Genomic DNA, 54,468 nt, shown 5'->3' with positions numbered 1-54,468 from the left:
CGCCTTCCGCCGACGTGCCCGTCTGGACGCTCGGACCCCCCCCCCCCGGGGCCCCCCCCCCCCCCCCCCCCCCCCCCCCCCCCCCCCCCCCCCCCCGCCCCCCCCCCCCCGCCCCCCCCCCCCCCGGGCCGGGTCACGTTCACCGCAGGCGGGTCACAGGTTGTATCGCTCGATCTTCAGCACCCAGTTCTGAATCCCGGCAACGCCGACGTTGCTCCCGGTCGTCACCTTCACCTGTGCGGTGGCATCCTGCCGGGCGGTCTGCGGGGCGAACCTCATGATGCGCAGGGTGGTGTGGGAATTCCACTCGTTCCCCGAGACCGAAAGGTAACGGTGGTTGCCGCTGACGGGATGAGGCAGGTTTCCGCCGAACAGGACGTCCAGGAACACGGCAGTGTTCTTGTCCGGGGATCCCACAATGGCCTCCGCGCTGAACGTCGCCACGAAAAGCGCTCCCCTGGCGGGCGAGCCCCCGACCCTGAGGGGGATCCTCGCGCCCGGCAGGTCGTACGTCCCGGCGCTGCTGGTCTCCCATCGGTCCGCACCCCACGCCCAGTAGGTGCGGTCCGCCGGCCGCTGAACCGATGCCGAGTTCCCTCCCTGGGCGGGGCCGAAGATCTCGATCTCCAGGGAGGCCTTCCACCCAGCGATTTCGAGCGCGTTGTCCAGCTCCACGAACCCCGGAGCGGTATCCGGGAGAGCCTGGATGCTGACCGAGTAGGAGCCGTTCTGCTCCGGTGTACCGTCATTGAGGTGCAACACGTGCTGGAATCGCAGCTGCCTGCTGTTCGGATCCCAGTGGGGCGTCAGAGGCTGGTTGACACTTCCGCCGGCGGCGATGTAGCGGACTTCTCCTCCCGGCTGGGGGAACGTCACTCCCGCCGGAAAGCTGACCCCGATCCATTCCTGCTGGCCGCTGATCGGAACATCCGAACCGATGTCGATGGTGAACGCCCCTGTGTCTCCGGGCTCCAGCTCCGGAATGGGGTGCCCCTGCGCGATGGTGAAGGCCATTCTTCTTCCCCCTCGTGTGTCGCGTACTCCCCCTGCTTGCTGCCGAGTTGACGCTACCGCGAGAGCCGCACCGCCGTGGCGTTATGCACCGAGTGGCCGAATAGTGCTTCGCCAGGGCCCGGTGCGTGGGCACGAGGACCATGGAGCCCGGCCGCGAACCGTTGCAGCATGCAGCCCATTCGGTGCATTATGTTGCAACTGAAGGTGGGGTGACGGTGAATCAGGAGCACGGAGCGTCCTCAGGAGCACCGGAACACCCTGCCGGGGGCATGGCCCACGCGGCGAAGGCCGCGATCGCCCTGCGGCTTCGGTACATCCGCCGGCACCACCCGGAAGGCCCCTTCAGCCTGGCCAAGCTGGCCGAACGCGCGGGGGTCTCCAAGCGCACCCTGGCATCGGCGGAGTCCGCCGACGGCACGAACCTGACCATCGAGACCCTGATGAAGGTGGCCCAGAGCCTGGGCATCCGCCGCCTGGCCTACTTCCTCGACGAGCAGGTCTTCCACGAGGTCAACGCGGAGCTGGAGACGGTCGGCGACGGCCCCCGGATTCCGGCGCCCGGGAAGAGTAAGTACATACGGTGTGGTGGCGTCGGGCCGGCAACAGGCGGCTCCAGCAGCGGTGCGAGCAGCTCGTGAGTGCGCTGGAACTGCCGTCGCGCGAGAAGGTCTCCGTGCAGTCGCTCTGCGCGCGCATCAGCCGGATGTCCGGGCGGCCCATCCATCTCCTTCCCCTCAAGCTGCCGCTGGGCAGCCCCGACGGTCTGTGGCTGTCCCTCGACGACGCGGATTACATCGTCTACGAGCAGCTCCTCGCGCCCGTCCATCAGCACCAGGTCATCCTGCACGAGATCGGGCACCTGCTCTGCGGTCACCGGTCGGCCCCCGTGATGACCGAGGACGTCTCCCAACTGCTGCTCCCCTCGCTCGATCCGGACCTCGTCCGCCGGGTCCTGGGGCGCGAGCACTCCCAATCCGAAGCGGAGATCGAGGCCGAGCTCGTCGGGTCGCTCATCGGCCGCAGGATCGGCACCTGGAACGTGGAGCAGGTCTTCACGGTGCCACCGGAGGCGCAGGCGATAGCCGCGCGTCTCTCCGCTCTGGAAAGGCCGGACCGAGGGAGAAATGAATAACTTTCAGCAGAACCTGAACGGAACCCTGTATCCGATATGTGCCGCGGTGGCCTTCCTGGCCCTCCTGTACAAGTTACGGATCCTGCGCACCGACCGCTCGGCCGTGCAGGTCGCCCTGGTCGGGAACTTCTTCTTCCTGTTCGTGATCTACACGGTGTCCACCCCTGTGGTGTGGACCGCGACCAGTCGTGCCGTCGGCATCGTCAATTTCTCCGGGCTGTTCACCCAGAGCTGCGTCATCGTGCAGGTGGCCTGCCAGCAGGTGGTTCTCCTGCACCTGTCCCACGAGCGGAGCGTCGCCTGGCGCAAGGCCGTCCCGCGGCTCGTCGCCATCGCCCTGATCCTCGTGGCCATGGCGACCCTGTTCTCCCTGGCCGGCGGCATGGGCGAGCAGTCGACCCACTTCGCCGTCACACACGCCCAGTACTACCCCCTCTACCTCAGCGTCTATCTGCTCGGCTACGCCTCGAACCAGATCGACATGCTCTTCATGGGATGGAAGTACGCGAAGGTCGCCCCCACCCCCTGGCTGCGACGCGGACTGCTCCTGATCTCGCTGGCCGTCCCGTTCGGCCTGATCTACGTGCTGTGCCGGGTCGCCGACATCGTCGCCGGCCAGATGGGATCCAACGGACAGGCGTGGGAGCCCGTCGCGCCCATAGCGGTCGCCGTCTCGGCGGTCATCCGGATCACCGGGTGGACCCTCCCCGACTGGGGCCCTTACCTCAGCCGGATCTGGCAACGACTCGAATGCCGCCGCGCCTACTGGGAACTCAAGCCGCTCCACCGCGCGGTGACCGCCCAGGTGCCCGCCCCCGTACTCCACCTGGAACCCGGCACCGACCTGCGCACCCGCCTGTACCGCCTCATCGTCGAGATCCGGGACGCCCAATGGGCCCTTCGCGTCTGGATGGACCCCGCAGTGGCCGAACGCGCCCGCCAGGACTGCTCGGCGGCAGGTCTGAAGGGAACGGAGCTCGCCGCCGTGGTCGAAGCGGCCCAGCTCATCGCCGCGCTGCGGGCGAAAGCCCAGGCGAGAAAGCCCGCCATCCATGTCGCGTCGCCCCGCGTGGAGGACCCTCCGGACCTCGCGGCCGAGCTGGCCTTCCAGCGCAAGCTGGCACGGGCCTTCCGCACCCCACCCGCCGCAGCCCGCGCCACAGTGTCCGAGGGCACGACCGCACCCGCACCCACCCAGGAACCCGTGTGACCGACAAGACACTTCCCATGCCGTTCGACGCGGCCTCGTTCACGGACCCCAACCCCCTGTACACACGCTTGCGCGAAGAGAGCCCCGTACACCGCGTGTCGACCCCCGACGGGTCGCCCGTCTGGCTCGTCACCCGGGAAGCCGACGTGCGCAGCGCCCTCAACGACCGTCGCCTGACCGTCGACAAGGCGCATTCCGGCACCGGGTACAAGGGCTTCACCCTGCCCCCGGCCCTGGACGACAACCTGCTCAACATGGACGGCTCCGACCACCTGCGGCTGCGCCGCCTGGTCTCCAGGACGTTCACGCCCCGCCACGTCGACGGCCTGAAGGACCGGGTCCGGGCCGTGGCCGACCAACTGGCCGACGACATCGCCGCACGTGGGGAAGCCGAGCTCGTCGCCGACTACGCCAACCCGCTGCCCCTGATCGTCATCGGCGACCTCCTGGGCGTCCCCGACGGGATCCGGCGCCCGTTCTCCCGGTGGGCGGGCGCCATGCTCGCACCCGAGTACCCGGGCCAGGTGGCCGAAGCCGTCGACCACATCCACGGCTACCTCCTGGGCCTGGTCGCCATGCGCCGCACCACCCCGGGCGACGACCTGCTCTCACGGCTGATCGCGGCCCGGGACGAAGGGGAGCGGCTGAGCGAGAACGAGCTCGTCTCCCTGGCCTTCCTGCTCCTGTGGACCGGGAGCGAGAACACCCAGCACCTCATCAGCAGCGGGCTCCTGACGCTGATCCGCCACCCCGGGCAGCTCGCCGCGCTGCGCGCCGACCCCGGCCTCCTGCCGGCCGCGGTGGAGGAGATCATGCGCTTCGCCCACCCCAACCAACTGGCCATCCGGCGCTTCCCCACCGAAGACGTGGAGATCGGTGGGGTCACGGTCCCCGCCGGCGACACGGTCATGCTCGGCCTGACCTCGGCCAACCGCGACCCCGCACGCTTCGGCGACCCCGACACGTTCGACATCCGGCGCGAGGACAACGCACACCTGGCCCTCGGCTACGGCATCCACTACTGCCTCGGGGCACCGCTGGCCCGGATGGAAGTGCAGATCGCGCTGGCCACCCTGCTGAAGCGTTTCCCCCGCATCGAGCTCGCGACCTCCGAGGACGACCTCCAGTGGAGGCCGTCCTTCAGGTCCCACGCCCTCACACAGCTGCCGATCCGCGTCGGCGAGGGCTGACACGGGCAACGCCCTCCCGTATGCGACCGCACGTGCCCGCGCGGCGGTCAGCCGGCTGTCAGTGGCAGGTCAGAGGCCTGCGGCAGAGTTCTTCCCAGCGGCGCCTGCACCGGATCCCGGAGGTCACCGGGGCAGGCACCCGGGAGAGGTACCCGAAGCGGCCCAACGGGGGCCGGGCAACCATGTCCGGCCGGGCGAAAGCCCACGCAGGTTCGAATCCTGCCCTCTCCGCCTCGCAGGACCATCTCCTGCTCTCCTCGAAATCCGTCTTCGCAAGGCAGGAGTAGGTTCCTTGACCGACAACGGCACCCCGGCCCAAGAGCGCCCCCGAGTAACGGTGATCGCCAACCCGCGGGCAGGTTCCACGACGAAGGAACTCCTCTCGGAGGTCGAGGACATCTGCGCCCTCCATGCCGGGAGCGTGGAGGTCCTCTGGACCGGGGAACGCGGCCACGCGACGGAACTGGCCCGCCGGTGCGCACTCGACGAGACGGGACACCGCTCCACCGTGATCGTCTCCATCGGCGGCGACGGCACCGCCCGCGAAGTCGTCACCGGCCTGCTCGAGGCCAAGGACAGCGGGGCCCGCCTGCCCGCGCTCCTGGTCCTGCCCGGCGGCACCGGCAACTCGAACTACCGGCACTTCTGGCAGGACATGCCCTGGCAGAGGGCGCTCACCGCAGGCCTCACCGGCCAGGGCAGCGAACTGCGCACCTACGACCTCGCCACCATCGCCGGCACCTCCCGGCTCGTCGTACTCGGCGCGAGCACCGGGCTGTTCGCCGAAGCCACCGCCGAAGCCCTGGCCATACCCGTCGCCGGCAGAGCCCGCTACCAGGCCGCCATCACATCGGTCCTCGCCCGCTTCACCCCCTACCCGGGGCGCGTCCTCGTCGACGGCCGTCCCGTGCACGCCGGGGACACCGTCCTCGTCAACGTCGGCGGCGGACGCTACCGGGCCGGGGTCTACGAGACCATGCCGTTCTCCTCCCCGGACGACGGCCTGCTCGACGTCTGCGTGATCGGATCCGGCATCCCGGCCGAGACCGCCCTCGACCTCATGCGCCAGGGCGGCGCCCACGTGAGCTCCGAACACGTCACCTACAAGCGCGGCAGGCGCATCACCCTCGAACGGACCGACGGCGAACCCCTGAGCTTCGAGCACGACGGAGAAGTGCTGCCCGGAGACGCCACGTCCATCACCATCGACGTCCTGCCCAAGGTGCTCCCCGTCCTCGTCGCACCCCAGGGGACCAAGGCATGACCACGCCCCACAACCCGCCCTCCGGCACCGCCGGCACCACCGACACCAACAGCACCCACCTCACCGGCCCTGACCGGCGGAGCGTGCTGGAGGAGCTGGCGGACTGGGCGAGCGCCCTGCAGCTGTGCGACGTGCCGCAGCGCGTCGTGGAATTCGCGGCGAGCCAGATCCTTTCCCAGATCGCGGCCATCCGCGTGGGCCTGCGGCAGAACGAGGGCAAGCGTCTCGTCGGCGCGCTCGGCGCTCCCTTCCAGCGGGACACCGCGCAGTCCGCCCGCGTACTGGCCGGAGCGGGCGCGTGGCTGAACCTCGACGACACCGCGTACGCGGGCCACCTGGCCCCCTCGACGGTGGCTGTGCCGCTGGCGTTCGCCCATGCCCTGAGGCTGTCCGGTCACGACCTCCTGCGCGCGGTGATCGTGGCCAACGAATGCGCCTCCCGCATCACCGCGTCCGCGACCCTCGGCCCCTTCCGCGGCCAGACCGCACTGCACACCCACCTGGTCGGCGCGGTCGCCGGACGCCTGGCCAGTGAGAAGGCACCCGTCCACCAGTGGCGCAACGCCCTGGCACTGGCCCTGAGCGCGCCCCCCTGGACCCTGATGCGCGGCTTCGTCAGCAGCGACGCCCGCCTCCTGCACGTACCCGTGGCCGTGCGCATGGCCATGGACGCCTGCGACGCGGCGGCCGGCGGCCTCACCGGTGCCCCCGACATCGTCGAGCACCCGGACGGCTTCCTCGACCGGTTCGCCACCGTCCCGCTGCCCGAGGCCGTCACCGCAGGCCTCGGACACCGCTGGCACACCGAGACCCTGTCCTTCAAGCTGCACCCCGGCGGGCCCGGCATCGACGCGGCCATCGACTGCGCGGCCGAACTCCACTCCCTCATGGGCGACTGGAGCCCCGAGGACGTGGAAGAGATCGTCGTCGAAGGGTCCTTGTACACCCTCTTCGCGGCCCGCAAGGCCCAGCCCTATCTCGACGGGCCCCGCACGCCCCTGGGAGTCATGGTGCTGACCACCCCGTACCCGGTGGCGACGGCACTGCTGACCGGCCACCTGGCCATCGAGGACTTCTGTCCTCCGGCCGTGGACCGGGCCGAGCGGTGGGCCCTGGCCGCGAAGGTGCGCCTCGTCCACAACGCGTCCATGACCAGGGCACTGCTGACCGGGGACGCCCCGGTCGGCGAGGCCATCCGCCAGGCGGGAGACCGCAGCGCCGAGTGGCTTCGCGCGTTCGGCGGCGACGACGTGCCCGACCTGCCCGCCCTCCTCGGTGAAGTGGGCCCACCCCTCGAGGACTTCACCCAGGCCGTCAAACCGACGCCCGCCCGCGTCACCGTGCGCATGCGCGACGGCCGTTCCCACAGCCGCGAGCTGTCCATCCCCCACGGTGGAATCGGGCCCGCCCTGCGAGAGCGGCACCGCGCCCTGGTGACGGACAAATTCCTGGCTTCCGGCGGCCCGCGGGACATCGCCGAAGCATGGTCCGACCTCGCCGGCTTCGGGCCCGACGACCTGGCCCCACTGATCGAGAAAGCCCTGACCGTCCAGTGACACGACACACCGTCGCCTGTCCGAGGAGGAATCCGACGTGCACGATCCGCACACCCTGTTGTCGCCCGAAAGCACGGCGGAGCAGCGCCTGGCACGCCGGGGGTACGTCCTCGACCGCGCCGCCCTCAGCGCACTGGTCCGCGGGCGTGCGGAGGCCATCGCCACGCGTGACAACCTGCGCGCGGAGCTCAACGCGATCTCCCGCCGAATGCGGGGGGCAGGCGAAGAGGCCCGCCGTGCCGGGGGCGAAGCGGCGCGGGAGCTGAAGGAACGCATCCGTAAGGCCGAGGACAGCCGGCGAACGCTGGACGCCGAGCTGAAGGACCTGCTGCTCCGCATCCCGAACATACCGCTGGACGAGGCACCCGACGGCGGCCCCGAGGACCCCCCGGTCGAGCTCCGCCGCTGGGGGCAGGCCCCCCGGTTCGACTTCACCCCCCGGGACCACGTGGACCTGGGGGCCGCCACCGGAATCCTCGACCTCGGACGGGCCGGCAAGCTCTCCGGAGCACGCTTCGCCGTCGCCGTACGGGCCGGGGCGCTCCTCGAGAGGGCGCTGGCCGGCTTTCTCCTCGACCTGCACACCAAGGAACACGGATACGCGGAGTACAGCGTCCCGCACCTGGTGACGCGGGAGACCATGACCGGCACCGGCCAGCTGCCCAAGTTCGAGAACGACCTCTTCAGGACCCAGGTGGACGAGGACCGCGACCTCTACCTGATCCCCACCGCCGAGGTCCCCCTGGTCAACCTCTACCGGGACGAGACGCTCCCCGCCGCCGACCTGCCCCTGGCGCTGACCGCCCATACGGCGTGCTTCCGCTCGGAAGCGGGCTCCTACGGGCGGGACACCCGCGGGCTCATCCGGCTGCACCAGTTCGCCAAGGTGGAACTCGTACGGCTGTGCGCCCTGGAGGACGCCGCCGACCAGCTCCAGCTGCTGCTCACCCATGCGGAGGAGTGCCTCAGGCGTCTGGGACTGCACTACCGCGTCATCGACCTGCGCGCCGGCGACCTCGGGTTCTCCGCTCGCCGTACCTTCGACCTCGAGGTGTGGCTGCCCAGCCAGGACACGTTCCGGGAGATCTCCTCGGTGTCGGACTGCGGCCCGTTCCAGGCCCGCAGGGCCGGCATCCAGGTGCGCCGCGGAGCCAAGAGGGAGTACCTGGCCACGCTCAACGGCTCCGGCCTTCCCATCGGACGGACGGTGGTGGCGATCCTCGAGCAGTACCAGCAGGCCGACGGCTCGATCACCGTTCCCGCCGCCCTGGTGCCCTACACGGGATTCAGCAGGATCGGAGCGGACGGCCGCTGCGACTGACCGGGCCGTACAGCGTTCGGGGGCTGCCACCATGCCGGTGGCAGCCCCCGAACGCTGTACGGCACACCGTGGGTGTTTCAGCCGATGCCGGGCGCGCGCAGGGACCGCAGGCCCTGCGCGGGCAGTCCGCCGCCCTCCGTGGCCGACTTCATGGTCTCGCCCACGGCCTCGCCGGCCGATCCCGCCGCCGTGCCGACGACTCGCTGGACGGTGGAGACCGTCTTCTTCACGGCCGTTCCGCCTGTCCGGCCGACCCTGGGCACCTCCTTCCTGACCGCCTTGCCCCCGGCCTCGCCGGCCAGCGCCGTCGTCCTGCGGGCGGTACCGTCCACCACCGTGCCGACACTGCCGGGGTCGACGGCGGTCAGACCGCCCAGGTCGGCAACCTTCGGCAGATCGGCCGCATGAGCGGCGGCGGCCGGACCCACGGTGCCCACACCCAGAGCGGCAGCGGCCATGGCGGCCGTCACGAGCACTCGTCGCATCAGGACTCCTTCAGTCGTCTTAAGTCGTCGGGGAGATGGACCGTCGCGACAAGAACGAGCCGCACAGGCCGTCGGACACCGGGAGACACACCCGGATGGCCGCCTTCCGTCTTCCCGCTGGTGGGAACACCTGAGAGGTCAGCCACAGAAGGGAGCGGGCCCATGGCGAAGAACGCCCATGTGCGCCACAGCGGTGACGGGAAGGCGTTCTGCGGGGTGGGTGTGGGGCGGTGGGCCCATTCCGGGTGGTATCGACAAGTTCTTCGCCGAGGCAGGCGAGCCGGCCCAACGACGGGAGCTGCCGCCCCAGTCGGAGGCGCCGCCGGACGTCGACCGCCTCATCGAGATCGGCAAGCGGCACGGAATCCTGATGCAGCCCATGCCCGGCGCCTAGTGGGCGGCGAGCAGCTCATCCAGCTGATGCAGCGCCTTGTCGGCGGCCGCCGCGATCTCCTTGTTGTCCGGGTCACCGCACAACTGGACGAACAACTCCGCCGTGCGCTGCTGCGCGGCTTCGAGCGTGGACGGGGCGGCTGCGGGCTTGGCGTCGGACATGCCGATTCTCCTCTGTTGGTGTGAATTCCGGGTGCGGATTCCGGTGCGGATTCCGGTGTGAATTCGTGCTCAGGGCCTGTGAGGGCACCGGCTACATCGCGTTGGCGGCTCGCCAGACGTTCACGAAACCGTCGATGCTCGCCTTGCCGGTGAAGGCGGCGTATTCGGTGAGCACAAGGCTCTGGTTCCACTTCTCCTTGTAGGAGAGCTGCGACGAGGCGGGGTAGACGATCTGGTTCTCCCACAGGTAGTGCATGAGCCACTTGAAGCCCAGACTGTGCCCCTCCACCTCCCTGTCGTCGCTCAGGCTGGTGAACGGGGTGAAGCCGAAGTGGAGCCACGGCACGTCCTCGCCGCGGAAGACGTCGATGGCGGCTTTGTTGATGGCCTCCATCACGCCGGCCGGGCTGTCGGGACGGCGGCGGCTCAGGTCGTGCATCCATCCCGGGTTGGAGCCGTAGACCGGCGAGTAGGACACGTACCCGATCAGTTCGCCGTCGATATGGCCGACGAAAAGGCGACGGTGCTTTTGCATGTCGCCGCCGGTCTGGCCGACCAGGTACTCCAGGGGACGGGCGCTCTCGCCCTTGATCGGGAGCCAGAGACGGTCGATCTCGCGGACACCGTGCGCCCACTGCTCGTAATCGGCCTCGACGATGGTCAGCCCGCTGCGCAGCGCCCGCGAGATCTTGTTGCGCAGCTGCATGTACCGGGAGCCGGCCAGGGTGAAGGTGTTCAGGTCGACGGCGTAGGACGCGCCGACCTGGTTGACGGTGAAGCCGTGGCGCGCGTAGACGCGGGCGTCGCGTTCCTGCAGCTGGATCGAGCTGACGGTCCGGCCCTGGCTTTCGGCGAAGGCGCGGAAGCCGAGCAGGAGGTCCTCGTACGACTCGTCCGGGGCGAACGGCCCGCCGAACTGGATCAGATGATGTCCCGCGGGCCGGTAGACGACCACGCCGGGTCGGCCGGGAAGCGTGAAGTATGAGTTTCCTTCGTTGACGGCCAGGAATGAACTCGGATTCTCGGACGCCGAGTATGCGCGGATGGCGTCCAGAACGTAGTCGACCGATATCTCGCGGGCCGCGTCGCGCGTGGGTGTACTCATGAATCATTCTCCTTGCGTTCTCTGCCGTCCGTCGCTGCCGACCTCCTGCGTGTGCGAGCACCCGGGGCAGGAGGTCAAGGGCCGGAACCCATCGTGCGGCCTGCGATGAGCCTTCATCAATAGCAATGCGGGCATGGCTCTCGAGTCGTCAGTGGGACGTCATCGAGATGTCAGCGCGGTGTTCGTGAAGTGCCGTGGGCAATGCTGTCAGGAAGGCGTCAGCGGGTGGTCAGATCACCGTGCCAGGATCTCGTCGCGAAATATGAGAACCGAGTCCCATCTGTTCGACCGGCTCTTCGAACCGACGCTGGAGGATTCCGCGCATGCGCTCCCTCGACCTTGCACGCGAGACGATCGACCGTCTCCACCCCGGGCTACTCAAGGGACTGTCGGAAATCCCCTTGCTGGAAAGGGAGACGGCAGGAAGCCCGGTACTCGACATTTTCCGGGCCCAGGGCGGAGCCGGGCTGCTGGTGCCGGCGGCCTACGGAGGGCTGGGGGCCGACGCTCTGGAGGCCGTCCGGGTGACCCGGGCGCTCGGCGCCTACTCACCGTCGCTCGCGGCCGCCGCGACGATGCACAACTTCACGGCCGCCATGCTGTTCGCCCTGGCCGACCGGGTCGTACCCCCGAGCCCGTCGCAGGTGGAACTGCTCTCCCGTATCGCGCCGGAGGGCCTGCTGCTCGCCTCGGGCTGGGCCGAGGGGCGTACTCAGCAGGACATCCTCAACCCCTCGGTGTCGGCCACCGCCGTCGAGGACGGGTTCGTCCTCAACGGTTCGAAGAAGCCGTGCAGTCTCTCGCGTTCCATGAACCTGCTGACGGCGAGCGTCACGCTGCCCGGTGACGACGGTTCCGCGTCGCTGGCCGTGCTGCTCATCCCGGCGGACTCCCAGGGCATCTCGGTCCACCCGTTCTGGGACAGCCCCATCCTCGCGGCGTCCCAGAGCGACGAGGTCCGGCTGGAGGACGTCCATGTGCCCGAGCACCTGATCATCCGCGGCACCACGGAGGACCCCGAGCGCCTGGACGACCTGCAGACGGCGGCGTTCGTCTGGTTCGAGATGCTGATCACCTCCGCCTACGTCGGTGCCGCCAGTGCCCTGACCGAGATGGTCATGGAGCGCGAGCGTGGCAGCGTCACCGACCGGGCGGCCCTGGGGATCCAGTTGGAGTCGGCCGTCTCCCTGACGGAGGGCCTGGCCCGCGCGGTCCGCGACGGAATCGCCGGCGAGGAGGCGGTCGCCGCCTGCCTGACCAGCCGCTTCGCCGTCCAGAAGTCGCTGGCGGCCATCGCCGACCAGGCGGTCGAGCTCCTCGGCGGCATCGCCTTCATCAAGTCCTCCGACGTCGCCTACCTCTCCTCGGCCCTTCACCCCCTCGCCTTCCACCCGCCCGGCCGGACCAGCTCGTCCCCGCACCTGGTCGAGTACTTCAACGGCGGCCCGCTGCAGATCTGACCGCGCTCCGCGACGACAAGCACCGACGGGTGGTCTCACCATGGATCAAGTCAACTCATTCGAGTCACCGACGACCGTTCGCCTCCACCGGACCGAGTACCTCGCGGGACTCGCGGTGTCCCTCGGATTCTTCATCGCCCACATCGGCGACGTCCGCTGGCTCCCGGCGATCGTTCTCTTCGTCTACATCGACCTCATCGGCTACATCCCCGGCGCCATCGCCTACCGCAAGAGCCCGGACAAGCACATCCCGAAGACCTATTACGTGCTCTACAACACGATGCACAGCCTTCTGACCCAGGGGCTCGTCATCGGGCTGTGGGTCCTGATCAGCGGCTGGGAATGGGCGCTGCTGGTCGTCCCGATCCACCTCTGCGCGGACCGCGGCGTCTTCGGCAACTTCATGAAGCCCTTCGCGCTGCCGTTCGAGCCCGTGCCGAACGCGGAGTTCGCCGAGCTCTCCCGGAACCTGTTCGCCAAGCCCCGGGCCACTGCCACCACCGCCACCACCGCCGCTTCCGGCGTTGTGGGGTCGGGACGATGAGCGGCGCCCGGCTCGCCGATGTCGCAGCTGACGCCACTACTGATGCCGAGGCCGAGGCGCAGCTTCTGCGCAGCGTCTCACGCCAGTTGCCCACCGGCATCGCGGTCCTGACCGCCGCGCACGAGGGCGCGGTGCACGCGGCCACCGTCAGCACGGTGTGTGTGGTGTCGCAGCGTCCGCTGACCGTGTCGGTCAGCCTGCGCCGCGAATCGTTCATGACGCGACTGATCGCACAGAGCGGGCACTTCATGATCAATGTGCTCTCGTCGCGCCAGGCCCTGCTGGCCGACTGGTTCGCCAATCCGCAGCGCCCCGCGGGTGCCCGCCAGTTCGACCTCGTCAAGTGGGAGACGGACCCCGAATCCGGCCTCCCCGTGCTGAAGGACCGCCTGGCGCAGCTCGCCTGCCGCCTCACCGGCACCCTTGCGGTCGGGGACGCCGACGCGCTCCTGATCGCCCCCGTCGTCAGCGGCCGCGCCGCCTCCGGCCGCCCGCTGATCAACTTCGCCGGCCGCCTCCACGACGTCGAGTTCCGTGACGTGGTCCGCCGCCAGGGATGGCGCGAACCCAGCGCCCCTGCGGGTCTGGAGTAGCGCCACGGGCGGGCGGCCTGGAACAGCGCCCCGGGCCCGGAACAAGGCCCCGCTCACCTCACCCCTGTATTTCTCTGAAAGGAAGACCTCCTCATGACCCTCCCCATCCCCGCCGAGGCCGACTGGGACCAGGCACCGACGCTCCTCGACGGTGCCATGAACCTCGACCTGACGGCGGAGCAGTGCGACCTGGCCTACTGGTTCCGGGCCGTGGCCCAGGGGACGCTGCGCGACCGCGCGGAGAACGGCCACACCGCGGATGAGGTGACGCCCGAGCACATGCGCAAGGACGGCCCGCTGCGCGACGCCCAGATACTGGAGCTGGGCTGCCGGTCGGTCGCCGAGGCCGAGGGCACCAAGGCCCTGGCCTACTACGTGGCGCACGCCACCGGGCTGCCCGAGATGGACTTCTTCGCCACCCAGCTCATGGACGAGGCGCGGCACTCGATGGTGTTCCGCAACCACCTGGTCGAGATGGGCGTTCCCCGGGACGAACTCCACCGGACCATCGCCGAGCTGTCCGTGGACTACAAGCGCGAGGTCCTCGACCCGATCCTGGAGTTCGCCCTGCAGTCGGTGCGCGACGAGGACGACTTCATCGGCGGCGTGGCCATCTTCACGATCATCATCGAAGGCGTGCTCGCGCCGGCGGCGGAGCTCAGCGAGCGCAAGTGGAACCTCATCGACCCGGCCGCCAGCGCCATCGCCCGCGGCGCCGCCATCGACGAGATCCGCCACCTGACGGTGGGCAGCTCCATCGTCCGCGAGCACCTCGCGCGCCACCCGGAGTACCGGTCGCGGCTGATGGACATCATCGTCCGGGGCCGCAAGCTCTGGGACACCATTCCCGACAAGAAGTACATCATGGAGCGCGAGCACCTCTTCCAGGAAGGCATGCACCAGCACGCCGGCCTCATCGGCGACTACGAGGTGTGGCCCGGCCGCCGCCTGCTCGACACCACGGCCGAGGAGCGCTACACGACCGCGGAGCAGTGGACGGACAAGATGGCCGCCGCCCGCCTGGTCTACATGGGCCTCGAGGAGGCCATCGAGATCCTCCGCCTGACCTGATCCCGACGCCTGCGTGCCCGGTCCGCCCCGCCTGCCCGGCAGCCGGGGCGGACCGGGCAGGCGGCATTGCCGACAGCACCCTGCCGACGGCCCGTCGCCGCGCGCGGTGATGTCCGGGACGACAATTCCGACGAGACAAGGCACATACCGTGACGACATCAGTGAACGACCACATGCCCGATCTCCCGTTCGGCCCCGAGGACACGCCGTGGCAGAAGACCTTCAGCCACCTCCGCGTCCTCGGGACGATCCCCCGGGTGTCCGCTCCGGCCGGTGACCCGCGGGAGTCCTACCCCGAGGTCCCCGAGCTCCCCTACGCCAAGGTGCAGCTGCCGGCCGGCGGCCTGGACGCCGACCAGTACGCGCAGGCCGAGTCCCTCTTCCGCGACTACGTCGACCGGCAGACCGACAACTTCATCGGCTACCAGATCAACAACGACCTCAGCCTCGAGGAACGTCTCGGCCACTACCTCGACCGCCATCTCAACAACGTCGGAGACCCTTACCAGTCCGGCGCGTTCACCACGAACTCCAAGATTTTCGAGCGGGCCGTCCTGGACTACTTCGCCTCCCTGTGGAACGCCAAGTGGCCGCACCGCGACGACGACCCCGACTCGTACTGGGGCTACCTGCTGACGATGGGGTCGAGCGAGGGCAACCTCTACGGCCTGTGGAACGCCCGCGACTTCCTCTCCGGCAGGCTGCTCAAGAGGGAGGTCGAGCCCGGCACGCAGGCGGCGTCCAACGTGGTCTACACCCAGGCCGTCCGCCAGGAGGGCCAGAGCCCGAACGCCTACCATCCGGTGGCGTTCTTCTCCCAGGACACCCACTACTCGCTGACCAAGGCCGTACGGGTCCTGGGCATCGACACCTTCCACACCGTCGGCAGCACCCGCTACCCCGACGAGAACCCGCTCGGCCCCGGCACGCCGTGGCCGACCGAGGTGCCGTCCGTCGGAGGCATGAACGGCACCGGCGCCATCGACGTGGACAAACTCGCCGTCCTCGTCCGCTTCTTCGCCGCCAAGGGCTACCCGATCCTGGTCAACCTCAACTACGGCTCCACGTTCAAGGGCGCCTACGACGACGTGGCCACCGCGGCCCGCACCGTCCGCGAGATCTGCGCCGAGTACGGCCTGGACGAGCGCCGCGTCCACCACGGCCGAGGCCAGGACAGCACCTATGACGTCCGTCCCGGCTACTGGATCCATGTCGACGGCGCCCTGGGCGCCGGCTACGCGCCGTTCCTGGAGATGGCCCGCGACGCGGGAATGCTCGAGGAAGCGCCGCCGGTCTTCGACTTCCGGCTGCCCGAGGTTCACAGCCTCACCATGAGCGCGCACAAGTGGATGGGCGCCCCCTGGCCCTGCGGCGTGTTCATGACGCGCACGGGCCTGCAGATGATCCCGCCCAGGACGGCTGAGTACATCGGCTCCTCCGACACCACCTTCGCCGGCTCCCGCAACGGCCTGTCCGCCCTCGTGCTGTGGGACCACCTGGCCAGGAACTCCTACGACGACCAGATACGCAAGGCGGCCCACGCCCAGCGGATGGCCGGCCACGTCCACGAGCGGCTCCTGGAACTCGAGAAGGAACTGGCGACCGACCTGTGGGTCGCCCGCAGCCCGCAGGCACTGACCGTACGGTTCCGGCGACCCGACGCGGAGATCGTCCGCAAGTACTCGCTCTCCTCCGAGACCCTGAACGTCGACGGCGAGGAGCGCCCCTACGTGCACCTCTACACGATGAACCACGTCACCGAGGAACTCGTCGAGGAACTGATGGAGGACCTGCGCCGGCCCGGGGCGTTCTAGGGCGTGTCCGATGGGTCACCATCCACTGAACCACCCGAGATGCCTTGGCGTCGGTGGAAGCGCTCCTGCGCCGCCAGCACATCTTCCCCATGGGCCGCCGCCCATGCGCCCAGGGCGCGGATCGGGTCGAGCAGGGCAGTGCCGGCTGTGGTGAGGGCGTAGTCGACGCGGGGCGGGGCCTCGGCGTAACGGCGGCGCTGTACCAGGCCGTTGTACTCCAGTCGCCGCAGCGCCTCGTTGAGCACCTTGGGGCTGATCCCGCCGATCCGAGCCAGTAGCGCGCGGGGGCGCATCGGGCCGTTCTCGCCGAGGACGTAGACGACCACGCTGTCCCAGCGGTTGGTCACTACCTCGAAGGCGATCCGGGCCCGGCAGTCCGCCGCGAACGGATCCCCGCCCATGTCATCCCCCTCCACATGCCCCCGTCCCATGCGGACATCCTGCCCTGGCCAATGCCTACCAGTCGGTGTGCATCGGCTCGCCTAGCGTCCCGGGCATGACATTCCACGACGTGAGCGGGAGCAGGACGATGCGCATCGGCATTCTCGGTACGGGTGCCATGGCAGCGGCGCTGGGCGGGGCCTGGGTGCGGGCCGGGCACGAAGTCATGGTGGGCGGCCGGGACACCGCGACGGCCGCCAGTACAGCCGCCCGCATCGAGGCCGCCGCGCACGGCGGCCTCGCCGAGGCGGCGCGGTACGGCGAGGCCGTACTGCTCGCCGTACCCTCGGACATCGCACCACAGTTGGCCAAGGAACTGGCCCCGGACCTCGCCGGACGGACCGTTCTCGACTGCACGGTGCCGATGACGCCCTCCGGCGACGGCCCGGTCCTGTCTACTGCAGGAGGTACGGACTCGGCCGCCCGGCGCATCGCGGCGGCCGCGCCCGACGCCCATGTCGCCAAGGTGTTCGGCATCTGCCACGAGAGCATCTGGACCCTGCCGCAACCGGTGTTCGAGGGTGCGGCACTGGCCGTGCCGTTCTGCGCAGACGCCCCGTCCGCCGCCGCTCTGACGAGGCAGCTGATCACGTCGATGGGCTGCACTCCGCTGCCGTGCGGCGGTCTGGACCGTGCGGCGCTGCTGGAGGCGGCGGCGGTCCTCGCCATCGGCGTGTGGTGGTCCGGCGGCGAAGCCCGCCACGCCTTCCCCGCCCCTGCCCTGGCCCCCGGTGCCGTCGACGACTGAGGAATCCGGTATCCAAGTGCCACCATCAGCAGTCCGCACACAGTCCGCAAGACACCCGATCAAGACTGTCGCACCCCATCGCCAGCAATCAGCAAAGGAGGGCGCTGATCGTTCGCTCGACTTCGTTGCGGCGTTTGCAGATCGTCTTGTCGAAGCCGGCGGGTCGGCCGCCCGCGCTGCCACGGCGCCGGCGGTTGGCCCGCTGGTCCTTGCGTTCGGGGATAGTGTGCTTGATCTGCCGACGCCGTAGATACCGGCGATTCTGGCGGGACGAGTACGCTTTGTCGCCGCCCAGGTGATCGGGGCGTGTGCGCGGATGACCGCCGCCGGGCCGCGGGACGCGGATACGCTCGAGGACTGGGATCAGTTGCGGGCATCACGTCCAACAGATCGCCCCGCCCCACACCGGCCGGAACGAAATGGATGCTGGCCTGGTCACGCGACCCATCGGACAGTGCCTAGAGCTGCTACTCCAGCTGAGGCGTGTCCGACGGATCGCGTGACCGAGCTGCGCTGGTGTCGTTCTGGGCAGCGTGGGGCCGGGGGGCTCTGTCGGATCGGGAGTGAGCCCGGCTTGAGCCGTCAGCGCGACGGCCGCCTCGATCTGCCCGGCGGTCGTGGGCTGTTCCTCGACCGCGTCCAGGTCTGCGACGGCGGGTTCGGCGGCGATGCGGCCGTACGGCAGCATACGCGCGGTGTCACAGGGGTAGCCGCGGAGCGGCTCGCGGGCTAGCCGGCGCCTGTCCGGCGGAACCGGAGACGGTAAGGATATATGTCCGTCGAAATGCCATCAGGCACCGAAAGCAAAGCTTCCGAGCCGACCCGGAAAGGGGCTCGGGAGGTCCTGTATCAGCTCATTGCGGCGCGATGCCGCAGCCGGCATTCTGCCGGCACGGGCGGAGAGGGCAGGATTCGAACCTGCGCGGGCCGGAGCCCGGCTGAGGCAGTACCTCGAGCCCCCGTTGGGCCACTTCGGGTACCTCTCCTTGTCGGGCACGGAGACCTGCCGGCCGTGGGGGTGCCAGCGGTTTCCTGCCCGACCGCAGTGGGGCCGTCCGGCCTTCCTGCAGCACCCACTATGCCAGCACCCGCTGATCGGTCACTGATCTCCCGCTGACGTACAACTGATGTACAACTGACCCTGAATTTAATAAGTATTGACCCATTCATGTGGCCGCTTTGAAAGAGATTCCCAGGGTCACAACTCCACCCCCGTCACAACCAGCACGTCCGGTCTCCTTTCGGCTTGACCGGATGTGCGACCCATGTAAATATCCACTCGATGACCGGCGGTCGGTCATATGACGGAGGTGCGGGGGATGCGCAATCGTGGAGTGTCGGCCGACAGCCGACCGTGGCTCGTTCGGCCACGGACCGTCCGGACTCCGTAGACGCCGCAGGCCGTGAGGGCTGACGCCCCGGCACACACCGCGGCCCCGTCGCCGCTGATGCGTCAACGCAAGCAGCCCGGTTCGACAGCCGCTCAGGGGCATACCCCGGCGCTCGCCCGCCGATCCCGGGAACCACCCCAGCCTCGCGCATCGAGACGGGCGCCACCAGAGCCGGTCGCGCCAATTCCCGTAAAGGTTCGTACGGAACGCGTACAACTGCGTACCGAGCCACCCCCCTACCTGTCGACGATCAGCGGGAACAACCCGCTGAGCTCGTACGGTGCTCATGCCACCGTGCCTGAATACCCACTCACGGATTCTCGCCGCTGGAGGCATCATGCTGAACTTCAGGATCCTGGGAGCAATCGAGATCGGCTCACCCGCCGGCTCCCTGCGGCCCAAAGGGGCCCTGCAAAGGGCCCTTCTGATGGCCTTCTTAGCAAATTCCTGCAAGCTGGTCCCCACGCAGACGCTGATCGACGAGCTCTGGGACTGCAACCCCCCGGACAGAGTCGAGAACGCCCTGCAGGCTCACGTCAGCCGACTGCGCCGGCAACTGGTCGCCCTGGAACCGGACTCCGCGCCCAGGCTCCTCACCCACCCCTCCGGTTACCGCCTCATCGTCGAGGACGACGAACTGGACATCGCCACCTTCCTCAACGGGCTCGACCGGCTCAGGCAGCAGCGCGGCACCGCCGCGGAGATCGCCCGGGAAACCCGCGCCCTCCTCGCCCTGTGGCGGGGCCCCGCCTTCGGCGGGTTCACCGGCGGCCCGATCGCCCAGGCCGCCGCCGGCCATTACGAAGAGTCCTACCTCTCCGCACTTGAGCTGCTGTTCGACTGCGAGCTGGAGAACGGCAACCACCAGCACATCGTCCCCGAACTCCGCCGACTGCTCGTCAAGCACCCCTACAAGGAGCGCTTCCGGCAGCAGCTCATGGTCGCCCTCTACCGCGCCGGCCGCCAGGCGGACGCTCTCGACGTCTACCAGGATCTGCGCCACCAGCTGTCGGACGACCTGGGACTCACGCCGTCGCCCATCATGCGGGAGTACGAGCGGGCCGTCCTGGAACAGGACCCCGTCCTGACCAGCGTCGATCCTCAGAGCCGCGGCATCCCCCTGACCCCGGCCCCCAGGCGTCAGTTGCACGTCAGCGGCTGATCAGCGGCCCTTGGCAGGCCGAGCCGGACATGCAGAGCGGTCAACGGCCCGCCCGGACCCGCGTGTCGTTGGACCCGCGTGTAGTGGACCGGCCGGCTCGGGGCGGGCGGATACGGCGCCTTCGGGCACCGCACCCACCCGCCTCAGGCGGGATCACACACGGCCGGCGAGCTCGGCGAGACGCACAGCGTGGCCGGGAATGTTCTGGTTCGCCCTGACGCCGATCAGGTCGGACCACGTCATCCGGGAGTCGGACACATGCCGGCCGTCACGGTCATGAATGCGCAGGTGCACCGTGGTGTTCCCGGCACCTTCGCCTGTCAGCTCGAGCAGGTCCATCAGCTCGGCGGCGTTGCGGCGCATGGCGTCGATGCGCTGCGGGTGCGTCGTGGAGGCGATCAGCCCGGCAATGGCATGGGCGTCCATGGCCGGCTGGTTGTCGACGAGGACGCTCTCGGCGCCGCCGAGGACGTCGCGTGCCGCGCTCGCCAGGATGCGGTCGCTGAGCGCGATGTGGGCCAGTCGCCAGTCGACGTCGGCTCGCTCGGTGGCCGTGACCGGCGTCGAGTCGGTGATGCCTTCGGCCGCGTTGACGAGCTGCCGGTAGGCCTCGGCGAGATCGGTGATGTCCATCGGTCGTTTCTCTCCGGGATAGGGGGTGGTGGGTCGGCGTCGGATCGTGCGGGACGGCGGGCCTCACGCGGGGCCTTGGGCGGGGCCTTACGCGGGCTGCTTGCGACGGGCGAGAGCGATCAGAACGATCAGGCAGAGCACGGCGACGACCGCGGTGAACCACTGAACGGCCTCGAGCAGTCCGGTCACTCGGGCGAGAAGACCGACGCCGATGACGGGGACGCCGACGCCGAGATAGACGACGACGTAGAAGCTGGAGATGACGTCCGCGTGCCGGTCCGGGGGTGCGGTGCGGTTGACCTCGGTGATGCTGCCGAGGAAGGCCATGCCCTGGCCGACGCCGCCGATCACGGTGGAGATCAGGAGCAGGGGCAGGGAGGAGATGCCGCCAGCTACGGCGAGCAGGACGAGCCCGAGGGCGAGGAGTGCGAGGCCGGTGACCTGGAGGGCGCGGGCCTTCTTGCCGTAGGCGAGGAGCTGGGCGATGCACGAGCACGCCAGCATCAGCGTGACCGCGCCGCCGGCGAGGGCCAGGTTGTCACTGCCGGAGAGCTTCGTGACGTACGTCGGGACGAGGGCGAGGAAGAGCCCGACGACGGTGAAGGCGAGGAAGCTGGCCGTGCCGCTGGTGCCGAACACGCCGCGGACGGACGGGGGGATCGACGGGCGCCGGGGCTGCCACTTGGTGGCAGGGCGGGTGGTCGGCAGGAGCAGCACGGCGATGAACGCCGGGATCAGAAGGACGATCTCGACGATGAACGGCAGTTTGTAGGGCGAGGGCGCGTACTGGGCCAGGATGCCGGCGAGCAGGGGGCCGGTGCCGAGTCCGCCGACGGAGGCGACGGTGGAGACGAGGGCGGCGCGCCGTCGGTTGCCGGTGGGCTCGGCCTCGTTCAGAGCGGCGGTCAGCGCGCCGGAAGCCGCGCCGACGGCCAGTCCCTGCAGCAGGCGTGCGCCGAAGAGCCAGCCGACGTCGGTGGCGAGGGCGAAGGCCACGGAGCCGAGGGCGGCGACGATCACGGCCGGGACGAGGACTTTGCGTCGTCCGATGGCGTCCGAGAGCGGCCCGAAGATCAGCAGGGAGGGGACGAGGGCTGCCACGTAGACCGCGAAGATCAGCGTGACCATGAGCGGTGAGAAGCCGAACTTCTCCTGGAATCCCCGGTAGAGGGGCGTGGGGACGTTGGTCCCGGTGAGTAAGAACAGCAGCGTGTAGGCGATGGCCCAGAACCTGCCCCGGCTCCCGGTCGGCCGGTCCACTACGGCGGGGGGTGTGACGTGCTGCGTTGTCATCGTGTCCTCAGGAGAGCAGGTGACCGTGATGGGGCCGGCCGGCCCCGGGGGTCGGGCCGGCCGGCAGTCGGCTCAGCGGCAGACATCCGCTTGAGTGACTGGCGGTCAGTCAAACAGTTCGAGCGATGGAGGTCAACCATTGACCGGTGGTCAGTCACAGCGTGACCGGCGGTCGGTCATATATAGTCCGGCCAGAACAGCTGGAATCCCAGGGCAGCTTGGACGGAGGTGTGGTGCCGATGACATCGCGCACGCGACGCAAGCGGGTCACCAAGAGCCAGGACGACCGCAGGGAGGACATCCTGCGGGCAGGCGAGAAGGTCTTCGGCACCATCGGCTTCGACCAGGCCACCATCGTCGATCTCGCCGACGCCGCCGAGATCGGCAAGGGCACCTTCTACCTGTACTTCGACTCCAAGGACCACCTGCTCGGCGCCCTGTGGGAGCGCTACGTCGACGCCATCGTCACCACCACGCAGAGCATCCTCGGCGAGGGCGCGGCCTGGTGGCCGACGATCGACCGCCTGCTGTCCACCCTCATCGACCACGCCGTGCGCAACGCCGAACTCCACCGCATCGTCTACGGCTCGGCCAACGCCAAGGCCCTGGAGATCTGCAAACAGGCCAACCAGCGGGTCATCGACCTCATCTGCGCCTTCGTCACCCAGGGCGCCCAGGCCGGCGCCTTCCAGGCCCTCGACCCGAGCACGGCCTTCCGCATGATCTACCACGCGACCGACGGCCTCCTGGACGACCTCATCAGCACCGGCGACGACATCGACACCGACCAGCTCATCGCCAAGGTCCTCGAACTCACCCACCGCGCCCTCGGCGACCCCGGCCTCGGCCGGCTGCCCCACCAGAAGCACACCCCGCAGACACACCCCGGCCCCGCGGGATCACCGACGTTCAGCTCACCGGCCTGAAGGCTCGACGCCGCTACGGCCCTGCTCGCAGCCCTGGTCAGCGCCCCTTCGGGAAGGCGGCGCGGAGTGCGGAGCCACGGGTGAGGAGCATGACCCGGATGACGGGCAGCATGCAGATGACCTGCGTCACGGCGTACCACGGCGGGCAGATCCCCGGGATCAGGTCGACGCCGATGATCGCGATCGGCATGACGACGGCGAGGGCGCTCACGCGCTCGAAGGCCCGTCGGGACCCCCGGGAAGCGGAAGCGGTCATCCGGTAGAGCAGCACGGCGACTACAGGCAGCAGGACTGCCCGGACCCACATGAACGTGTTGACCGTATGACCGCTGCTCGCCACCACGACGACCGCCACGAGGGCGAGGGCGCTGAGGGCGCCGTACACCTTGATGCTGCCCTTCGCGGTATCGAAGCGGCCTTGGACGCGGGGGTCGTCGAGGAGTGCCGCCCCGGTCGTCGTGTGCGTGTTGGTTTCCATGTCGCCGACGCTACGAAGCGCTTGGCCTGCGCGGTATCGGCCTGGGCCCACGGGCAGGTGGGGACAGCCCCACTCCCCCGCTGACCAGGGCAGCGGCAGGCCCCGCACGGTGCACAGTGGAAGCATCGGACGGAAAGCGAAGGAAGAGAATGAGACAGCTGGGTTCGTGGGCGGCGCGCGCCGGCGTGGGGTTCCTACGGGCGTGCGTCGTGGCGGCCGTCAGCATGCTGGTCCCGGCCGTATGGGCCGCCGCCGTCGCGCTGGGGATCCGGTGGGGTGCGGGAAACCCGTGGTCGTGGATCGCGCCATTCGTGCTGGCGGGCGCGGGCACGCTCGTCCTGTCCCGTCCGGTCTGCCGGATGGTCCGCTTCCTTGTCGCGAAGTGGACAGCCACCGTCATCCCCACCGGGTACCGGCAGGCCGGGCCGGTGACGCGGATGTCGACCGGGTACTGGTGGAACGGCTTCTCCTACGAGCGCAGTCGTCGGGACGCCCTTCTGGACCAGAAGTGGCGGGTCCGGTGGAACGATCCCGCCAACTGGCGTGATCTGCGCTTCACCGGGATCGCGCCGCTCACCGCGGGCGTGGTCGCCTCCCTCCCGCCGGCCGGGGTGGCCGCGGCGGTCCTAGGTCTCGGCCGGCCGGAGTTCGCCGCGCGCCTCGCCGGGGCACTCGGCCTGCTCGTGGCCTTCGCCTCCGCTCCGTACGCCTGGCGGCCCCTCGAGCCGGTGGCCGTCCGCTTCCTGCGCCCGTCGCCCGCAATGGCGCTGGCGGACCGGGTGGACGAGCTGACCGCCCAGCGTGCGGACGCGACGGTCGCGCAGGCCGCCGAGATCCGCCGGATCGAGCGGGACCTGCACGACGGTGCACAGGCCCGCCTGGTCGCGCTCGGACTCTCCCTGGCGACTGCCGAGAAACTGATGGAGACCCACCCCGACCAGGCCAGGGCGCTGATGCGGGAAGCGCGGGCCGGCGCCACCGCCTCGCTCGCCGAACTCCGCGAGCTGATCCGGGGGATCAGCCCGCCGGTGCTGAACGAGCGGGGGCTCGTCGACGCCGTCCGCGCTCTCGCCCTGGACGTCCCCCTCGAGGTGGCCGTCAGCGCCGACACCCCGCTGCTGCGCCTGGATCCGCCGATCGAGTCCGCCGTCTACTTCGGCGTCGCCGAGCTGCTGACCAACGCGGTCAGGCACGCTCGGGCATCCCGGGCGCACGTCTCCCTCACACGGGACGACACCGGCATCACCGCCGAGGTCGAGGACGACGGCCGGGGCGGGGCCGACGTACGGGCCGGCGGCGGACTCTCGGGCCTGCGCCGCCGCCTCGCGGTCTTCGACGGCACTCTGGAGATCACCAGCCCGGCGGGCGGCCCGACGTGTGTGAGGATGGTGGTGCCATGCGAATCGTTGTAGCCGAAGACCTCTACCTCCTGCGCGACGGGATGGTCCGCCTGATCGAGGCGTTCGGGCACCAGGTGGTGGCGACCGCGACCACCGGACCGGAGACGCTCGACGCGCTGCGGGCGTGGCGCCCGGATGTGTCCGTCATCGACGTCCGCATGCCGCCGACCCAGTCGGACGAGGGACTGCGGGCGGCCCTCGCCGCCCGCGGCGAGATGCCGGGGCTGCCGGTCCTCATCCTCTCCCAGCACGTCGAGCAGTTGTACGCCCGGGAGCTCCTGGCCGACGGCTCCGGAGGCGTCGGCTACCTCCTCAAGGAGAGCGTGTTCGACGCCGACCAGTTCATCGGAGCCCTGGAGCGCGTCGCGGGCGGCGGGACCGCCATGGACCCGGCAGTCATCGCGAAACTGTTGTCCAACGGTTCCCCGGACCGGGGACTGGAGCGGCTGACCGAACGCGAGTACTCCGTGCTGGGCCTCATGGCCGAGGGACTGTCCAACCAGGCCATCGGCCACCGTCTCTTCCTCAGCGAGAGCGCCATCGGCAAGTACACCACCTCCATGTTCGGCAAGCTCGGCATCACCGATGACGACAACACCAACCGCCGCGTGCGCGCCGTCCTCACGTACCTGAACAAGCCCTGACCTGAGCAGTAATCGGCAGGACGACCGATGTGCTGGAAAGATCTTGGAATCTACGGTGGCCGCATGCAGTCACCGAACACACCCAAGCCGATCGAGAGCGTCGCCGACGCTCCTGAGATCACCCGCATCCTGGCCCGCGCTTTCGGGGACGACCCGATGATGCTCTGGCTCTTCCCTGACGTGGAAGGGCGCGAGGACCGTCTCGCCCAGTGGTTCGACGTCATGCTGACGCACAAGTACGGCCCGCTCGGTCACTGTGAACGCACCGACGCGGCAGCGGCGTTCTGGACACCGCCCGGCACGGCCGAGCAGCACCCGGACGAGGGGACGCTGGCCCGCATCAACGGGCTGCTGGGCGAGCATGCGCCCCGGCTGGGAGAGATGCTGGAACTGGTCGGCGAGGCGACTCCCCGGGAGCCCCACTGGTACCTGGCGGTGCTCGGCGCCGACCCGGCGGCCCAGGGCAACGGCCACGGCGCCGCCCTGCTGCTGTCGGGCCTGGCCAAGGCGGACGCGGCCGGACTGCCGGCCCACCTCGAATCGTCGAAGGAGGCCAACATCGGCTTCTACGAGCGGTTCGGGTTCACCGTGCGGGGCGAGATCCACGTACCCGGGGGCGGCCCGACCCTCTGGTCGATGTGGCGGGAGGCGCGCGGGGACGTCCGTCGGTAGGCCCGGATCTGGCCGACCGGCTCGGAGCCGACCGGGCGGGCGCGTGCGGGCGGGCACGTGCGGCCGGGCGCGTGCGGCCGAACGCGGACGGGGCGGCGTACGCCGACGTGGTGTCGGGGTACGCCGCCCTCCGGCGGGACGAGTTGCGGGAGGTGGCCCGCGCGGTCGTCCCGGCTACTTCGGATCGCGGTTGAAGACCGCCTTCGACCAGAAGTAGCCGAGCGCGGAGAGAACCAGGCACCAGGCGACCGCGAGCCACCCGTTGTGCCCGATCTCGCTGCCGAGCAGCAGGCCGCGCAAGGTCTCGATGGCCGGCGTGAACGGCTGGTACTCGGCGATCGGCTGGAACCAGCCCGGCATCGCGTCGACCGGGACGAAGGCGCTCGAGATGAGCGGCAGGACGATCAGCGGCAGCGCGTTGTTGCTGGCCGCCTCCGCGTTGGGGCTGACCATGCCCATTCCGACCGCGATCCAGGTGAGCGCCAGGGCGACCAGCGCCATCAGCCCGAACGCCGCCAGCCACTCCAGGGCCGTGGCATCCGTGGACCGGAAGCCGATCGCCACGGCGACGGCACCCACGAGGACCACGCTGGCGACCGACTGCAGCACGCTGCCGATGACGTGCCCGACGAGCACGGACCCGCGATGGATCGCCATCGTGCGGAAGCGGGCGATGATGCCCTCGGTCATGTCGTTGGAGACGGACACCGCGGTCCCGACCACGGTCCCTCCGATGGTCATCATCAGGATGCCCGGCACGACGTAGGCGATGTACTCGGAGCGGTCGGCGCCGCCGCCCATGCCCGCGCTCATCACGTCACCGAAGATGTAGACGAAGAGCAACAGCAGGACGATCGGCGTCAGCAGCAGATTGAGGGTGAGGGACGGGTAACGCCGGGCGTGCAGGAGGTTGCGGCGGAGCATCGTGGACGAGTCGCGCACGGCGAGGGAGATCCGGGCCGGGCGGGCGGGAGTCAGAGGGGAGCTCATCGGACAGCCTCCTTCGGCTGGTTCGGCTGGTTCGGCTGCTTCGGCTGGTTGGAGCCGGTGAGGGCGAAGAAGACGTCGTCGAGGTCGGGTGTGTGCACTGTCAGCTCGTCCGCCTCGATGCCGACCGCGTCCAGCCAGTCGAGGATGGAGCGCAGCTCCCGCTGGCTGCCGTCGCTGGGGATCCGCAGTGACAGCGCCTCTTCGGGGGCACTCATCGCTCGAGCGACCGCTCGGGCGAAGCCGAGAGTTTGGGGGAGGGTGACCTCGCGCAGCGCGTGGGCGGCGCTCCGATACGCGGACGGGTCGGAGAACCGCAGCCGCACATGCCCGCCCGGGACGATCCGCTTCAGCTCCTCGGCGGTGCCCTCGGCGGCGATCGTGCCGTCGTTCAGCACCGCGATGCGGTCGGCGAGTTCGTCGGCCTCCTCCAGGTACTGCGTGGTCAGGAAGACCGTCACCCCGTCGGAGACCAGCTCGCGGATGATGCCCCACATGTTGTGGCGGCTGCGCGGGTCGAGGCCGGTGGTCGGCTCGTCGAGGAAGATGATCCGCGGGTTGCCGACCAGGGTCATGGCGATGTCGAGGCGGCGCTTCATGCCGCCGGAGTAGGTGGAGGCGGGCTTCTTCGCCGCCTCCACCAGGTCGAAGCGCTCCAGCAGTTCGGCGGCGACCCGCCGCCCCTCGCGCTTGGACAGGTGGTGCAGGTCCGCCATGAGGAGCATGTTCTCCTCACCGGTGATCAGCCCGTCGACGGCGGAGAACTGTCCGGTGACGCCGATTGCGGCGCGCACCCCGTCCGGTGACGTGGCGATGTCGTGCCCCGCGACCTGGGCCTGTCCGCCGTCGGCGGTGATGAGCGTGGACAGGATCTTCACGACGGTGGTCTTGCCGGCACCGTTGGGCCCGAGCAGCGCGAACACCGACCCGGCCGGGATCCGCAGATCGATGCCGTCGAGGACGGTCTTGTCGCCGTACGACTTGCGCAGACCGACGACGGAGATGGCGGCCGGTGACAGATGACCGACATCCATGTTGGATGTGGGCATGACAAAAGAAGGCATGAAGCCCTCCGTTCGAAGGCTGAAGTGAGTGGGTAGCGGGAGCGGAAGCGGGGCCGGTCGGGGTTGTGGGCTCAGACCTTGGCGCGGAGGATGTCGATGTTGCCGTACCGGGTACGCGCGCGGATCTTGACGGTTTCCTCGGTCTTCTCCGGGGCCTCGGACGCGCTGAGCCTGTTGCGCACCTGGCCGGAGCCCGAGCTGACGTCGAGCCAGGCGGCGGTGCCCTCGCGCACGCCGACCTCGATGGCGCCGTAGGAGGTCTCCAACTGAGCGGTGCCCCGGGCCACTTCGCCCACGCGTACGGTGCCATGGGCGGTGGTGGCGGTGACCGAGTCCTCGGCGCGCCGGATCTCGATGTCGCCGTTGGCGTTGCTCACCCGCAGCTCACCGGTCACGGCGCCGACGATCGTGGTGCCGTGCGAATTCTTCAGGACGCCGGGGCCGTCGACGGTGCCGACGCGCAGGCTGCCGGTGCTGGTGGTGATCTCGGCCATGCCCTCGACCCGGTCCACGGTGATCGAGCCGTGGGAGGCGGTCAGCTTCAGCGGGCCGGTGGCGTCGAGGCGGACGTCGCCGGACGAGACCTTCACGCGGGCCTCGCCGAGCCGGCCCTCGCCGAGCACCTGGGTCCAGGCGCCGGTCATGTCGATGTGCGAGCCGGTGGGCAGTTCGACCGTCACATCGACGATGCCGGGGCGGCCGAACGGATTGGCCTTGGGCGTCCTGACGGTCAGTACGCCACTCGCGTACGTGACCTCGGTCTGGTCGGCCGCCCGCACGTCCCGGTCCTTCTTCGGGTCGCGGGGCCGCACCTCGACGACGGTGTCGAGGCGGTCGCCCGCGACGAACTGGATGGAACCGGCCTCCACGCGCGCCGTGGCCGAGATCGGTTCGGGAGTGTCGAAAGAAGGCATGGCTGTCCCGTCCTCTTGAGTCATGGGAACGTCCCCGCTGGTGGGACGCGGTGTGGATGAGGTGGTGCGGGTGAAGTGATGCGGTTGCAGTAATGCGGGGGAGGAGCGCGGCTAGCGCGCCCAGCCCGTGAAGCTCTGCCCGATGGTCCGGGTCTTCTCCGTCGTACGCGGCCGGGTGCCGCCGTCGACCGCGGCCGACACGGCACGCACGAGCCACGCGTTGACCGACAGGCCCTCACGGCTCGCGGCCTCCTCGGCGCGGGCCTTGAGGTGGGCCGGCAGACGCAGGTTGACGCGGGCGGTGCCGCCTTCCTCGCCGTCTGCCGGAGCCGTGGCTCTGAACGGTTCGACGGGCCCGGCCGGCTCCGCGAGGGCGCCGCTGTCGGCGGGCGGCGGCGTCACCACGAAGTCGGGGTCCAGCCCGCGCAGCCGTACGTCGACCGAGCCGGGGGCGAGCTCACGGGTGATCTCGTCCATCGCGGCGGAGAGCACGTTGAGCATGGTCAGCCGGGTCGCCGACTCCAGAGGAGCGGTGAGCCTCTCGGCCAGCTCGCGTGCTTCGTCGCCACCGGCTTCGGCGGCCACCGCGAGTTCGCGGCGGAGGGTGTCGACATACGGGGTGAGGTCCATGACGTCATCATGGCACCACGATGGCGCCATACGCAAGCCCGGGTGGCACCTTGCGTGACCGGACTTGCGGATGGAGCCCGCCTCACCTGCGAAAACGCGAAAGAGGGCGGGCTCGGCCGCTATGGCGCCATGGCCACTCATGCACCTGCGGAGGCGCGGAATGGCGCCGAGGTGGCACCACATGGCACCAGGCAGCGCCACCTGGCGTCATGTGGCGCCATGCGATGCCATACGAAGGTGGCCTACCCCATGGGGTGGTAGAGGGCGTGGGCGCGGGGAATGTCGATGGGCCCGTCCTCGGGCAGCCGGAGGAAGTGGTTCACCTGCCAGGCCTGGGTGTTGCGGGCCTGGCGGTTGGTGGTGTTCACCCACGGCGGATAGACGCGGAACGCCCGCTTCCCACCGGAACCGTTCGTGGACAGGATGCCCCGTTCACGGAGCACGTCCCGCGGGAACACGAACTGCCCGAACCGAGCGCCGTCGCGAGTGCTGATGACGAAAAGGTCAATGGGGTCCTCGGCATCGAAGGGCTGGATCGGCCCGCTCGCGGACCTCTTCCAGACCGTGACGAACTGGCCGACCTTCGTCGGTGTCGTCTTGGCCACGCGGAACCTGACCGAGAGGCCGTCCAGCGTGAACTCGCATGCCCCGTACTCGACGCTCTCCACTTCGGGCACCGGCTGCGAGCACGTGAACCCACTCGGGTCGTACGCCAGCGTCTTCGCCCTCTGCAGATCAACGGGGATCCCCGACTCGCGGGGCCAAGGCTCTGGCCCACGGGCGCCCGATTCCGAGGGGACCGCACTCTTCATCGTCATTCCCGCATCCTGCCAGGTATCGAACTCACGAACGAATCGGCTCGCCCATCCGGACCTGCCGCGGTAGGGACGGGTCATGGCGGCCGATCAGGACAGCATCCAGCGGGGACACGGTTCTTGCACGGTGACGTGAGGGAGCAGAGACTGGAGATGAGGCAGGTGGCACCACTGTTCCGTGGATCGCCGCTATCACACACAGCCCCACCGGTGAGGTGAGGTGGGCATGATGCGTCACTACTACCGCCGCGACCGCCTGGTCGAGGTGGAACAACTGGACGATGTCGTCGCGGTCCAGGTCGGTGCGGACAATCAACGCCAAGCGGTAGCAGAAGAAGCCGCTTTGGAGACCGCCGACCGGGCGGCTTTGCGTGAGGCCGACATCGACGACGAGACCGCCGACGCCTTCGAGCGAGCCAACTGGATGTTCGTCAGACCCAGCGAGCGGGCCCTCGAGGCTCTCGACGGGCGTGAGGAGATCGCCGGCGCCGAATCGGTGGGCAAGGTCATACGGCGGCCCGACGGACGAGTGGGTATCGCCACCGACCTGTTGAACGTCCAACTGGTTCCCTCGCTGTCACAGGCGGAAGCGGAGGGAGAACTGGAGGCAGCAGATCTGACGGTCGTCAACAAGCTCAATTTCGCGGACAACCTTTACGAGGTCCGCACGCGGTCCGCCGGAGATGCCCTTGAGGCGTCGACGCACCTGCACGAGAACCCGAAATTCGTCTTCGCCGAACCATCGTTCGTCGAGCACGTTCCACAAAGACTCCGCCCGTCCGACCCGAAATACTCCGAGCAATGGCAGTGGCGCAACACCGGTGCCAACGGGGGCGTGCCCGACGCCGACGTCCACATCGAACCGGCGTGGGACAAGACCCTGGGAAACGGCGTGCGGGTTGCGGTGATAGACAACGGTTTCGACGCCGACCACGAGGACCTCGCGGCCGGCGTGGGTCCGATGTCGGGCTTCTACAGCACCGGCGTGGTCGGCACGACCTTCACTCAGAACACCGTGGGGATGGAGCGCGACCGGCACGGCACCCTCTGTGCCGGGATGGCCGGGGCCCGGAAGGACAACGACCGCGGTGGTGTCGGTGCCGCGCCCGAGTGCGAGCTGATGCTGGTGGCTTGCCTGCCCGACCAGGTGGGGACGCAGACCACCCTGGCCAGGGCCGTGGCATACGCGGGGAATCCCGCGACGGAGGTTCCGGATGCCGACCCGTCCGACGGGGCCGACATACTCGTGAGCAGCCTGGGGCCGAACATAGCAGCATGGGATCTGACCACCACGCTCGAAATCGCCCTCGAAGGAGCCGCCGCCCATGGCCGGCAGGGCAAAGGGCTGGCGATCTTCTGGGCGGCGAGCAACGGCACGAACGTCGACATCATGGCGGACGAGGTCGTCTCGCACCCGGATGTGATCGCGGTGGTGCGGTCCGACCGAAAGGACCTCGAGGACAACGCGGCCCGGGGCCCCGAAGTCGAACTGATCGCCCCCGGTGTGAAGGTTTTCAGCACGACTCCCGGCGATGCGTACGGGACCGCCACGGGAACCAGCTTCGCCGCACCCTGCGCTGCCGGCTGCGCCGCACTGGCGTTGTCGAAGAGCCCGGGTCTCACGCGTGACCAGCTTCGCGAGGTGATGCATCAATCGGCGGACAAGGTAGGCGGCGTCGTCTATGACGCGAACGGCCACAACGACGACTATGGTTTCGGGCGCGTCAACGCCTCCAGGGCCGTCACCCTCGGGGCGATGGTCGCAGGGGGGATTACTCCCCCATGAGTGAGCACGCTGTCGAGAACCAGTCGGTCGAGAACGAGTCGGTCGTCCGGTGCCACGTGGTGGCTCCGACCGTCGAGGCGCTACGGGAATTCATCGACGAAGTGCGTCCGGACACCGGCTGCCGACCCGTGGCACGGGAGACGGATGAAGGAGTGGGCATCGACCTCTACTTCCAGGAGAGGCAGCTCGATCGGGCCCGATCGGCTCGATCGGCTGCCGCGGTGACCATCACTCCGGTCGAGAACGTCACGGAGAACTGGCATGCCCGGGTCCAGGAGGTAGGAGAAGGCAACCGCTTCGCCCGCCGGGGGGATTACCCCCGTGGTCTCGGGCAGAAGGAGTGAGCGTGTACCTCAACGTGGCCGAGATCGAATCGGCGATGACCAATCTCAACGTCGCCTACCCCGCGACGACTCAGGTCATCGAAACCCCCCACGCCACCCACGAGGGCCGTACGACCCATCTGCTGCGGGTGAGCAGCAGGCCCGCCGACGCGGCAGACGGAATCCTGGTGCTCGGTGGTCTGCACGCCCGCGAATGGGTTCCACCCGATGCGATCGTCTCCCTGGCCGCCGACCTGCTCGAAGCACACGCAGGAGGTACCGGGCTGCGCTATGGCGGTACGTCCTTCACGGCCGCGGAGATCACGAAGCTGATGGACACCGTCAACCTGTTCTTCTTCCCCTGCGCCAATCCCGACGGCCGGGCACACAGCCAGACCGTGTCGGGAAACTGGCGGAAGAACCGCAGACCTGCGCCCCCGGGCCTGGGCGCACCGTCCTGCGTGGGCGTCGACCTCAATCGGAACTTCGACTTCCTCTGGGACCACGCGGCCAAGTTCGCTCCCGATTCCGGCGTCCGCACCTCGGCCGACCCATGCGACCCGGAGGTCTACCGAGGGCCGTCGGTCGGCTCCGAGCCCGAGACACGGAACGTCGTGTGGGTCCTGGACAGCTTCCCGCGCATCCGGTGGCACGTCGACGTGCACAGTGCGGTCCCGGTCATCCTGCACAGCTGGGGCTCCGACCAGAACCAGAGCGCCAAAGCCACCGACACCTTCAGGAACCCCGCACTCGACCCGGTGCGTGGCCGGCGGAACGACGGGATCGGTGAGTTCATCACCGCTCGTGACCTCGACATCGCTGTGAAGCTGGGACAGCGGATGCACGACGCCGTCTTCGCCGTGCGCTCGCTCGACTACGGTGTCGAGCAGGCCTTCGGCCTGTATCCCACTTCGGGGGCCAGTGACGATTACGCGTTCAGCAGGCAGTTCGTCGATCCCGGAGCGACGAAGGTGTTCGCGTTCACGATCGAGTGCGGCCGGTCGTTCCAGCCCCCCTTCAGCGAAGCCGAGAACGTGATCCGAGAGGTCTCGGCGGGGCTCGTGGCCTTCGGCCTCGGCGTCCACGACATCACCGACGGCACGGCGTGAACGGGGGCCGGGCTCGCCCGGTGGTGGACCGCACCGGGGCGAGCGACAGCACCCGCGCTCAGCCGACGGGTGCGCCGAACCACTTGGGTATCCGGCTGAGCAGGTCCTGCTGGTCCTCGCCGGCCCATGCCACGTGTCCGTCGGGCCGCAGCAGTATCGCGGGGACGTCCAGTTCCTCGCTGACGTCGACGACGTGGTCGATCCGGTCGGCCCAGCCCTCCACCGAGAGGCGGCCGGTCTGGTCCAGGAGCAGCCCGCGGCCGCCGCGCATCAGCTCGTAGAGGCGGCCCCGCTTCAGCCGCACGTCCCGCATCCGCCGGCCGAGCAGTTCGTGGCCCTCGCCGAAGTCGTAGCGGACCCCGATCGCGGTGATCTTCTCGATCAGGTACCGGTTCACTTCCTCGAAGTCCATCAGTTCCGACACCAGCCGGCGCACTGCCCGAGCCCCCGGCTCGAGGGACATCAGCTCCATCTGAGCACGGGTGTTGTCCAGTACGTCGGCGGCCACCGGGTGCCGTTCGGCGTGGTAGCTGTCCAGCAGCCCCTCCGGCGCCCAGCCGGCCACCGCGGCGGCCAGCTTCCAGCCGAGGTTGAACGCGTCCTGCACGCCGATGTTGAGCCCCTGCCCGCCGGTCGGCGGGTGGATGTGCGCGGCGTCGCCGGCCAGCAGCGCCCGGCCGACCCGGTAGTGCTCGGCCTGCCGGGTGGCGTCGCCGAAGCGGGAGAGCCAGCGCGGCGAGTGCACACCGAAGTCGGTGCCCGCGACGGCCCGCAACCGCTGCGTGAACTCCTCGAGGGTCGGCGGGACCGTGCGGTCCTCGGCCACTCCATCGGCGGGCACGACGACGCGGTAGACCCCGTCCCCGAGCGGCCCGAGCCCGAACCGCAGCTGGGTCTTGCGGACTTCCGCGACGACGGCGGCAACCGTCGCCGGCTCCTCGGTCACCTCCATCTCGCCCAGCAGCGTCTCGACCCTGGCGGGCTCGCCGGGGAAGCCGACACCGAGCAGCTTGCGCACCGTGCTGCGGCCGCCGTCGCAGCCGACGAGGTAGCGCGAGCGCAGCCGCGTGCCGTCGGCCAGTTCGGCGGTCACGCCGTCCTCGTCCTGGCTCAGCCCGACCAGTTCGCAACCGCGCCGGATCTCGGCACCGAGCTCGGTGGCACGCTCGGCCAGCAGGCGATCGGTGATCGTCTGCGGGATACCGAGGACGTACGAATGCGCGGTGTCCAGCCCGTCGGGCCACGGCTTGCCGATGCCGGCGAAGAAACCGCCGACCGCGTACTGCTGCCCCTGCGCGAGGAACCGCTCGAGCAGACCACGCTGGTCCATCACCTCGACGCTGCGCACGTGCAGGCCGAGCGCGCGGACATACCCGGCCGGCTCCGCCTCCTTCTCCAGCACGACCACGTGCACACCGTGCAGCCGCAATTCACTGGCGAGCATCAAGCCGGTCGGTCCGCCGCCGGCGACGATCACGTCAATCATGAGAATCCCCCATTGAACAAGGCCTGATTTTCGCAGGTCCTGGCTTCGTCCGGAGATTCTGCGGCACGACCCGGGCCTTGCCGCAAGGCCCCCCGTGCGCTATAAGTTGAGAGTGGCAAGGAGTGGGTGACCTCCTTGCCTTCGTCTTTTGCCGTCCGCGTCGTACGCGGAAATCGCCTGGACGTCTGCGAGCGACCGCGCCTAGGGTGAGCGCACGCCCGTGATGACAGGGAAGGAGGCGAGCGCCGTGCCCATCACGACAGTTCCGCGCTCCCGCCCCTTCCACCGGGCGTCCCAGGTCTGATCCGGGAGCGCGCCACTCTCCCGAAGGATCGCTTCACCCATGACTGAACTGACCATCCGTCCGCTCACCGCGGGCGAGACCTCTCTCTTCGCCTCCCTGCCCGACCCGGGCATCGTCGGCCGCGCCGTCCTCGGCGACACCTACGGCATGATTGCCGACGGCGGCCGGTACCGGCCCGAATGGACCTGGGTCGCTCTGCGCGACGGCGTCGTTGTCGCCCGCGCGGCCTGGTGGGGCAAGCCCGGGGACGAGAAGCCCATCGCCCTCGATTGGTTCGACTTCACCGACGCCGAGGCCGCTGTCCAACTGCTGCGCACCGCGCCTTTTCACGCCGAGTACAGCCTGCTGCTGCCGCCTGGCTGGCGCGGGAAGCCGGACGTGCGGGCCGCGGCCGAGTCCCGGATGGCCGCGGCCGAGGCGGCCGGCCTCCGGAAGCTGGTCGAACGCTACCGCTACACCTGGACCTCCGACTGCCCGCTCCCCGAGCGCACCGGGCGCCTGGAGTACCGGCCGGAGCCGGACGACAACGTCATCCGGAGCGTGGTGCGCCGGATCCAGGAAGGCTCCTTGGACGCCCACGACCTGCACGAGATCGCCGAGTACGGGAAGGACGGCGCCGTCGAGGAACTCCTCGGCATCCTCACCTGGATGCCTTCCCCACGGGACTGGTGGCGCGTGGCCTACACGCCGGCCGGAGAGACAGTGGGCTTCCACGTGCCCGCCCGCAACCCGTCCGGCCCCTGCATCGGCTTCATCGGTGTGCTGCCCGAGCAGCGCGGCCACGGCTACGCCTACGACCTGCTGGTCGAGTGCACGCACGACCTGGTGGCGCGGGGCGCGACGCGTATCGCAGCCGCCACCGACCAGGGGAACTTCCCGATGGCCGCACATTTCGCGACGGCGGGGTACCCGGTCAGCGAGGAGCGCATCGACTTCGTCTGACCGCCCGCGGCTGCGCTTGTCCGGCGAGGCCCTCCCGTGGCCGGCAAGTGTCAGTGGTTGCTACCGGGTCCCGAGGGAAAGCAACGCCACCTGAACGAGTGATTCCGGCCCGTTGTTCGCGAGCGCACACTCGGGGAAGGACGGTGCGCACCCTCCTTCGCCCTGGCCGGATCCCGGCCGGGGACACACCGAAGTGAAGGAGGACAGCCATGTCCGTGTATGCGTCCCGCCGACTCGCCGTCAGCGCGGCCGCTGCCGCCGCGATGCTCTCGCTCGGGTCGGTGGTCACCGGTACGCCGGCGGCTGCGGCGACAGTCGTCCTGAACTGTTCCGGCAGTTTCACCATGACGGTCGGCGGCATCGTCGCGGGTGCCACCGGCAGCGGCGATCTCCAGTGCGAGTCCGCCGGCCAGCGCATCTCGGCCACCATCAGTATGCAGGGCTCGTCCGAGACCTCGGGCAGCGTGACGACCACCAGGACCACGGACACCATCACCTACAGCTCCGGCGGGACCACCGAACTCTCGGTGACCAGGACCTTCACGATCGTCGGCCCCCCGCACGTCAACGAGCACGGCGAGGGCACGACCGCTTCGGGCCGCTTCCACCCGGCCAGGTCGTTCGAGGCGGGAGAGGGCACCGCGGTCGTGGGCGAGGCGACCACCTTCACCATCGACAGCGGCTACAACTTCCGCCTGGTCCAGTAGGTCGCGGGGCCGCCGACTGCGCGAACCGGCAACCTCGCGCTCAGGCCTGGGCTGAGGAGCCGGAACGTCACAGCCTTCGCCAGCGCGCCATCGCGAAGGAGAACAGGCCGAACAGCACGAGGCCCACGGCCACCACGGTGAGGAGCCAGGGGCCCGCCGGTGTTGCGGTGAAAGTGCGGAGGGTGTCGTCCACGCCCTTGGCCTTGGCCGGGTCGTAGGCGGCGGCCGCCTGGATGGCGAAACCGCCCGCCGTGGCGAAGACCAGGCCCCGGCAGACGCCGCCTGCGACGCCCAGGACGTCCACCGTCCTCCGTACGCCGGAGGACATGTCCGGCAGTTTCATGTCCCGGTGGTATCTGCGCAGGGCGGCTCGCACCCCGATCCACACGCCCGTGACCGCCAACGCCACCCCGGCGGCGATCATCAGCGCCTGGCCACCCGGCCAGCCCAGCACCCTGGCGGTGACATCCCTCGACTGCTCGTCGGTCGAACCGGCGCCGCTGCCGCTCCCGCCCGCCGCGAAGGTGATCACAGAGGCGGCGATGACGGAGTAGAACACGAAGCGCACGGCCGACAGCAGCCGATGGCCGCCCTTGCGGCCATCAGGGCCCGGTGACCCGAAGACCGCCTCCGACAGACGCCACAGGGCCATGCCGATCAGCCCGAGCCCCACTGCCCAGACCAGCGCCTGGCCGAGAGGTCTGCCGGCCAGTTCCTGCACCGCTCCCCCGCGGTCCGCCTGGTCACCGCCGCTGGTGTGCGCGATGCGCAGGGCCAGCACTCCGACGAGGAGATAGATCACCCCGCGTGCCACCAGCCCCGCGCGCGCCGCCACAGCCGTGCCCGCCCCGCGGGCCGCCCGCGCGCCGCTGCCGTCCGGCCACCGCCGCATCATGACACCACCGTACGCCGCGAGCTGCGGGAAGCCGCTGTGCCTCCCCGCAGCCCCGAAGACGCTACGGCCTCACGGCGCCATCTCGTACGCCCCCGACAGCGCCTCCACGCGCTCCCAGACGCGGGCCGAGCGGGCCTCGTCGGCGACCGGGCGGCGGACCGCGCCAAGGGCCCAGCTCTGCTGGTCCGCAGTGGCCGAGTCCTTGCCGTGCAGCTCGACGGCGTGCGCGGAGAAGTCGCGGACGAGGACCGCGAACAGCTCGTCGAGCACGTCCTCCTCGAGGCCGGTCAGGCGGGCCTGCTCCAGGATCAGCTGGCCGTGCACGACGAGCGCGAACAGCTGGCCGACGGCCAGGAGGAGGTCGAGGTCGCGGCTCTGTCGCTCGTCGGGGGCGGCCGTCGTCACGAACTCGCACAGTGCGTCCGCCTGCTCGCGGAAGCGGCCGACGTTCGGTACGTGGGCGTACGCGTCGAACGCGGGGCGCCAGTCGTGGAAGCGGATGGCGCCGAGGCCGCGGGCAGGGCCCTGGCGGAAGAGGAAGTCGTCGTCGGCCGCGTCCAGGCGGGTCGGCACGGGCGCGTACTCGGCCGGGTTCAGCAGGTGGTTGCCCATGAACTTGAGGATCAGCGCGAGGTTGACGTGGACGGTGCCCTCGAGCTTGGGCAGTCCCCGGATCTCGGTGGCGGCCTGGGCGAAGTAGGTGTCCTTCTCGAAGCCCTTGGCCGCGATGACGTCCCACATCAGGTCGATGACCTTCTCGCCCTCCGTGGTCACCTTCATCTTCGTCATGGGGTTGAAGAGCAGGTAGCGGCGGTCGTCGGGGCCGGCGGAGCGGAAGTAGTCCACGGCACGGTCGCTGAACAGCTTCATCCCGACGAGGCGGACGTAGGCGTCGGTCAGCTCGCGGCGCACGTGTGGGAAGGCGGTCACGGGGCGGCCGTAGAGGATGCGGTTGTGGGCGTGGGTGACGGCCTCGTACATCGCGTGCTCGCAGATGCCTATCGCACCGGTGCACAGGTTGAACTTGCCGACGTTGACGGTGTTGAGCGCGGCGTCGAACGCGGCGCGGCCGGTGTGCAGGACGTCCTCGGCGGCGACCGGGTAGTTCTCCAGGCGGAACTCGCTGACGTACTTCGAGGAGTCGACGACGTTCTTGACGAGGTGGTACGCCTCGTGGCGGCTGTCGGCGGCGAAGAAGACGTAGCCGTCGGGGCCCTCGACGTCGGTGCGGCGGCCGAAGACGGACACGAGACCGGCGGCGTTGCCGTTGCCGATGTAGTACTTGGAGCCGCTGGCCCGGAATCCGCCGTTGCCGTCGGGCTCCAGCAGCATGTCGGTGGAGTAGATGTCGGCGCCGTGGGTCTTCTCCGACAGGCCGAAGGCGAACACCTCGCCCTGCGCGAGGAGTTCGGCCGCGCGGGCGCGGGCGGCTTCGTTGTCGCTCTGCCAGACGGGGCCGAGGCCGAGGATGGTGACCTGCCACGCGTACCAGTAGTCGAGGCCGTAGAAGCCGAAGATCTCGTTGAGGGCGGCGATGCGGGCCGTGTCCCAGCGCTTGTCCTGCTGCTCGCCGGCGGCGGAGGCCGGGGTGAGGAAGGTGGCGAACAGCCCCTCCTTGGCCGAGAAGGCGAGGAAGTCCGACAGCCAGGCGCGGGAGCGGTAGTCCTCGATCAGCTTGCGCTTGCCGCGCTCCTCGAACCAGTCGACGGTGGCGCGCAGCAGCCTGCGGGTCTCGGCGTCGAAGTGTGCCGGGTCGTACGTACGCGGGTTGAACAGGAGCGGGTCGGCCATGGGTGTTCGCCTTTCCGGCTTGGAGGGCTTGTGGCGCTTGGAAGGGTGAGGAGCTGTGGGTGGCCGCTGCCGAGCTCAGCGGTCGGCCGCCGGGCGGATCCGGTGGAGCGTGGCGAGTACGTCGTCGAGCCAGGCGAGCGTCATCCGCTCGTAGGCGATGCCGCCGCGCAGGACGACGTGCTGCAGTTCCTGCCCGGCGTCGAGCGTCGAGGGGGCTTCGGGTCCGGTGAAGTCGCGCAGTTCCCCCGCGAGGTAGTGCGCGAGCCGGTCGGTGTGCGCCCGGTGGTGCCGCTCGACCTCGCGGATCAGCGCGGCCGGGTCGTCGAAGGCGGCGCCGCGGATCTTGACCGCGAGGTCGTGCCGGACGCTCTCGGGTTCGATCGGCTCGTGCAGCCACTGCGAGAGGGCGGTTCGGCCGGGGGCCGCGACGGAGTATTCCTTTTTGTCCGGCCTGCCCTGCTGCGGCACCTCGCGGACGTCGATCCATCCGTCGCCCTCCATGCGCTTGAGGACGCGGTAGATCTGCTGGTGCGTGGCGGTCCAGAAGTACCCGATGGACCGCTCGAACCGCCGGGCCAGCTCATAGCCGGAGCCCGGACGCTCCAGCAGAGAGACGAGGATCGCGTGCTCGAGTGCCATGGCCCGGATCCTCGTATGCAACTCGTTTCATAGGCAAGGGGGCCCGCCCGGGTGAGACGCGGCTCACTCGAACTGCGCGGATGCCTCCAGGGCGTCGGCCCGTGCCCGGAGGTCGGCGGCGATGTCGTCCCAGTAGGGACCGTGCAGGTGGAGGCTGTCCGCGGCCTCGCGCATCAGCGCCGGGTCGTCCGGCCGCTGCAGGAGGAGGAGCCGGTAGACGAGATTGCGGATCCACACCGGGAGACGGCCCTCGACCACGTGCGGGCCCAGTCCGCGCAGCATGGCGAGGATCGAGTCGGCGTCGGCGAAGGTGAGCTCCTCGACGAAGTACTGCTCGTGGTGGTCGCGGCCGCACGCGGTCGTCGGCGTGTACGCGTCGTCGTAGAGGCACCGGGCGTGCTCCGTCAGAGAGGTGTGCATGGCCCGAAGCCTACGATTCCTTGATCCATTAGCGGGAATCAGGCTGATGGGAGAGTCAGGGCAGGCGGGAGATTCGGGCAGACGGAGGGGCGGGCGGCGCTCACGAGAGCCCGGTCCTCCTGACGACGATCCCTTCGGCCGGATCGTTCACGCAGGTGAAGTCGGTCGTCGTGGTGGGCCTGGCGATCATCGAGCCGAGGTCGGTCAGGCACGCCCCCAGCGCCTCCTGGCCGAAGGCGTTGGGGTGCAGCGACTCCTGCTGGTCGCCCTGGGACTCCCAGAGGAAGTCGGGCGAGTAGAGGTAGGGGATCCAGCGGACCCACTCCCCCTCGATGATGCTCAGGGGGTTCGCCGCGGAGTTCTCCTTCGTCGCCTGGTAGGCGTATCCGCTGCACAGCTCATGGTGGGCGAAGACGTCGTCGAGGTCGAGGAACGTGGCGCTCGCGGCGGCCGCCGCGCTCCTGAGCCTGTCCTTGAGGCCGCGGACGAGGGTCTGCCGGGCCCAGTCGATGTCGGCGTCGTAGAAGGGGCAGCCGCCCTCGCTGTACCGCGTACGGTCCTCGGCGGCGTAGCGGTAGTCCTTGCTGGGCGGCAGCGGGGCCGGGTAGGACTCCACGACGAGGCGGTAGTCCCCCGCCTTGTACCCGGCCCGCGTCATCGTGTTCCCGATCGCCGACAGCGCGGTCCTCACCCTGCCCTCGACGGCCCGGAGCTCATCGGTCATGCCGCCCCAGGCGTCCGCGCAGTGGCCGTAGTAGAACCAGGAGAGCGGCGGAGGCCGCAGAAAGCGCTTCGCGCAGTCCCTGACGATGTCGGCGAAGCCGAGGTCGTTGCCGCCGATCGACAGCGTGACCATCTCGACCTTGTAGTTCGACGCGATGTACGCGAGCTGTTCGGTCTGCGCGGGCTCGTTCTTCTCCGCGTACGGGTGAGTGATCTCGTAGGTGGTCGCGCCGGAGCAGGCGATGTCGAAGTGCTGCCAGGGGTCGACACGGGGATATTCGGCGAAGACGATCGGGGCCGTGTCCGAGCGGTCGCAGCGGTTGCCGCCCTGCTCGGGCGCGTAGGAGGTCGCGCCGTAGACCCGGTCCAGGTCGTGGCCGCAGCTGTCCTCGCTGAGGCAGTCGACCGCGGCACGGTCGGTGCCCCACGCCGTGCCCAGGCCGTGGGTGTTGGCGTTGCCGGCCCACCGCCCGGCCTCGCCGGAGGCGTAGCTGTCGCCCATCGAGACGATGACCGGGTGCCTGGGCACCACGCACGGGGCTCCGGCGGCGCGCAGCAGCTCGTCTTCGGGAGCGCAGGCGATGTCGTGTCCGTCGGGGCTCGTGCTGTTCCAGAACCCGACCGGATAGTGGTCGGACTGGTCCATGTAGCGCAGCCGGAAGGCCGTGTAGTCGTGCTGTGCGGGGATTCCCTTGGCGACCATGTAGTCGAACTCGGTCCGGGGGTAGCTCCTCGGGTGGGTGAACCGGCCGGAGCGGACGACGGTCCGCCGGCCGGCGGGGTCCGCGGGCAGCGAGTCGGGGGTGCGGTTGAAGTCGCCCATGACCGCCCAGTGGTTTCCGGCCGCCTGCTCGACCTTGTCCACGAGGAAGGGGGCGTCGTTCGTCTGGGACGTGCCCACCCGGTTCGTGGCGTGGATGCAGTAGAACCATGTGCCGTCGGTGAGCCGGATGCCGAGGGCGGGCCGGGAACCGGGCGTCAGCCGTCCGCCCACGGCCTGGGGCGGGATGACGTTGACGGCGTCCACCTCGTCGTTCACCTGGTTGACGACGAGGGCGAGGGCCCGGTTGCGGTTCCCCGGCACGTTCATCTTGTAGATGACGCAGGGGCGCGCGGGTTCGGCGGTCGGCCGCAGTGCGCAGTTCACCCAGCGGAAGCGTTCGACGACGTAGGTGGCCCTGGGTGAGGTCGTGTGGACGGTCGTCTCGCTGGGGACCACCCGTCCGGCCGCCTTGGTGGTGTTGTCCGGGTCCGGCTGCTCGTCCCGCACCTCCTGCAGGGCGAGGACCTCGACCTGCTTGGCCACCGGGAAGACGGCGCTCTGCCAGCGGCCGACGCTGCCGTACTGGATGTTGAACGTGGCGGCACGGTGCGTGTGCACCTGACGGCTTACGGCGGAGGCGGTCTGCGGCGTGCCCGGCAGCAGGCCGGTCACCACGACGAGCACGAGCGCGGCGAGGCACAGGCCCCGCGCCCGCCGGGCACCGGTACGGCCGCCGCCACCGGCACCGCTGCCGCTGTCACGGCAGGCACCGGCACGACCGGCTCCCAACTGACGCTTCATCACCAGACTCCGACTCGACTCGCCGCACCGGCCGACCGGGCCGGGAACCCTGGCCTGACTCGCCGTCACATCCATCCGTCGGGTCGACCGTAGGTCGGCACCGCAGGGCCCGCATCGCGGACGGCTCCGAAAGGGGCACGGAGCGGATGCGCTCCGGCGGCGGCCGGCCGGGAAATCGGTTGACGAGTTGCCCCGCGCGGCGTTCGTATAGCCGTCGACCGGCAGCCCGCCGCTGCCTCCTCTTCCCTCCCTCCCCCGGTCACTCCCGTCCCGAAAGGTGCTCGTGCGCGTGGGCAAGATGCATGCCGACGAAGCGGATATCGACGTCTCTCTCGTTCGCCGGCTCGTCGCTTCGCGGTTTCCGCGGTGGGCGGGCCTTCCCCTCGTGGAGGTTCCTTCCGCCGGCACGTCCAACGCCATGTACCGGCTCGGCGAGGACATGGTGGTGCGGCTGCCGCGTGTCGCGGGAGCCGCCGACGATGTGAGCAAGGAACACCAGTGGTTGCCGCGGCTCGCACCGGCGCTTCCGGTCGCCGTTCCCGTGCCGCTGGGCAGCGGAACGCCCGCCGAGGGCTATCCCTGGCCCTGGTCCGTCTACCGCTGGCTCGACGGCGAGGTTCCGGCCGCCGGGCGCGTCACCGACCCCGGCTCGCTCGCGAGGGACCTGGGCGGGTTCGTCGCCGCGTTGCACCGGATCGACACCGCCGGCGGCCCCCGCTCCTACCGGAGCGAGCCCTTGGCGGCGCGGGACGCCGCGGCGCGTCGCGCGATCGGCGAGCTGCGCACCGTCGTCGACGCCGGCGCGGCGACCGCCGTATGGGACGCCGCCCTGCGGGCCCCGTCGTGGCCGGGACCGGCCGTGTGGATCCACGCGGACCTGCAGCCGGGGAACCTCCTGCTGGCCGGCGGACGGCTCGGCGCCGTCATCGACTTCGGGTGCCTGGGCCTGGGCGATCCCGCCGTCGACCTGATCGCGGCCTGGTACGTACTGCCGGCCGGCGCGCGCGACACCTTCCGGGCCGCCACGGGCGCCGACGACGCCACCTGGACGCGCGGCCGTGGCTGGGCCCTGTCGATCGCGCTCGCCGAACTGGACTACTACCGGGAGACGAACCCCGTCATGGCGGGCATCGCCCGGCACGTCATCCACGAGGTCACGGCCGATCACCACCGGACCGCATGACGGCAGCCCGCAGGCTCCCGTCCATGGGCTCCCGCCCGTGGGAGTTCTCGCGCCGGCTCATCCCGGCGGCAGGCCGAGGACACATGACGTCATCCGGACATCCATCGGCGCGATCAGGACAAAACCCGGCCCCTGCGAATCCCCCCGATCACTCCGTCACGTCCTCCCTCGTTGGTGTGCTCGGCGTCGGTGTCATCGCTGCCGATGCCGACCGCCCCGTGCAACCTCCGGGAAAGGAACGACGAACGCCCATGAATCTCGGCACCATGATGTCCCGCACCCTCACCTCGGCCGCGCTGGCCGTGGCCCTCGGGCTGGGAGCGGCCCCCGGCGCCCAGGCGGCGGCCGTGCCCGTCGCCGACAAGGTCGGGAAGGCCGGCCGGGCCGACAACGGGGGCGGCTGGCAGGGTGAGGGCGGGCTGGCGCTGAACGCCGCGGACAACGCGCGCGTGGACGCGTTCGTGGAGCAGGCCAAGAGGGCCGAGCGTTCCATCAGCCCCCAGGTGCGGGCCGCGGCGCTGCTGAGTTCGGCGGAGCTGGTCGGCTTCGACCACCGCCTGAAGTCGCCGGACTCGCTCAAGCGCAAGGTCGCCACATCCATGAAGGAGCATCCGGGCCAGAACGTGAACGAGGCCCTGTCCGGCATCAACGACTCGGTGCGCTATACGCTGCGGTGGCCCGACGGCCGCTACACCGAGGGGGTCACCGTCGCCTCGCGGCTGCTGTCGGTGTGGGGCAACGACAGCATCAAGTGGACCAACACCTGGGGCCGCGCCAAGGGCTACAAGGCGATCAATTCGGGCTGGTCGGCGGCGCGCTCCGGGCATCGCTTCGAGGTGCAGTTCCACACCCCGGCGAGCAAGAACGCCCAGGAGGTCACGCACAAGCTGTACGAGGAGCAGCGCCTGCCGGGCACGAGCCCGGAGCGGGCCAGGGAGCTGCAGGCGCAGCAGGACGCGATCTTCGCCGCCGTTCCCGTCCCGCAGGGCGCCGATCGCCTCACGGCTCCCGGACCGGTGCGGGCCCCCGTCGCCGGCTGAGCAAAGTCCGCTACCCCGGTACCGCCCGGCCCCCGGCGGCAGCGATCGCCGGGGCCGGGAACCTCGACTACCGTGGTTCTCGTGGGCCGGCAGGCTTCTCGACGTCTCTCGAGAGGGGCCTTGATGGCGATCGACATTCACGCGCACGCGTGGACGGACGCCTACCTCGATCTGTTGCAGGGGTACGGCAAGACCGATACGACCACGCAGCGCGGGCTGGGCGCGGGGGTCTCGGACGCGGAGCTGGAGGCCCGCTTCGAGCTGATGGACGCCGCCGGCATCTCGCATCAGGTGCTGTCGGTGACGCCGCAGTCGCCGCACTTCGCCGAGCGTGAGCACGCGGTGCACGCGGCCCGCACGGCCAATGACGAGTACGCGGAGGTGGTGCGGCGGCGGCCGGACCGGTTCCGGGCGTTCGCGGCGCTGCCCTTCCCGCACACCGATGCCGTGCTGGAGGAACTCGAGCGGGCGCTGGACGTGCTCGGCATGGTGGGCGCGTCCACGACGACGTCGGTTCTCGGCCGCTCACTGGCGGATCCGGCGTTCGAGCCGGTCTTCGAGGAGCTGGACCGGCGCGGCAGCGTGCTCTACGTGCATCCGGCGGGTACGGGCGCGGACTCACCCCTGATCGCCTATCACCGTCTCACCTGGATGATCGGGGCCCCGGTGGAGGACACCGTCGCGGCGATGCACCTGATCCTCGCCGGGATCCCGCTGCGCTACCCGCGGCTGAGGATCGTGATCTCGCACCTGGGCGGGGCGCTGCCCATGGTGCTGAACCGGGCGGATCGCCAGTACGGCTGGGAGGCCCCCGACATCCCGGAGAAGCCGAGCATGGCGGCGCGGCGCATGTGGTACGACACGGTGGCGCACGGTCATGTGCCGGCGCTGTGGGCGGCCGTGGAATCGCTGGGCGCCGACCGGCTGGTTCCCGGGACGGACTTTCCTTACCAGCCCGGTGAGGAATTCCTTGCCGCCACCGAGTACATCAGGCACTCGGGGCTGCCCGAGGCGCAGGTGACGGCGATCCTCGAGGAGAACGCCACACAGCTCGTGACCCTCTGACCCTATGAGAGACCTCTGACCCCGCTGAGAGACCTCTGACGGAACCCGCGCGTTTGGGACCGGCACGAGGGGCAAGCCGCCACATATCAGGCAAGCCACTCGCAGCCTCGTCAGAAGGAGCCCTCGTGGTCGCCGTTGCCCTGCTCATGCCTCCCCTCCTGCTGTGCCTGGTGCTCGCGCTGGGGCGGTACGAGGAACGCGTGCTGAAGAACGTCCACGTCCGCCCCGACGCGCAGCCGCGGCACGCGCTGCCGCCAAGTCGCCTGCGCGCCGTTCCCGACCTGCCCACCCGTGAACCGCCCGCCGACGAGCCGAGCGGCCGGCACGCCGCGTGACACGCCCTGAGGTCAGGACGCAGGCTCGAGGCCCCAGGCGACGGCTCGTCCGGCGGCGGCCGCGCGGTTGGGGACGTCGAGTTTGGCGAGGATGTGCTCGACGTGGGTGGCGACCGTGCGCGGGCTGAGGAAGAGACGTTCGGCGATCTCCCGGTTGGTGCGCCCCTGGGTGAGTTCCGCCAGCACCTCCAGCTCGCGCGGGGAGAGGGCCGAGGGGCGGGCGACGGTACGGCAGACCACGACCGTTCCGGCGTCCTGGCGGGTCAGGTGCAGTTCGAGCATCCGCTGCCGGTACGGCACCAGCACGGTGGCCGGCATCCGCTGCCGGGCCGCCGTCCGCCGCAGCAGGGTCGCCAGCGGGGAGCCGGCTTCGGTGAGACCGGGCAGCGGCTCTCCGCTCATCGTCACCGGGGCCGCGCCCTCGTCCTCCGGCAGGAGCACGGCGCAGGAGCCGCCCACGGCGTCGCCGGATCCGGCGCGACCGCCGGAGGAACGGGGGCCGAGCAGCGGGTCGGTGACGGCCGCGAGGCACTCGCCCAGCAGGGTCATCACGGCCCGGACGGCCGGCTGGTCGCACCGGGTGCGGGTCGTGCTGACGTTGAGGATGCCGACGTACCTGCCGTCCGCGGCGAACAGGCACTGGGCCACGCCGTCCTCGACGCCCAGGGGTTCGAGGACGTCGTGGAACCCGGTGGAGGTCCGCCGCACCGGGCCGGGCACGTCGTGCCACCAGCGGGTGGTGTCCGACGAGTGCCGGATGAGCGAGAAGCCGGGGTCGTCGTGCAGGCGGCTCTCGATGTACCGGGTGGCGCCGGCCGGGTAGCTGCCGGCCAGTGTGAGGTGACGGCGGCGCAGCGGATCCCACCGGGACAGCGACGCGTGGTCGTAGTCGATCACCGCGGACAACGCGGTGAGGACGGTGTCCGCGTCGCCGGTGCCGTCGACGGCGCGGTGCGCGGTCCGGCGTACGTGCAGGGCGGCGCTCAGCACGTCCGTCGTGCTCTGCTTCACTGGCATCCGTTCAGCATGATCATTGGGTGGTGGGTGGTCAACCTGCGAGTTCGTCGTGCACGACGTCGCCGCCGACGGCGGTGAACACCACGGGCATGGCCGGGATGTCGTGCGGGTCAGCGGTCATCAGGTCGCCCGCCAGGACGCACAGGTCGGGGGCGATGTCGAGGGACAGCGGGCGGCGGCCCGCCACCACTGTGCGTTCTGCCCGGGGGTCGCGCACATCGGTCGACCGACCGATCGGGGCACGTCGGGCCGGTCTCCTCCTGGAGGAGGGCTTCGGGCGGGTTTCCTCCTCCATGGGGTTATCACCCGTTCGGGCGTATATGCCATCGTTCGGTGGATCCTGCTCCGCCCGCGCCGACGATGCGTGAACGGTCCGCCGGGCCCGATGCTCGAGGTGCGAGGGCGCGGGGGGACGCGCCCCACCACGGGGGGATCCACCGATGTTCGACTACACGGGCTTCTTCGACGACCGCCTGGACAATCTCCGCAAGAGCGGGCAATACCGTACGTTTATCGAGATCGAGCGGCTGGCGGGGCGCTTCCCGCGCGCCCTGCACCACCGGCCCGACGGCCCCCGGGAGGTCACCGTCTGGTGCAGCAACGACCATCTCGGCATGGGCCAGCACCCCGCCGTGCTGGCCGCGATGCGCGCGACGCTGGACGCCTCCGGCGCCGCGGCGGGCGGGTCGCGCAACATCTCGGGCACCACCCCGCACCACGTCGCGCTGGAGCGTGAGATGGCCGATCTGCACGACAAGGAGAGCGCGCTCACTTTCATCACCGGCTACGCCGCCAACGACGCCGCCCTGTACGTGCTGGGCAGGACGCTGCCGGACTGCGCGTTCTTCTCCGACCGGCTCAACCACGCCTCGATGATCATGGCGATGCGGGCGAGCGGCGCCGAGCGCCACGTCTTCGCCCACAACGACCCCGCCGACCTCAACCGGAAGCTGTCCGCGGTCCGTCCGGGCCGGCCGAAGGTGGTCGCGTTCGAGTCCGTCTACTCCATGGACGGCGACATGGCCCCCATGGCCGAGCTGTGCGCGGTCGCCCACCGGCACAACGCCCTGGTGTACGTCGACGAGGCGCACACCGTCGGCATGTACGGCCCCCAGGGCGCCGGGCTGGCCGCCCAGCTCGGCATCTCCGACGAGGTCACCGTGCTGATGGGCACGTTCGCCAAGGGGTACGGCACCGCCGGCGGCTATCTGGCCGGTCCCGGCTCCATGATCGACGCGGTGCGCAGCCTGGCACCGGCGTTCATCTTCACCCTCTCCATGCCGCCGGCCCTGGCCGCCGGCGCCCTGGCCAGCGTCCGGCACCTGCGGGCCGGCGACACCGAGCGCGAGCAGCTCCACGAGCGGGCCGCGCTGCTGAAGTCGCTGCTGCGCCGGGCGGGCATCCCGCTGGTGAGCGAGCAGAGCCACATCGTGCCGGTGCTGGTGGGCGACGTGGACCGCTGCCGGCGGCTGGCCGGACTCCTGCTGGAGCGGCACGGGCTGTACGCGCAGCCCATCAACTTCCCCAGCGTCGCCATGGGGAGCGAGCGGCTGCGCATCAACCCCTCCCCCGTCCACCGGCCCGCCGACGTCCATCACTTCGCCGACGTCCTGGACCGCGCCTGGGACGAGCTCGGCCTGCCCCGCACGACGGCGCCCGCCGCCTACGCGGAGTCGGCGTGAGCGGGCCCGGCCCCGGGCCGCTGGTCGTTCCCCGCCATGCGGCGGGGGACGACCGGCAGGCCACGCCGTGGGCCCGCTGCGCCGTGCTGTACGCCTTCCTCTTCCTCATGGGGGCCGAGACGTTCCTGGTCTCGCCGCTGCTGCCCACCATCGCCGCGGACCTGCGGGTGGGCACCGGCGCCGCGGCCCAGGTCGTGACCGCCTACGTGCTGGCGTACGCGATCGCCGCTCCCCTGCTCGGCGGGGTCTCCGACCGGTTCCCGCGCCGGGTGTTCGTCGCCGGGGGCGGGGTGCTGTTCCTGTGCGGCAACCTCCTGTGCGCCACGGCCGGCAGTCTGGGCGCGCTGACCGCGGCCCGCGCCCTGACGGGCCTGGGCGGGGCGATGGCCGCCCCGGCGATGTGGGCCTACTTCGCCGAGGCCGCGGCCCCGCGGCAGCGCGGCCGGGCGGTGGCGGGCGGGGTCGCCTGCTACGCGCTGGGGCAGGTGCTGGGGGTGCCGCTGGGCGGGCTGCTCGCGCAGAGCGCCCACTGGTCCTGGGCGTTCGCCGCCCTGGCCGCCGGACTGGCGCCGGTGGTGCTGCTCGTGGTGTGGCTGCTGAAGGGGCCGCCTCCGGGCGTCGCCGGTTCGCCCCGTGCCGGTTCGGTGCTGGGCGGGTTCGGGGTGTGGCGGGAGGGGCGGCTGGCGCTGCCGCTGCTGTCGACGGGCTTCCTGCAGGCCGGTCGCCTGGGCGCGTACACGTTCGTCGGTGCGCTGTTCGCCGAGCGCTTCGCCTTCGACGCGGGGCGGCTGGGGCTGGTCGGGCTGCTGGTGGGGGCCGGTTCCCTGACGGGCTCGGTACTGGCCGGCCGGGTGATCGACCGGGTGCGGGGGCGCGGCGGCGACGAGAACGGGCTCGCGGCCGTGCTGGCCCTGGTGTTCGTGGCGGCGGCCGTCGTCACGTTGTCCGCCGGCCGGCTCGAGGTGACCCTGGCCGCGCTGTTCGTGTGGTTCATGGCCGGCGGCGCCTTCTACACCACGCAGCAGACCTATCTCGGCGGCGCCAGCCCGCGCCGCCGGGCGAGCGTGGTCTCGTGGAACGGCACGCTGGACCACCTGGGCGTCGCCGTGGGCACCACCGTGCTGAGTCCCTGGCAGCCCGCGGGCCCGGCGTTCATCGCCGTCACGGCCGCGCTGGGGGTCACCGCGGCGGCCCTGTCGGCGGTGACGGCCCGCCGCAACGCCCGGAGCGACGCCGGGCGGTGAGCCCGGGGCGCGGCAGTGGAGATGGAGGGACCGGTCACGGGCCCGTCGCGGCCGGGAGCCGCGGCGGGCCCGTGAGCTGCTGCGGCCGGTGCCCGTGAGCTCCTGCCGCGGCGGTGGGTCAGCTCGCGAGGTGGAAGCCGGCGCCGACTCCGCCGTTGGCGTTCATCTCGTCGATGATGCTCAGGATCGGCGAACTGTGCTGGGCGCCCCAGGCGTTGCCGACCAGGGTCTGCCCGTCGACGACGGGGGCACCGGAGTCACCGCCGTTGGTCCAGATGAGGTGGGTGAACCAGATGCCGCTGGTGCCCAGCTTCTTGCCGCAGGTGAGGCCGGTGCGGTGGCCCTGCTTGCACATGCGGGTGCCGTTGGCGGGCGGGGCTCCGATCGAGGTGATGGTCACTCCGCCGACGGTGCTGGTGGGGGCGACTCTGCTCTCGTCGAGCTTGATCACCGCGTAGTCCAGGCCCTTGGGGCCGGTGTTGAGCAGATTGTTGGGCGTGCTGACGTACGTCACCGTGCCGATGGCGCCCGTCTGGAGGTCGGGGCGGCTGTTGGCGATCGGGGCGGGCTCGAAGGCCGTCCCGGCGGGCGAGACGTCCCGGTAGACAGTCTCGCCGACCAGCTTGTTGCCCTTGTCGTCGATGAAGCAGTGGGCGTTGGTCAGGCCCACCAGGTTGCCGGCCGCGTCACGGCCGACGGCGGTGAGGGTGCAGATGTAGTAGCCGGTGGGCGCCTCCGGCGTCGGGCTCAGCCGGAAGATGATCCCGGTGCCGCCTCCGACGGCCGTGCGCGTGTCCGCGCTCGCGGACGGGGCCGTCGCGACGAGGGACATGCTCGCGACGAGGACGGCAAGGCCCAGGGCACGTAACACAGGTAACACACGTCTCATGTGATCACTCCAAACAGTCGATGTCGGACGGAACACGCCTCAGACCGGGCGCGCTTCGATCAACTTGTAGGTGTTCGGGAACGGCAGCGGGGTGATGGTATCGAGGCGGAAGCCGGCCGTTGCGCACAGTGCGCGGAAGTCCTCGGCGGTCCGTTCCCTGCCGCCGACGTTCACCAGCATGTTCAGGTCGCTGAGGTAGCTGAAAAAGGCGAGGTCGGTGCTCTCGGCGGGCACGGTGGACGGCAGGACCGGTTCGACGAGCAGGAGTGCACCGTTGTCCGGAATGACACCCCGGATGTGGCGCAGAATGGTCGCGCACTGGTCGTCGTTCCAGTCGTGGATCACGCTCTTGAGCAGATAGAGGTCGCCACCGGCCGGCACCGAGGCGAAGAAGTCGCCCGTCTCCAGGGCCACTCGGTCGGTGAGGCCCTCGCGGGAGAAGCGCGCGGAGGCCTGCGCCAGGCCTTCCGGAGTGTCGTGGACGATGCCTCGCGGGCCGGGGTGCGCGCGCAGAATGGCGGAGAGCAGGGTGCCGTCACCGCCGCCCACGTCCACGACGGTGGAGAACCGGCCGAAGTCGTAATGATGGGGAATGACGTCGGCGGCGAGCTTCGTCGCCTGGCTCATCGCCGCGTTGAACTCGGCGGACAGCTCTGGGCGTTCCTTGAGGTGGCCGAAGAAGTCCGTGCCGAACACCGTGTCGAACGACGGCTTCCCCGTCCGCACGCTCTCGTCCAGGCGGTCCCAGCCGCGCAGCATGACCGGGTCGGTGAACATCCGTGCCACCGAGAGCATGGTGCCGGGCACGCCGGCGCGCAGCAGGTCGCCCGCCGGAGTCGTGGAGAAGGCACCCGGCGCGGTCTCGGTCAGCAGCCCCAGCGCCGCCAGGGCGCTCAGCAGCCGGTGGGTGGCCTGCGGCTGGGCACCGAGTTCGTGGGCGAGGTCGGTGGCCTGGCGCTCGCCGTCACCGATGAGTTCGAAGACGTCCAGCCGCAGGGCGGCCCCCAGGGCCTGCGTGGCCAGCTGCCCGAAGGCCAGCCGCGAGACGAGACCGCGGTGCTGCCAGTCCGCCGCGACCTGCTCCTTGTTGTCTTCCGCTCCTGTCATCGTGGCCCCCTTCGTGGTGGCGCCGTCCGGCGCACGGGCGCGCGCCGGACGGCGGGATGCCGAAGCCCGGCGGCTCACCGCCACCGGGAAGTTAGGCAAGCCTAAGTTGATGTCGGGGAGGCCGCAATGCCCCGCGGGCGGGCGTCGCCCGATCCGGCGCCGGTCATGACGCCTGTTATAACTTCCTGCATGTCGCACATATCTTTACGCCGTTCCGTCACGCTGGCGCTCGCCCTGGCGACGTTCCTGGGCCCGGCCGCCGCCACCGCTGCGGCAGGCGGTCCGCGGACCGGCGCGTCCCCCGCCGCCACGGCAACGGCCCCGGACCAGGACGTGGCGAGGCGGCTGGACCGGTACGCCCATCCGCTGCGCACCGCCGAGCCCGGCGGTCCCGGGGGTGATCTCGCCGCGTTCGCCTCGATGACCCGGGGCGCGTCCATCGTCGGAATCGGCGAGGCATCGCACGGCTCGAAGGAACTGTTCACCGTGAAGGACCGGTTGTTCAGGCAACTGGTGCGGCGGGAGGGCTTCTCCGCCTACGCCATGGAGATCAGCTGGTCGGCGGCCACCCGGCTGAACACGTATCTCCTCACCGGCAAGGGCGATGTACGGCAGATCATGCGCGAGGAGTTCCAGGACGGGTACTTCCTGCTGAACACGGAGGAGATAGCGCAGCTGTTCAGCTGGATGCGCGAGCACAATCGCACCGCCTCGCACCAGCTCCGCGTCGTGGGCCTGGACTTCTCGGACGCCGATCCGGAGCAGTACGAGCGCATCCTCACCTGGGCCGAGGACAACGAACCCGCCCTCCTTCCCCAACTCCGCCGCCACTATGCCGCACTCCGCGCCCTGCCCACCGGGGTCGGCACGCGCATGGCGGCGTACAACGCCCTGCCGCTCGCCGAACGGAAGACGATGGCGGACGACGCGGCGGCCGCCTACCGGCTGCTGGCCGGGGCCGGAAAGCGGGATCCCTGGGTGCTGCAGGAGGCCCGGATCATCTCGCACATGGCCACGGAGTACACCGTCGACTGGAGCGACCCGGCCCAGGCGAAGGCCGCGAGCCGCCACCGCGACCGGACCATGGCGGAGACCGCCGTGTGGTGGCAGCGGCAGACGGGCGAGCGAATCGTGATCTCGGCCCACAACGGGCACGCCGCCTACGAGTCCGCCGTGCCCGACTTCTACCCGGTCACGATGGGCGCGGACCTGCGCGAGCTCGTCGGCCGTGAGTACCTCGCCGTCGGCACCTCGCTGCACAGCGGCAGGTACCGCGCCCGCACGGCGACGGGCGGGACGGGTGTGTACGCCGTCGGCCCCGCGGCCCCCGGCAGCAACGAGTACACCCTCGACCAGGTGCGCTACCGCGACTTCTACGTCGACCTGCGCGCGGCGGGCCGCGACCGGGTCCTGGGCGACTGGCTGAAGACGGCACGCCCGACGTACGTCATCCCGGGCCGGTACCCCAACCAGCCGACACCACCGCTCGCGCTGGGCCGTGCCTTCGACGTCGTGGTGCATCTGCACACGGTGCGGGCGTCGGTACCGCCGGCCGAATGACGGCGGGCCCCCGGTGGGGGCAGACAGGATTCGATCAGTCGAGATACGGTTCGAAGTCCCAGTAGGGCCGTACCCTCTGCCGGGCCGCCAGGGTGTGCGGGTGCTGGGCGCCCAGGGTGCGGGTCAGGCGTTGGAGGGCGCTCTC

General features: G+C 70.2%; 54 protein-coding genes, 2 tRNA genes and 1 pseudogene. 32 read left to right on the top strand and 25 right to left on the bottom strand.

The window, feature by feature from the left end:
• Nucleotides 1-153: 153 nt before the first annotated feature.
• Complete coding sequence (locus ACIG36_RS30905) at nt 154-1,014, bottom strand: hypothetical protein (RefSeq protein ID WP_399935068.1); 861 nt, start codon at nt 1,012-1,014, stop codon at nt 154-156.
• 215 nt (nt 1,015-1,229) lie between these two features.
• Here ACIG36_RS30905 and ACIG36_RS30900 point away from each other — a divergent pair, with 215 nt between their 5' ends.
• From ACIG36_RS30900 to serS, 8 genes are all read left to right on the top strand, one after another.
• Nucleotides 1,230-1,652, top strand: a complete 423-nt coding sequence (locus ACIG36_RS30900; RefSeq protein WP_399935066.1) for a helix-turn-helix domain-containing protein — start codon at nt 1,230-1,232, stop codon at nt 1,650-1,652.
• Nucleotides 1,649-2,146: a ParH-like protein gene (locus ACIG36_RS30895; protein ID WP_399935063.1), complete on the top strand. Its 498-nt coding sequence runs from the start codon at nt 1,649-1,651 to the stop codon at nt 2,144-2,146. Before ACIG36_RS30900 ends, ACIG36_RS30895 begins: the two co-directional genes overlap by 4 nt.
• Nucleotides 2,139-3,356: an MAB_1171c family putative transporter gene (locus ACIG36_RS30890; protein ID WP_399935061.1), complete on the top strand. Its 1,218-nt coding sequence runs from the start codon at nt 2,139-2,141 to the stop codon at nt 3,354-3,356. The genes ACIG36_RS30895 and ACIG36_RS30890 overlap by 8 nt, the downstream gene beginning before the upstream one ends.
• Before the next feature lie 17 nt (nt 3,357-3,373).
• The gene (locus ACIG36_RS30885) at nt 3,374-4,546 is read left to right on the top strand and encodes a cytochrome P450 (protein ID WP_399935289.1); all 1,173 of its coding nucleotides are present in this window, start codon (nt 3,374-3,376) and stop codon (nt 4,544-4,546) included.
• Nucleotides 4,547-4,688: 142 nt separating this feature from the next.
• Nucleotides 4,689-4,777 (top strand) — tRNA-Leu (locus tag ACIG36_RS30880).
• 61 nt (nt 4,778-4,838) lie between these two features.
• Nucleotides 4,839-5,810 (top strand): diacylglycerol/lipid kinase family protein, encoded by a 972-nt coding sequence (locus ACIG36_RS30875; protein ID WP_399935058.1) that lies wholly within the window; start codon nt 4,839-4,841, stop codon nt 5,808-5,810.
• Nucleotides 5,807-7,366, top strand: coding sequence for an MmgE/PrpD family protein (locus tag ACIG36_RS30870; RefSeq protein WP_399935055.1), 1,560 nt, complete (start codon nt 5,807-5,809; stop codon nt 7,364-7,366). Before ACIG36_RS30875 ends, ACIG36_RS30870 begins: the two co-directional genes overlap by 4 nt.
• Nucleotides 7,367-7,403: 37 nt before the next feature.
• Entirely contained in the window at nt 7,404-8,687 is a 1,284-nt protein-coding gene (gene serS / locus ACIG36_RS30865) for a serine--tRNA ligase (protein ID WP_399935052.1), read from the top strand.
• A 77-nt stretch (nt 8,688-8,764) separates the two neighbouring features.
• On the opposite strand, the gene ACIG36_RS30860 is transcribed toward serS, so the two are convergent.
• Nucleotides 8,765-9,172 (bottom strand): ATP-binding protein, encoded by a 408-nt coding sequence (locus ACIG36_RS30860; protein ID WP_399935049.1) that lies wholly within the window; start codon nt 9,170-9,172, stop codon nt 8,765-8,767.
• Nucleotides 9,173-9,350: 178 nt separating this feature from the next.
• Here ACIG36_RS30860 and ACIG36_RS30855 point away from each other — a divergent pair, with 178 nt between their 5' ends.
• Nucleotides 9,351-9,566 (top strand): hypothetical protein, encoded by a 216-nt coding sequence (locus ACIG36_RS30855; RefSeq protein ID WP_399935046.1) that lies wholly within the window; start codon nt 9,351-9,353, stop codon nt 9,564-9,566.
• Here ACIG36_RS30855 and ACIG36_RS30850 read toward each other — a convergent pair.
• Nucleotides 9,563-9,727, bottom strand: coding sequence for an ABC transporter ATP-binding protein (locus ACIG36_RS30850; protein WP_399935043.1), 165 nt, complete (start codon nt 9,725-9,727; stop codon nt 9,563-9,565). The genes ACIG36_RS30855 and ACIG36_RS30850 overlap by 4 nt on opposite strands.
• A 91-nt stretch (nt 9,728-9,818) precedes the next feature.
• Entirely contained in the window at nt 9,819-10,832 is a 1,014-nt protein-coding gene (locus tag ACIG36_RS30845; RefSeq protein ID WP_399935040.1) for a phosphatidylglycerol lysyltransferase domain-containing protein, read from the bottom strand.
• A gap of 323 nt (nt 10,833-11,155) precedes the next feature.
• Here ACIG36_RS30845 and ACIG36_RS30840 point away from each other — a divergent pair, with 323 nt between their 5' ends.
• The 5 genes from ACIG36_RS30840 to ACIG36_RS30820 all read left to right on the top strand — a co-directional run bounded on the left by ACIG36_RS30840 (nt 11,156) and on the right by ACIG36_RS30820 (nt 16,314).
• Nucleotides 11,156-12,292: an acyl-CoA dehydrogenase family protein gene (locus tag ACIG36_RS30840; RefSeq protein ID WP_399935037.1), complete on the top strand. Its 1,137-nt coding sequence runs from the start codon at nt 11,156-11,158 to the stop codon at nt 12,290-12,292.
• A 40-nt stretch (nt 12,293-12,332) separates the two neighbouring features.
• Nucleotides 12,333-12,836, top strand: coding sequence for a hypothetical protein (locus tag ACIG36_RS30835; protein ID WP_399935034.1), 504 nt, complete (start codon nt 12,333-12,335; stop codon nt 12,834-12,836).
• Complete coding sequence (locus tag ACIG36_RS30830; protein WP_399935032.1) at nt 12,833-13,429, top strand: flavin reductase family protein; 597 nt, start codon at nt 12,833-12,835, stop codon at nt 13,427-13,429. Before ACIG36_RS30835 ends, ACIG36_RS30830 begins: the two co-directional genes overlap by 4 nt.
• Nucleotides 13,430-13,522: 93 nt before the next feature.
• On the top strand, nt 13,523-14,500 hold the full coding sequence (locus tag ACIG36_RS30825; protein ID WP_399935029.1) for a VlmB-like protein: 978 nt from the start codon (nt 13,523-13,525) through the stop codon (nt 14,498-14,500).
• A gap of 149 nt (nt 14,501-14,649) precedes the next feature.
• A complete protein-coding gene (locus tag ACIG36_RS30820) occupies nt 14,650-16,314 on the top strand; it encodes a pyridoxal-dependent decarboxylase (RefSeq protein ID WP_399935026.1) in 1,665 nt (554 codons plus the stop codon).
• Here the strand turns inward: ACIG36_RS30820 and ACIG36_RS30815 are convergent.
• Nucleotides 16,311-16,745: a winged helix-turn-helix transcriptional regulator gene (locus ACIG36_RS30815; protein WP_399935024.1), complete on the bottom strand. Its 435-nt coding sequence runs from the start codon at nt 16,743-16,745 to the stop codon at nt 16,311-16,313. The two genes, ACIG36_RS30820 and ACIG36_RS30815, sit on opposite strands and share 4 nt — an antisense overlap.
• A 65-nt stretch (nt 16,746-16,810) precedes the next feature.
• On the opposite strand from ACIG36_RS30815, the gene ACIG36_RS30810 reads away from it, so the two are divergent.
• Nucleotides 16,811-17,503 (top strand): NADPH-dependent F420 reductase, encoded by a 693-nt coding sequence (locus ACIG36_RS30810; protein WP_399935021.1) that lies wholly within the window; start codon nt 16,811-16,813, stop codon nt 17,501-17,503.
• A gap of 97 nt (nt 17,504-17,600) precedes the next feature.
• Here ACIG36_RS30810 and ACIG36_RS30805 read toward each other — a convergent pair.
• Both ACIG36_RS30805 and ACIG36_RS30800 read right to left on the bottom strand, forming a co-directional pair.
• Nucleotides 17,601-17,876: pseudogene (locus tag ACIG36_RS30805) on the bottom strand (IS5/IS1182 family transposase); the annotation flags it as partial.
• 524 nt (nt 17,877-18,400) lie between these two features.
• Nucleotides 18,401-18,489 (bottom strand) — tRNA-Ser (locus ACIG36_RS30800).
• Nucleotides 18,490-19,231: 742 nt separating this feature from the next.
• On the opposite strand from ACIG36_RS30800, the gene ACIG36_RS30795 reads away from it, so the two are divergent.
• The gene (locus ACIG36_RS30795; protein ID WP_399935018.1) at nt 19,232-20,056 is read left to right on the top strand and encodes a BTAD domain-containing putative transcriptional regulator; all 825 of its coding nucleotides are present in this window, start codon (nt 19,232-19,234) and stop codon (nt 20,054-20,056) included.
• A gap of 153 nt (nt 20,057-20,209) precedes the next feature.
• Here the strand turns inward: ACIG36_RS30795 and ACIG36_RS30790 are convergent, their stop codons facing one another.
• Both ACIG36_RS30790 and ACIG36_RS30785 read right to left on the bottom strand, forming a co-directional pair.
• A complete protein-coding gene (locus ACIG36_RS30790; RefSeq protein WP_399935015.1) occupies nt 20,210-20,689 on the bottom strand; it encodes a hypothetical protein in 480 nt (159 codons plus the stop codon).
• 87 nt (nt 20,690-20,776) lie between these two features.
• Nucleotides 20,777-21,982 (bottom strand): MFS transporter, encoded by a 1,206-nt coding sequence (locus ACIG36_RS30785; protein WP_399935012.1) that lies wholly within the window; start codon nt 21,980-21,982, stop codon nt 20,777-20,779.
• A 239-nt stretch (nt 21,983-22,221) separates the two neighbouring features.
• On the opposite strand from ACIG36_RS30785, the gene ACIG36_RS30780 reads away from it, so the two are divergent.
• Entirely contained in the window at nt 22,222-22,908 is a 687-nt protein-coding gene (locus ACIG36_RS30780; RefSeq protein ID WP_399935009.1) for a TetR/AcrR family transcriptional regulator, read from the top strand.
• A gap of 37 nt (nt 22,909-22,945) precedes the next feature.
• Here ACIG36_RS30780 and ACIG36_RS30775 read toward each other — a convergent pair whose 3' ends face one another.
• Entirely contained in the window at nt 22,946-23,386 is a 441-nt protein-coding gene (locus ACIG36_RS30775; protein WP_399935007.1) for a hypothetical protein, read from the bottom strand.
• 149 nt (nt 23,387-23,535) lie between these two features.
• Between ACIG36_RS30775 and ACIG36_RS30770 the strand changes: the two genes are divergently transcribed.
• From ACIG36_RS30770 to ACIG36_RS30760, 3 genes are all read left to right on the top strand, one after another.
• Nucleotides 23,536-24,798, top strand: a complete 1,263-nt coding sequence (locus tag ACIG36_RS30770; protein ID WP_399935004.1) for a sensor histidine kinase — start codon at nt 23,536-23,538, stop codon at nt 24,796-24,798.
• The gene (locus ACIG36_RS30765) at nt 24,783-25,430 is read left to right on the top strand and encodes a response regulator (protein ID WP_399935001.1); all 648 of its coding nucleotides are present in this window, start codon (nt 24,783-24,785) and stop codon (nt 25,428-25,430) included. The genes ACIG36_RS30770 and ACIG36_RS30765 overlap by 16 nt, the downstream gene beginning before the upstream one ends.
• A gap of 63 nt (nt 25,431-25,493) precedes the next feature.
• Nucleotides 25,494-26,102 (top strand): GNAT family N-acetyltransferase, encoded by a 609-nt coding sequence (locus ACIG36_RS30760; RefSeq protein ID WP_399934998.1) that lies wholly within the window; start codon nt 25,494-25,496, stop codon nt 26,100-26,102.
• 174 nt (nt 26,103-26,276) lie between these two features.
• On the opposite strand, the gene ACIG36_RS30755 is transcribed toward ACIG36_RS30760, so the two are convergent.
• From ACIG36_RS30755 to ACIG36_RS30735, 5 genes are all read right to left on the bottom strand, one after another.
• The gene (locus tag ACIG36_RS30755; protein ID WP_399934995.1) at nt 26,277-27,092 is read right to left on the bottom strand and encodes an ABC transporter permease; all 816 of its coding nucleotides are present in this window, start codon (nt 27,090-27,092) and stop codon (nt 26,277-26,279) included.
• A complete protein-coding gene (locus ACIG36_RS30750) occupies nt 27,089-28,153 on the bottom strand; it encodes an ATP-binding cassette domain-containing protein (protein WP_399934992.1) in 1,065 nt (354 codons plus the stop codon). Before ACIG36_RS30750 ends, ACIG36_RS30755 begins: the two co-directional genes overlap by 4 nt.
• Nucleotides 28,154-28,224: 71 nt before the next feature.
• Nucleotides 28,225-29,067: a DUF4097 family beta strand repeat-containing protein gene (locus ACIG36_RS30745; protein WP_399934989.1), complete on the bottom strand. Its 843-nt coding sequence runs from the start codon at nt 29,065-29,067 to the stop codon at nt 28,225-28,227.
• Between the two features lie 111 nt (nt 29,068-29,178).
• Nucleotides 29,179-29,697: a toxin-antitoxin system HicB family antitoxin gene (locus ACIG36_RS30740; protein WP_399934986.1), complete on the bottom strand. Its 519-nt coding sequence runs from the start codon at nt 29,695-29,697 to the stop codon at nt 29,179-29,181.
• 242 nt (nt 29,698-29,939) lie between these two features.
• A complete protein-coding gene (locus ACIG36_RS30735; RefSeq protein ID WP_399935286.1) occupies nt 29,940-30,509 on the bottom strand; it encodes a MepB family protein in 570 nt (189 codons plus the stop codon).
• Between the two features lie 229 nt (nt 30,510-30,738).
• Here ACIG36_RS30735 and ACIG36_RS30730 point away from each other — a divergent pair, with 229 nt between their 5' ends.
• The 3 genes from ACIG36_RS30730 to ACIG36_RS30720 are packed head-to-tail and all read left to right on the top strand — an operon-like array spanning nt 30,739 to nt 33,730.
• The gene (locus ACIG36_RS30730) at nt 30,739-32,298 is read left to right on the top strand and encodes a S8 family peptidase (RefSeq protein WP_399934983.1); all 1,560 of its coding nucleotides are present in this window, start codon (nt 30,739-30,741) and stop codon (nt 32,296-32,298) included.
• A complete protein-coding gene (locus ACIG36_RS30725) occupies nt 32,295-32,642 on the top strand; it encodes a hypothetical protein (protein WP_399934980.1) in 348 nt (115 codons plus the stop codon). The genes ACIG36_RS30730 and ACIG36_RS30725 overlap by 4 nt, the downstream gene beginning before the upstream one ends.
• Nucleotides 32,643-32,644: 2 nt before the next feature.
• On the top strand, nt 32,645-33,730 hold the full coding sequence (locus tag ACIG36_RS30720) for a M14 family metallopeptidase (RefSeq protein WP_399934977.1): 1,086 nt from the start codon (nt 32,645-32,647) through the stop codon (nt 33,728-33,730).
• Between the two features lie 58 nt (nt 33,731-33,788).
• Here ACIG36_RS30720 and rox read toward each other — a convergent pair whose 3' ends face one another.
• On the bottom strand, nt 33,789-35,216 hold the full coding sequence (rox, locus tag ACIG36_RS30715; protein ID WP_399934974.1) for a rifampin monooxygenase: 1,428 nt from the start codon (nt 35,214-35,216) through the stop codon (nt 33,789-33,791).
• A gap of 343 nt (nt 35,217-35,559) precedes the next feature.
• On the opposite strand from rox, the gene ACIG36_RS30710 reads away from it, so the two are divergent.
• Together ACIG36_RS30710 and ACIG36_RS30705 are read left to right on the top strand one after the other, a co-directional pair.
• A complete protein-coding gene (locus ACIG36_RS30710) occupies nt 35,560-36,462 on the top strand; it encodes a GNAT family N-acetyltransferase (protein WP_399934971.1) in 903 nt (300 codons plus the stop codon).
• A 209-nt stretch (nt 36,463-36,671) separates the two neighbouring features.
• Entirely contained in the window at nt 36,672-37,169 is a 498-nt protein-coding gene (locus ACIG36_RS30705; RefSeq protein ID WP_399934968.1) for a hypothetical protein, read from the top strand.
• A 67-nt stretch (nt 37,170-37,236) separates the two neighbouring features.
• On the opposite strand, the gene ACIG36_RS30700 is transcribed toward ACIG36_RS30705, so the two are convergent.
• The 5 genes from ACIG36_RS30700 to ACIG36_RS30680 all read right to left on the bottom strand — a co-directional run bounded on the left by ACIG36_RS30700 (nt 37,237) and on the right by ACIG36_RS30680 (nt 43,201).
• On the bottom strand, nt 37,237-38,064 hold the full coding sequence (locus ACIG36_RS30700; RefSeq protein ID WP_399934965.1) for a DUF1206 domain-containing protein: 828 nt from the start codon (nt 38,062-38,064) through the stop codon (nt 37,237-37,239).
• Nucleotides 38,065-38,133: 69 nt separating this feature from the next.
• Nucleotides 38,134-39,855, bottom strand: coding sequence for an acyl-CoA dehydrogenase family protein (locus tag ACIG36_RS30695; protein ID WP_399934962.1), 1,722 nt, complete (start codon nt 39,853-39,855; stop codon nt 38,134-38,136).
• Between the two features lie 75 nt (nt 39,856-39,930).
• On the bottom strand, nt 39,931-40,494 hold the full coding sequence (locus ACIG36_RS30690) for a PadR family transcriptional regulator (protein WP_399934959.1): 564 nt from the start codon (nt 40,492-40,494) through the stop codon (nt 39,931-39,933).
• A 63-nt stretch (nt 40,495-40,557) separates the two neighbouring features.
• The gene (locus tag ACIG36_RS30685) at nt 40,558-40,914 is read right to left on the bottom strand and encodes a hypothetical protein (protein WP_399934956.1); all 357 of its coding nucleotides are present in this window, start codon (nt 40,912-40,914) and stop codon (nt 40,558-40,560) included.
• Between the two features lie 100 nt (nt 40,915-41,014).
• Nucleotides 41,015-43,201, bottom strand: a complete 2,187-nt coding sequence (locus ACIG36_RS30680; protein WP_399934953.1) for a hypothetical protein — start codon at nt 43,199-43,201, stop codon at nt 41,015-41,017.
• A gap of 298 nt (nt 43,202-43,499) precedes the next feature.
• On the opposite strand from ACIG36_RS30680, the gene ACIG36_RS30675 reads away from it, so the two are divergent.
• The 4 genes from ACIG36_RS30675 to ACIG36_RS30660 all read left to right on the top strand — a co-directional run bounded on the left by ACIG36_RS30675 (nt 43,500) and on the right by ACIG36_RS30660 (nt 46,824).
• On the top strand, nt 43,500-44,384 hold the full coding sequence (locus ACIG36_RS30675) for an aminoglycoside phosphotransferase family protein (protein WP_399935284.1): 885 nt from the start codon (nt 43,500-43,502) through the stop codon (nt 44,382-44,384).
• A 251-nt stretch (nt 44,385-44,635) separates the two neighbouring features.
• Nucleotides 44,636-45,424, top strand: coding sequence for an ATP nucleotide 3'-pyrophosphokinase (locus ACIG36_RS30670; RefSeq protein ID WP_399934950.1), 789 nt, complete (start codon nt 44,636-44,638; stop codon nt 45,422-45,424).
• 123 nt (nt 45,425-45,547) lie between these two features.
• A complete protein-coding gene (locus ACIG36_RS30665; RefSeq protein ID WP_399934947.1) occupies nt 45,548-46,489 on the top strand; it encodes an amidohydrolase family protein in 942 nt (313 codons plus the stop codon).
• A gap of 125 nt (nt 46,490-46,614) precedes the next feature.
• Nucleotides 46,615-46,824 (top strand): hypothetical protein, encoded by a 210-nt coding sequence (locus ACIG36_RS30660; RefSeq protein WP_399934944.1) that lies wholly within the window; start codon nt 46,615-46,617, stop codon nt 46,822-46,824.
• 12 nt (nt 46,825-46,836) lie between these two features.
• Here ACIG36_RS30660 and ACIG36_RS30655 read toward each other — a convergent pair whose 3' ends face one another.
• Both ACIG36_RS30655 and ACIG36_RS30650 read right to left on the bottom strand, forming a co-directional pair.
• Nucleotides 46,837-47,841 carry a response regulator transcription factor gene (locus ACIG36_RS30655; RefSeq protein ID WP_399934941.1) on the bottom strand — a complete coding sequence of 335 codons (1,005 nt, stop codon included), beginning with the start codon at nt 47,839-47,841 and terminating at the stop codon, nt 46,837-46,839.
• A 31-nt stretch (nt 47,842-47,872) separates the two neighbouring features.
• Nucleotides 47,873-48,028 (bottom strand): hypothetical protein, encoded by a 156-nt coding sequence (locus tag ACIG36_RS30650; protein ID WP_399934938.1) that lies wholly within the window; start codon nt 48,026-48,028, stop codon nt 47,873-47,875.
• A 253-nt stretch (nt 48,029-48,281) separates the two neighbouring features.
• Here ACIG36_RS30650 and hemA point away from each other — a divergent pair, with 253 nt between their 5' ends.
• Together hemA and ACIG36_RS30640 are read left to right on the top strand one after the other, a co-directional pair.
• A complete protein-coding gene (gene hemA / locus ACIG36_RS30645) occupies nt 48,282-49,523 on the top strand; it encodes a 5-aminolevulinate synthase (protein WP_399934935.1) in 1,242 nt (413 codons plus the stop codon).
• Nucleotides 49,520-50,767: an MFS transporter gene (locus tag ACIG36_RS30640; protein ID WP_399934932.1), complete on the top strand. Its 1,248-nt coding sequence runs from the start codon at nt 49,520-49,522 to the stop codon at nt 50,765-50,767. Before hemA ends, ACIG36_RS30640 begins: the two co-directional genes overlap by 4 nt.
• A gap of 118 nt (nt 50,768-50,885) precedes the next feature.
• Here ACIG36_RS30640 and ACIG36_RS30635 read toward each other — a convergent pair whose 3' ends face one another.
• Nucleotides 50,886-51,656 carry a trypsin-like peptidase domain-containing protein gene (locus tag ACIG36_RS30635; protein ID WP_399934929.1) on the bottom strand — a complete coding sequence of 257 codons (771 nt, stop codon included), beginning with the start codon at nt 51,654-51,656 and terminating at the stop codon, nt 50,886-50,888.
• 39 nt (nt 51,657-51,695) lie between these two features.
• Nucleotides 51,696-52,763, bottom strand: coding sequence for a methyltransferase (locus ACIG36_RS30630; RefSeq protein ID WP_399934926.1), 1,068 nt, complete (start codon nt 52,761-52,763; stop codon nt 51,696-51,698).
• A gap of 189 nt (nt 52,764-52,952) precedes the next feature.
• Here ACIG36_RS30630 and ACIG36_RS30625 point away from each other — a divergent pair, with 189 nt between their 5' ends.
• Nucleotides 52,953-54,323 (top strand): erythromycin esterase family protein, encoded by a 1,371-nt coding sequence (locus tag ACIG36_RS30625; protein ID WP_399934923.1) that lies wholly within the window; start codon nt 52,953-52,955, stop codon nt 54,321-54,323.
• Nucleotides 54,324-54,468 lie beyond the last annotated feature (145 nt).

The organism is Streptomyces sp. NPDC053048, from assembly GCF_044547045.1.
GTDB lineage: Bacteria > Actinomycetota > Actinomycetes > Streptomycetales > Streptomycetaceae > Streptomyces.
The sequence above is the reverse complement of the archived record's forward strand: the minus strand, read 5'-3'. Positions and strand labels throughout refer to the sequence as shown.

Excerpts from the sequence above, each read along its gene's own strand:
- ACIG36_RS30905 (WP_399935068.1), bottom strand. The coding sequence starts at position 1,014 with ATGGCCTTCACCATCGCGCAGGGGCACCCCATTCCGGAGCTGGAGCCC.
- ACIG36_RS30890 (WP_399935061.1), top strand. The coding sequence starts at position 2,139 with ATGAATAACTTTCAGCAGAACCTGAACGGAACCCTGTATCCGATATGT.
- ACIG36_RS30885 (WP_399935289.1), top strand. The coding sequence starts at position 3,374 with ATGCCGTTCGACGCGGCCTCGTTCACGGACCCCAACCCCCTGTACACA.
- ACIG36_RS30870 (WP_399935055.1), top strand. The coding sequence starts at position 5,807 with ATGACCACGCCCCACAACCCGCCCTCCGGCACCGCCGGCACCACCGAC.
- ACIG36_RS30860 (WP_399935049.1), bottom strand. The coding sequence starts at position 9,172 with ATGCGACGAGTGCTCGTGACGGCCGCCATGGCCGCTGCCGCTCTGGGT.
- ACIG36_RS30855 (WP_399935046.1), top strand. The coding sequence starts at position 9,351 with ATGTGCGCCACAGCGGTGACGGGAAGGCGTTCTGCGGGGTGGGTGTGG.
- ACIG36_RS30850 (WP_399935043.1), bottom strand. The coding sequence starts at position 9,727 with ATGTCCGACGCCAAGCCCGCAGCCGCCCCGTCCACGCTCGAAGCCGCG.
- ACIG36_RS30845 (WP_399935040.1), bottom strand. The coding sequence starts at position 10,832 with ATGAGTACACCCACGCGCGACGCGGCCCGCGAGATATCGGTCGACTAC.
- ACIG36_RS30840 (WP_399935037.1), top strand. The coding sequence starts at position 11,156 with ATGCGCTCCCTCGACCTTGCACGCGAGACGATCGACCGTCTCCACCCC.
- ACIG36_RS30835 (WP_399935034.1), top strand. The coding sequence starts at position 12,333 with ATGGATCAAGTCAACTCATTCGAGTCACCGACGACCGTTCGCCTCCAC.
- ACIG36_RS30830 (WP_399935032.1), top strand. The coding sequence starts at position 12,833 with ATGAGCGGCGCCCGGCTCGCCGATGTCGCAGCTGACGCCACTACTGAT.
- ACIG36_RS30825 (WP_399935029.1), top strand. The coding sequence starts at position 13,523 with ATGACCCTCCCCATCCCCGCCGAGGCCGACTGGGACCAGGCACCGACG.
- ACIG36_RS30815 (WP_399935024.1), bottom strand. The coding sequence starts at position 16,745 with ATGGGACGGGGGCATGTGGAGGGGGATGACATGGGCGGGGATCCGTTC.
- ACIG36_RS30810 (WP_399935021.1), top strand. The coding sequence starts at position 16,811 with ATGACATTCCACGACGTGAGCGGGAGCAGGACGATGCGCATCGGCATT.
- ACIG36_RS30795 (WP_399935018.1), top strand. The coding sequence starts at position 19,232 with ATGCTGAACTTCAGGATCCTGGGAGCAATCGAGATCGGCTCACCCGCC.
- ACIG36_RS30790 (WP_399935015.1), bottom strand. The coding sequence starts at position 20,689 with ATGGACATCACCGATCTCGCCGAGGCCTACCGGCAGCTCGTCAACGCG.
- ACIG36_RS30785 (WP_399935012.1), bottom strand. The coding sequence starts at position 21,982 with ATGACAACGCAGCACGTCACACCCCCCGCCGTAGTGGACCGGCCGACC.
- ACIG36_RS30780 (WP_399935009.1), top strand. The coding sequence starts at position 22,222 with ATGACATCGCGCACGCGACGCAAGCGGGTCACCAAGAGCCAGGACGAC.
- ACIG36_RS30775 (WP_399935007.1), bottom strand. The coding sequence starts at position 23,386 with ATGGAAACCAACACGCACACGACGACCGGGGCGGCACTCCTCGACGAC.
- ACIG36_RS30770 (WP_399935004.1), top strand. The coding sequence starts at position 23,536 with ATGAGACAGCTGGGTTCGTGGGCGGCGCGCGCCGGCGTGGGGTTCCTA.
- ACIG36_RS30765 (WP_399935001.1), top strand. The coding sequence starts at position 24,783 with ATGCGAATCGTTGTAGCCGAAGACCTCTACCTCCTGCGCGACGGGATG.
- ACIG36_RS30760 (WP_399934998.1), top strand. The coding sequence starts at position 25,494 with ATGCAGTCACCGAACACACCCAAGCCGATCGAGAGCGTCGCCGACGCT.
- ACIG36_RS30755 (WP_399934995.1), bottom strand. The coding sequence starts at position 27,092 with ATGAGCTCCCCTCTGACTCCCGCCCGCCCGGCCCGGATCTCCCTCGCC.
- ACIG36_RS30750 (WP_399934992.1), bottom strand. The coding sequence starts at position 28,153 with ATGCCTTCTTTTGTCATGCCCACATCCAACATGGATGTCGGTCATCTG.
- ACIG36_RS30745 (WP_399934989.1), bottom strand. The coding sequence starts at position 29,067 with ATGCCTTCTTTCGACACTCCCGAACCGATCTCGGCCACGGCGCGCGTG.
- ACIG36_RS30740 (WP_399934986.1), bottom strand. The coding sequence starts at position 29,697 with ATGGACCTCACCCCGTATGTCGACACCCTCCGCCGCGAACTCGCGGTG.
- ACIG36_RS30735 (WP_399935286.1), bottom strand. The coding sequence starts at position 30,509 with ATGAAGAGTGCGGTCCCCTCGGAATCGGGCGCCCGTGGGCCAGAGCCT.
- ACIG36_RS30730 (WP_399934983.1), top strand. The coding sequence starts at position 30,739 with ATGATGCGTCACTACTACCGCCGCGACCGCCTGGTCGAGGTGGAACAA.
- ACIG36_RS30725 (WP_399934980.1), top strand. The coding sequence starts at position 32,295 with ATGAGTGAGCACGCTGTCGAGAACCAGTCGGTCGAGAACGAGTCGGTC.
- rox (WP_399934974.1), bottom strand. The coding sequence starts at position 35,216 with ATGATTGACGTGATCGTCGCCGGCGGCGGACCGACCGGCTTGATGCTC.
- ACIG36_RS30710 (WP_399934971.1), top strand. The coding sequence starts at position 35,560 with ATGACTGAACTGACCATCCGTCCGCTCACCGCGGGCGAGACCTCTCTC.
- ACIG36_RS30705 (WP_399934968.1), top strand. The coding sequence starts at position 36,672 with ATGTCCGTGTATGCGTCCCGCCGACTCGCCGTCAGCGCGGCCGCTGCC.
- ACIG36_RS30700 (WP_399934965.1), bottom strand. The coding sequence starts at position 38,064 with ATGATGCGGCGGTGGCCGGACGGCAGCGGCGCGCGGGCGGCCCGCGGG.
- ACIG36_RS30695 (WP_399934962.1), bottom strand. The coding sequence starts at position 39,855 with ATGGCCGACCCGCTCCTGTTCAACCCGCGTACGTACGACCCGGCACAC.
- ACIG36_RS30690 (WP_399934959.1), bottom strand. The coding sequence starts at position 40,494 with ATGGCACTCGAGCACGCGATCCTCGTCTCTCTGCTGGAGCGTCCGGGC.
- ACIG36_RS30685 (WP_399934956.1), bottom strand. The coding sequence starts at position 40,914 with ATGCACACCTCTCTGACGGAGCACGCCCGGTGCCTCTACGACGACGCG.
- ACIG36_RS30680 (WP_399934953.1), bottom strand. The coding sequence starts at position 43,201 with ATGAAGCGTCAGTTGGGAGCCGGTCGTGCCGGTGCCTGCCGTGACAGC.
- ACIG36_RS30675 (WP_399935284.1), top strand. The coding sequence starts at position 43,500 with ATGCATGCCGACGAAGCGGATATCGACGTCTCTCTCGTTCGCCGGCTC.
- ACIG36_RS30670 (WP_399934950.1), top strand. The coding sequence starts at position 44,636 with ATGAATCTCGGCACCATGATGTCCCGCACCCTCACCTCGGCCGCGCTG.
- ACIG36_RS30665 (WP_399934947.1), top strand. The coding sequence starts at position 45,548 with ATGGCGATCGACATTCACGCGCACGCGTGGACGGACGCCTACCTCGAT.
- ACIG36_RS30655 (WP_399934941.1), bottom strand. The coding sequence starts at position 47,841 with ATGCCAGTGAAGCAGAGCACGACGGACGTGCTGAGCGCCGCCCTGCAC.
- hemA (WP_399934935.1), top strand. The coding sequence starts at position 48,282 with ATGTTCGACTACACGGGCTTCTTCGACGACCGCCTGGACAATCTCCGC.
- ACIG36_RS30635 (WP_399934929.1), bottom strand. The coding sequence starts at position 51,656 with ATGAGACGTGTGTTACCTGTGTTACGTGCCCTGGGCCTTGCCGTCCTC.
- ACIG36_RS30630 (WP_399934926.1), bottom strand. The coding sequence starts at position 52,763 with ATGACAGGAGCGGAAGACAACAAGGAGCAGGTCGCGGCGGACTGGCAG.
- ACIG36_RS30625 (WP_399934923.1), top strand. The coding sequence starts at position 52,953 with ATGTCGCACATATCTTTACGCCGTTCCGTCACGCTGGCGCTCGCCCTG.